Origin of the sequence: Halorubrum sp. PV6, assembly GCF_003990725.2 — an archaeon.
Lineage (GTDB): Archaea > Halobacteriota > Halobacteria > Halobacteriales > Haloferacaceae > Halorubrum.
The window spans coordinates 1-55424 of sequence record NZ_CP030064.1 but is presented as its reverse complement, the minus strand read 5'-3'; the positions used below and the strand labels follow the sequence as shown (position 1 = coordinate 55424).

The 55424-nt window shown below is 67.3% G+C and carries 53 protein-coding genes, 2 tRNA genes and 3 rRNA genes (1 of these 58 running past the window's edge); 32 read left to right on the top strand and 26 right to left on the bottom strand.

All coding sequences use genetic code 11. The features are described 5' to 3' along the window. From DOS48_RS14045 to DOS48_RS14020, 6 genes are all read left to right on the top strand, one after another. Nucleotides 1-270, top strand: the 3' portion of a protein-coding gene (locus DOS48_RS14045; protein WP_127116359.1) for a signal peptidase I. The gene continues 825 nt to the left of window position 1, outside the view; only the last 270 of its 1095 coding nucleotides appear in the window; the start codon falls outside the window, past its left edge; the stop codon is at nucleotides 268-270. After that, nucleotides 267-1100: a hypothetical protein gene (locus DOS48_RS14040; protein ID WP_127116358.1), complete on the top strand. Its 834-nt coding sequence runs from the start codon at nucleotides 267-269 to the stop codon at nucleotides 1098-1100. The genes DOS48_RS14045 and DOS48_RS14040 overlap by 4 nt, the downstream gene beginning before the upstream one ends. A gap of 131 nt (nucleotides 1101-1231) precedes the next feature. Beyond that, nucleotides 1232-2248, top strand: coding sequence for a DUF5305 family protein (locus tag DOS48_RS14035; protein ID WP_127116357.1), 1017 nt, complete (start codon nucleotides 1232-1234; stop codon nucleotides 2246-2248). A gap of 186 nt (nucleotides 2249-2434) precedes the next feature. Further along, nucleotides 2435-3013 (top strand): hypothetical protein, encoded by a 579-nt coding sequence (locus tag DOS48_RS14030; protein ID WP_394353600.1) that lies wholly within the window; start codon nucleotides 2435-2437, stop codon nucleotides 3011-3013. 86 nt (nucleotides 3014-3099) lie between these two features. Next, a complete protein-coding gene (locus tag DOS48_RS14025; protein ID WP_127116356.1) occupies nucleotides 3100-3795 on the top strand; it encodes an HAD family hydrolase in 696 nt (231 codons plus the stop codon). Next, nucleotides 3792-4772 carry a phosphotransferase family protein gene (locus DOS48_RS14020; RefSeq protein WP_127116355.1) on the top strand — a complete coding sequence of 327 codons (981 nt, stop codon included), beginning with the start codon at nucleotides 3792-3794 and terminating at the stop codon, nucleotides 4770-4772. Before DOS48_RS14025 ends, DOS48_RS14020 begins: the two co-directional genes overlap by 4 nt. A 68-nt stretch (nucleotides 4773-4840) precedes the next feature. On the opposite strand, the gene DOS48_RS14015 is transcribed toward DOS48_RS14020, so the two are convergent. After that, a complete protein-coding gene (locus DOS48_RS14015) occupies nucleotides 4841-5377 on the bottom strand; it encodes a hypothetical protein (RefSeq protein WP_127116354.1) in 537 nt (178 codons plus the stop codon). Nucleotides 5378-5593: 216 nt separating this feature from the next. Here DOS48_RS14015 and DOS48_RS14010 point away from each other — a divergent pair, with 216 nt between their 5' ends. Beyond that, nucleotides 5594-5788 (top strand): cold-shock protein, encoded by a 195-nt coding sequence (locus DOS48_RS14010; RefSeq protein WP_004048101.1) that lies wholly within the window; start codon nucleotides 5594-5596, stop codon nucleotides 5786-5788. Nucleotides 5789-6098: 310 nt separating this feature from the next. Here DOS48_RS14010 and DOS48_RS14005 read toward each other — a convergent pair whose 3' ends face one another. After that, on the bottom strand, nucleotides 6099-6413 hold the full coding sequence (locus DOS48_RS14005) for a 2Fe-2S iron-sulfur cluster-binding protein (RefSeq protein WP_127116353.1): 315 nt from the start codon (nucleotides 6411-6413) through the stop codon (nucleotides 6099-6101). A gap of 153 nt (nucleotides 6414-6566) precedes the next feature. On the opposite strand from DOS48_RS14005, the gene DOS48_RS14000 reads away from it, so the two are divergent. The 4 genes from DOS48_RS14000 (at nucleotide 6567) to DOS48_RS13985 (ending at nucleotide 9950) form a co-directional block, all read left to right on the top strand. Beyond that, nucleotides 6567-7676: a hypothetical protein gene (locus DOS48_RS14000; protein ID WP_127116352.1), complete on the top strand. Its 1110-nt coding sequence runs from the start codon at nucleotides 6567-6569 to the stop codon at nucleotides 7674-7676. 124 nt (nucleotides 7677-7800) lie between these two features. Continuing rightward, nucleotides 7801-8184, top strand: a complete 384-nt coding sequence (locus DOS48_RS13995; protein WP_127116351.1) for a DUF5611 family protein — start codon at nucleotides 7801-7803, stop codon at nucleotides 8182-8184. 174 nt (nucleotides 8185-8358) lie between these two features. Continuing rightward, complete coding sequence (locus DOS48_RS13990) at nucleotides 8359-8817, top strand: universal stress protein (RefSeq protein ID WP_127116350.1); 459 nt, start codon at nucleotides 8359-8361, stop codon at nucleotides 8815-8817. 155 nt (nucleotides 8818-8972) lie between these two features. Further along, nucleotides 8973-9950: an ROK family protein gene (locus tag DOS48_RS13985; protein WP_127116349.1), complete on the top strand. Its 978-nt coding sequence runs from the start codon at nucleotides 8973-8975 to the stop codon at nucleotides 9948-9950. Nucleotides 9951-9976: 26 nt separating this feature from the next. On the opposite strand, the gene DOS48_RS13980 is transcribed toward DOS48_RS13985, so the two are convergent. Next, nucleotides 9977-10987, bottom strand: a complete 1011-nt coding sequence (locus tag DOS48_RS13980) for a PrsW family intramembrane metalloprotease (protein ID WP_127116348.1) — start codon at nucleotides 10985-10987, stop codon at nucleotides 9977-9979. A gap of 88 nt (nucleotides 10988-11075) precedes the next feature. Between DOS48_RS13980 and DOS48_RS13975 the strand changes: the two genes are divergently transcribed. Next, nucleotides 11076-11528: a hypothetical protein gene (locus tag DOS48_RS13975; protein ID WP_127116347.1), complete on the top strand. Its 453-nt coding sequence runs from the start codon at nucleotides 11076-11078 to the stop codon at nucleotides 11526-11528. Next, nucleotides 11525-12964: a DUF402 domain-containing protein gene (locus tag DOS48_RS13970; protein ID WP_127116346.1), complete on the top strand. Its 1440-nt coding sequence runs from the start codon at nucleotides 11525-11527 to the stop codon at nucleotides 12962-12964. The genes DOS48_RS13975 and DOS48_RS13970 overlap by 4 nt, the downstream gene beginning before the upstream one ends. 103 nt (nucleotides 12965-13067) lie before the next feature. Here the strand turns inward: DOS48_RS13970 and DOS48_RS13965 are convergent, their stop codons facing one another. The 3 genes from DOS48_RS13965 to DOS48_RS13955 all read right to left on the bottom strand — a co-directional run bounded on the left by DOS48_RS13965 (nucleotide 13068) and on the right by DOS48_RS13955 (nucleotide 14499). Continuing rightward, on the bottom strand, nucleotides 13068-13394 hold the full coding sequence (locus DOS48_RS13965) for a NifU family protein (RefSeq protein WP_127116345.1): 327 nt from the start codon (nucleotides 13392-13394) through the stop codon (nucleotides 13068-13070). A gap of 102 nt (nucleotides 13395-13496) precedes the next feature. After that, nucleotides 13497-13823: a hypothetical protein gene (locus DOS48_RS13960; protein WP_127116344.1), complete on the bottom strand. Its 327-nt coding sequence runs from the start codon at nucleotides 13821-13823 to the stop codon at nucleotides 13497-13499. Nucleotides 13824-13896: 73 nt separating this feature from the next. Further along, nucleotides 13897-14499 (bottom strand): 2Fe-2S iron-sulfur cluster-binding protein, encoded by a 603-nt coding sequence (locus tag DOS48_RS13955; RefSeq protein ID WP_127116343.1) that lies wholly within the window; start codon nucleotides 14497-14499, stop codon nucleotides 13897-13899. 141 nt (nucleotides 14500-14640) lie between these two features. On the opposite strand from DOS48_RS13955, the gene DOS48_RS13950 reads away from it, so the two are divergent. The 3 genes from DOS48_RS13950 to DOS48_RS13940 all read left to right on the top strand — a co-directional run bounded on the left by DOS48_RS13950 (nucleotide 14641) and on the right by DOS48_RS13940 (nucleotide 17340). Further along, nucleotides 14641-15123, top strand: a complete 483-nt coding sequence (locus DOS48_RS13950) for an RNA-binding protein (RefSeq protein ID WP_127116342.1) — start codon at nucleotides 14641-14643, stop codon at nucleotides 15121-15123. Nucleotides 15124-15266: 143 nt separating this feature from the next. Then, nucleotides 15267-16472 (top strand): PQQ-dependent sugar dehydrogenase, encoded by a 1206-nt coding sequence (locus tag DOS48_RS13945; protein ID WP_210755387.1) that lies wholly within the window; start codon nucleotides 15267-15269, stop codon nucleotides 16470-16472. Between the two features lie 43 nt (nucleotides 16473-16515). Next, on the top strand, nucleotides 16516-17340 hold the full coding sequence (locus tag DOS48_RS13940; protein WP_127116341.1) for an endonuclease/exonuclease/phosphatase family protein: 825 nt from the start codon (nucleotides 16516-16518) through the stop codon (nucleotides 17338-17340). A gap of 53 nt (nucleotides 17341-17393) precedes the next feature. Here DOS48_RS13940 and DOS48_RS13935 read toward each other — a convergent pair whose 3' ends face one another. Then, a complete protein-coding gene (locus tag DOS48_RS13935; RefSeq protein WP_127116340.1) occupies nucleotides 17394-18077 on the bottom strand; it encodes a DUF1028 domain-containing protein in 684 nt (227 codons plus the stop codon). A gap of 351 nt (nucleotides 18078-18428) precedes the next feature. Between DOS48_RS13935 and DOS48_RS13930 the strand changes: the two genes are divergently transcribed. From DOS48_RS13930 to DOS48_RS13915, 4 genes are read left to right on the top strand one after another with little or no spacing between them, the layout of a single operon-like run. After that, nucleotides 18429-20504 (top strand): PrkA family serine protein kinase, encoded by a 2076-nt coding sequence (locus tag DOS48_RS13930; RefSeq protein WP_127116339.1) that lies wholly within the window; start codon nucleotides 18429-18431, stop codon nucleotides 20502-20504. A gap of 1 nt (nucleotide 20505) precedes the next feature. Beyond that, nucleotides 20506-22875 (top strand): kinase anchor protein, encoded by a 2370-nt coding sequence (locus DOS48_RS13925; RefSeq protein ID WP_127116338.1) that lies wholly within the window; start codon nucleotides 20506-20508, stop codon nucleotides 22873-22875. Next, entirely contained in the window at nucleotides 22866-24233 is a 1368-nt protein-coding gene (locus DOS48_RS13920) for a DUF444 family protein (protein WP_127116337.1), read from the top strand. The genes DOS48_RS13925 and DOS48_RS13920 overlap by 10 nt, the downstream gene beginning before the upstream one ends. Continuing rightward, the gene (locus DOS48_RS13915) at nucleotides 24230-26293 is read left to right on the top strand and encodes a SpoVR family protein (protein WP_127116336.1); all 2064 of its coding nucleotides are present in this window, start codon (nucleotides 24230-24232) and stop codon (nucleotides 26291-26293) included. The genes DOS48_RS13920 and DOS48_RS13915 overlap by 4 nt, the downstream gene beginning before the upstream one ends. A 56-nt stretch (nucleotides 26294-26349) precedes the next feature. On the opposite strand, the gene DOS48_RS13910 is transcribed toward DOS48_RS13915, so the two are convergent. Next, the gene (locus tag DOS48_RS13910) at nucleotides 26350-26964 is read right to left on the bottom strand and encodes a VOC family protein (RefSeq protein ID WP_127116335.1); all 615 of its coding nucleotides are present in this window, start codon (nucleotides 26962-26964) and stop codon (nucleotides 26350-26352) included. Nucleotides 26965-27115: 151 nt separating this feature from the next. Here DOS48_RS13910 and DOS48_RS13905 point away from each other — a divergent pair, with 151 nt between their 5' ends. After that, entirely contained in the window at nucleotides 27116-27262 is a 147-nt protein-coding gene (locus DOS48_RS13905; protein WP_168654230.1) for a hypothetical protein, read from the top strand. Nucleotides 27263-27305: 43 nt separating this feature from the next. Here the strand turns inward: DOS48_RS13905 and DOS48_RS13900 are convergent, their stop codons facing one another. Continuing rightward, a complete protein-coding gene (locus DOS48_RS13900) occupies nucleotides 27306-27509 on the bottom strand; it encodes a hypothetical protein (protein WP_127116334.1) in 204 nt (67 codons plus the stop codon). A 120-nt stretch (nucleotides 27510-27629) separates the two neighbouring features. Beyond that, nucleotides 27630-28469: a hypothetical protein gene (locus DOS48_RS13895; protein WP_127118805.1), complete on the bottom strand. Its 840-nt coding sequence runs from the start codon at nucleotides 28467-28469 to the stop codon at nucleotides 27630-27632. A gap of 385 nt (nucleotides 28470-28854) precedes the next feature. Here DOS48_RS13895 and DOS48_RS13890 point away from each other — a divergent pair, with 385 nt between their 5' ends. Continuing rightward, nucleotides 28855-29658, top strand: a complete 804-nt coding sequence (locus tag DOS48_RS13890) for a MarR family transcriptional regulator (protein ID WP_127116333.1) — start codon at nucleotides 28855-28857, stop codon at nucleotides 29656-29658. A 147-nt stretch (nucleotides 29659-29805) separates the two neighbouring features. On the opposite strand, the gene DOS48_RS13885 is transcribed toward DOS48_RS13890, so the two are convergent. The 6 genes from DOS48_RS13885 to DOS48_RS13095 form a co-directional block, all read right to left on the bottom strand. Beyond that, a tRNA-Cys gene (locus DOS48_RS13885) sits at nucleotides 29806-29881 on the bottom strand. A 130-nt stretch (nucleotides 29882-30011) separates the two neighbouring features. Next, nucleotides 30012-30133 (bottom strand): 5S ribosomal RNA (rrf, locus tag DOS48_RS13880). Nucleotides 30134-30282: 149 nt separating this feature from the next. Next, nucleotides 30283-33203: ribosomal RNA gene (locus tag DOS48_RS13875) — 23S ribosomal RNA — on the bottom strand. A 274-nt stretch (nucleotides 33204-33477) separates the two neighbouring features. Continuing rightward, nucleotides 33478-33549, bottom strand: a tRNA-Ala gene (locus DOS48_RS13870). Nucleotides 33550-33699: 150 nt separating this feature from the next. After that, a 16S ribosomal RNA gene (locus DOS48_RS13600) occupies nucleotides 33700-35169 on the bottom strand. The 16S, 23S and 5S rRNA genes sit together here with 2 tRNA genes alongside, the layout of an rRNA operon. A 431-nt stretch (nucleotides 35170-35600) precedes the next feature. Continuing rightward, nucleotides 35601-35930, bottom strand: coding sequence for a non-histone chromosomal MC1 family protein (locus tag DOS48_RS13095; RefSeq protein ID WP_127116332.1), 330 nt, complete (start codon nucleotides 35928-35930; stop codon nucleotides 35601-35603). A gap of 286 nt (nucleotides 35931-36216) precedes the next feature. On the opposite strand from DOS48_RS13095, the gene DOS48_RS11980 reads away from it, so the two are divergent. After that, on the top strand, nucleotides 36217-36420 hold the full coding sequence (locus DOS48_RS11980) for a hypothetical protein (RefSeq protein ID WP_008005666.1): 204 nt from the start codon (nucleotides 36217-36219) through the stop codon (nucleotides 36418-36420). Nucleotides 36421-36546: 126 nt separating this feature from the next. Continuing rightward, nucleotides 36547-37602 (top strand): quinone-dependent dihydroorotate dehydrogenase, encoded by a 1056-nt coding sequence (locus DOS48_RS11325; RefSeq protein ID WP_127116331.1) that lies wholly within the window; start codon nucleotides 36547-36549, stop codon nucleotides 37600-37602. A 2-nt stretch (nucleotides 37603-37604) separates the two neighbouring features. Here DOS48_RS11325 and DOS48_RS09150 read toward each other — a convergent pair whose 3' ends face one another. Then, entirely contained in the window at nucleotides 37605-40223 is a 2619-nt protein-coding gene (locus tag DOS48_RS09150; protein ID WP_127116330.1) for a valine--tRNA ligase, read from the bottom strand. Between the two features lie 137 nt (nucleotides 40224-40360). Beyond that, a complete protein-coding gene (locus DOS48_RS07015) occupies nucleotides 40361-40615 on the bottom strand; it encodes a hypothetical protein (protein ID WP_127116329.1) in 255 nt (84 codons plus the stop codon). Between the two features lie 132 nt (nucleotides 40616-40747). Between DOS48_RS07015 and DOS48_RS06570 the strand changes: the two genes are divergently transcribed. Beyond that, nucleotides 40748-40990 (top strand): ferredoxin, encoded by a 243-nt coding sequence (locus DOS48_RS06570; RefSeq protein ID WP_127116328.1) that lies wholly within the window; start codon nucleotides 40748-40750, stop codon nucleotides 40988-40990. A 6-nt stretch (nucleotides 40991-40996) separates the two neighbouring features. Here the strand turns inward: DOS48_RS06570 and hemB are convergent, their stop codons facing one another. The 3 genes from hemB to DOS48_RS05160 form a co-directional block, all read right to left on the bottom strand. Beyond that, nucleotides 40997-41977: a porphobilinogen synthase gene (hemB, locus tag DOS48_RS05260; RefSeq protein ID WP_127116327.1), complete on the bottom strand. Its 981-nt coding sequence runs from the start codon at nucleotides 41975-41977 to the stop codon at nucleotides 40997-40999. A gap of 110 nt (nucleotides 41978-42087) precedes the next feature. Further along, nucleotides 42088-42252 (bottom strand): DUF6757 family protein, encoded by a 165-nt coding sequence (locus DOS48_RS05185; RefSeq protein WP_168654229.1) that lies wholly within the window; start codon nucleotides 42250-42252, stop codon nucleotides 42088-42090. A gap of 68 nt (nucleotides 42253-42320) precedes the next feature. After that, nucleotides 42321-43139, bottom strand: coding sequence for a PHP domain-containing protein (locus tag DOS48_RS05160; protein ID WP_127116326.1), 819 nt, complete (start codon nucleotides 43137-43139; stop codon nucleotides 42321-42323). 141 nt (nucleotides 43140-43280) lie between these two features. Here DOS48_RS05160 and DOS48_RS05130 point away from each other — a divergent pair, with 141 nt between their 5' ends. Next, nucleotides 43281-43565, top strand: a complete 285-nt coding sequence (locus DOS48_RS05130) for a DUF2795 domain-containing protein (RefSeq protein WP_127116325.1) — start codon at nucleotides 43281-43283, stop codon at nucleotides 43563-43565. A 94-nt stretch (nucleotides 43566-43659) separates the two neighbouring features. Here DOS48_RS05130 and DOS48_RS05040 read toward each other — a convergent pair whose 3' ends face one another. Further along, nucleotides 43660-44706: a DUF5784 family protein gene (locus DOS48_RS05040; RefSeq protein ID WP_127116324.1), complete on the bottom strand. Its 1047-nt coding sequence runs from the start codon at nucleotides 44704-44706 to the stop codon at nucleotides 43660-43662. Nucleotides 44707-44823: 117 nt separating this feature from the next. Here DOS48_RS05040 and DOS48_RS05000 point away from each other — a divergent pair, with 117 nt between their 5' ends. Next, nucleotides 44824-44991, top strand: a complete 168-nt coding sequence (locus DOS48_RS05000; protein WP_008005688.1) for a DUF5786 family protein — start codon at nucleotides 44824-44826, stop codon at nucleotides 44989-44991. 81 nt (nucleotides 44992-45072) lie between these two features. Here the strand turns inward: DOS48_RS05000 and DOS48_RS04980 are convergent, their stop codons facing one another. After that, nucleotides 45073-45741 carry a hypothetical protein gene (locus DOS48_RS04980; protein ID WP_127116323.1) on the bottom strand — a complete coding sequence of 223 codons (669 nt, stop codon included), beginning with the start codon at nucleotides 45739-45741 and terminating at the stop codon, nucleotides 45073-45075. After that, nucleotides 45738-46733 (bottom strand): NAD(P)H-binding protein, encoded by a 996-nt coding sequence (locus DOS48_RS04625; protein WP_127116322.1) that lies wholly within the window; start codon nucleotides 46731-46733, stop codon nucleotides 45738-45740. The genes DOS48_RS04980 and DOS48_RS04625 overlap by 4 nt, the downstream gene beginning before the upstream one ends. Nucleotides 46734-46829: 96 nt before the next feature. Between DOS48_RS04625 and DOS48_RS04460 the strand changes: the two genes are divergently transcribed. From DOS48_RS04460 to DOS48_RS03285, 4 genes are all read left to right on the top strand, one after another. Then, on the top strand, nucleotides 46830-47753 hold the full coding sequence (locus DOS48_RS04460; protein WP_127116321.1) for an MBL fold metallo-hydrolase: 924 nt from the start codon (nucleotides 46830-46832) through the stop codon (nucleotides 47751-47753). 70 nt (nucleotides 47754-47823) lie between these two features. Beyond that, nucleotides 47824-48429 carry a hypothetical protein gene (locus DOS48_RS04365; protein ID WP_127116320.1) on the top strand — a complete coding sequence of 202 codons (606 nt, stop codon included), beginning with the start codon at nucleotides 47824-47826 and terminating at the stop codon, nucleotides 48427-48429. Between the two features lie 25 nt (nucleotides 48430-48454). Further along, entirely contained in the window at nucleotides 48455-48979 is a 525-nt protein-coding gene (locus DOS48_RS03620; protein ID WP_244629348.1) for a hypothetical protein, read from the top strand. Between the two features lie 5 nt (nucleotides 48980-48984). Further along, nucleotides 48985-49617, top strand: coding sequence for a YigZ family protein (locus DOS48_RS03285; protein WP_127116319.1), 633 nt, complete (start codon nucleotides 48985-48987; stop codon nucleotides 49615-49617). A gap of 30 nt (nucleotides 49618-49647) precedes the next feature. On the opposite strand, the gene DOS48_RS01070 is transcribed toward DOS48_RS03285, so the two are convergent. Then, nucleotides 49648-51291, bottom strand: coding sequence for a DNA-directed DNA polymerase II small subunit (locus DOS48_RS01070; RefSeq protein ID WP_127116318.1), 1644 nt, complete (start codon nucleotides 51289-51291; stop codon nucleotides 49648-49650). A 101-nt stretch (nucleotides 51292-51392) separates the two neighbouring features. On the opposite strand from DOS48_RS01070, the gene DOS48_RS29295 reads away from it, so the two are divergent. Next, complete coding sequence (locus DOS48_RS29295) at nucleotides 51393-52577, top strand: S26 family signal peptidase (RefSeq protein WP_244629347.1); 1185 nt, start codon at nucleotides 51393-51395, stop codon at nucleotides 52575-52577. 135 nt (nucleotides 52578-52712) lie between these two features. Here DOS48_RS29295 and DOS48_RS00030 read toward each other — a convergent pair whose 3' ends face one another. Beyond that, on the bottom strand, nucleotides 52713-54695 hold the full coding sequence (locus DOS48_RS00030; RefSeq protein ID WP_127116317.1) for a Cdc6/Cdc18 family protein: 1983 nt from the start codon (nucleotides 54693-54695) through the stop codon (nucleotides 52713-52715). Nucleotides 54696-55424: the final 729 nt, after the last annotated feature.

Below are 55424 nucleotides of genomic sequence, written 5' to 3'. Positions count from 1 at the left end.
CGCACCTACGCGCTCCCGCTCGCGATGCGGACCCCGCCGCAGCCGGGGGCGATCACGGCCACGCTCAGGGTGTACCCGTACCCCGCGACGCTGCCCGAAGGGACGCTTCTCGCGCTCCACCGGCTCCATCCCCTCCTCGCGGCCGTCGCCTCGGCCGGCGCCGGCCTCCTCCCGTTCGCGGTCGGCTACCGCGTCTGCTTCGACGGTCGGGTGCCGCTCCGCCCGCTGGCGACCCTGCGCGCGCCGGCCCTCCGGCGGTGGTCGCGGTGACGCGCCGGCCGCCGCGACGCCGACGCCCGCGAGCGGCGAGCGGCGGGCCTCGGGGCACGCGTCGCGCGTTCCTCGCCGCCGGCGCGGGACTGGTCGGTCTCGCCGCCGCGCGCGGGTCCGGGGCCTACACGGCCGCCTCGCTCGATCGCGGCTCCACGCTGCCCGTCGCGAGCGACGCCGCGGGCGTGCTCGGTCTCGACGTCGCTCCCAGCGTCGCGGCCGGGGCCGAGAGCCGGCTCGTGACGGTCACGAATCGCGCCGGTCGGCCCGTGGCGGTGACCGTGACGCTGGCGGAGGCGGTCGGGACGCTCTCGAACGACGCGGGGACGCTCGCGTCCGGCGACTCGCTCGTCGTCGCCGTCGAGGTCTCCTGTGACGACGCGCCGGCCGCGGTGACGTTCACGGTCGAGGCGACCGCCGCAGACGGCTTCTCCGCGGTCGCGACGCGTCGGGCGAGCGTGGACGCGGCGGGCTGTGCGCCGCCGGCGGCGCGGCCGTCGTTCGAGGAAGTCGAGATCGAAGACGAGTCCAGGCGGGGGAACGGGGGGCCGGCGGTGTACGTCGTCGAATACGAGGTTGACGACCCGGAAAACACGTTCGAGCGGGTGACCGCCGAGTTCGACAATCTCGATCGGGAGGAGACGGAGACGAAATCGTCGTCCGCCTTGGAAGGGGAGCTCTCGTTCAGCAAACGCGGGCAGCGGTTCGGCGACCCCTACCGCATCACGGTCCGCCTGTTCGACGCGAGCGGCGAGGTCGAGAGCGAGCGCATCGAGGTGGAAGATGTCGCCGGCGGCGACGAGGAAGTGTTCGAATCCGAATCGTCGTGAGCGAGGACGTTCGAGGTTACCCCCGGGTTACGCGACGAGTCACGACGAGGTGATTCCCGGTTTATACGGGTCCGAGTCGGGGTTCAGTACATGTACGCACACCAGTTCACCAGTTCGCGGAGGGGCCGATAATGGGGCCGTGGGCGGAGCGCGCGCGGTGGTTCCTCACGACGCGGGGCACGCTCGTCGGCCTCGCGCTCCTCGTCGCCGGGGCGGTCCTGCTCGGGTCGGTCGGGGTCGCCTACGCCGGGTCGCCGGCGGCGACGACCGTCACCGAACAGCACGCGGTCGAGACGTTCAACCTCGAACTGACGACGAGCGCCGTCGTGACCGGAGAGACGACCCTTTTCGCCGCCGGTGAGCGACTCGCAGAGCCGCCGGTGTACCTCGCCGCCGCGACGCCGGCCGTCGACCTCGCGGTCACGAGTACCTTCCCCGAAGACCGGCTCGTGACGGTCACCCAGCGCGTCTACCTCGTCACTCGGGCCGTCGAGGACGGCGAGGCGTTCTGGACCGAGCGCCAGCTTCTCGCGGGCGAGACCGTCGAGGTGACCGACGGCACGCACACCACCGAGGCGTCGCTGAACGTGACCGAGTACCGGAACACGCGGCTCGCGGCGGTCGCGAGCGAGGTCGGGACGGCCGGTCGCGTCGAGACGGTCGTCGTGGCCGAGACCGAGGTCGACTCCGGCCGGTACGTCGACCGACTCACCGTCGAGACGCCGCTCGTGACCGACGACGTCACGTACCGGTTCGGCGACCAGCGCGAGGCGTCGACGACCCGTGCGACGCCCGTCGAGCGCACCGTCCCGGCCGCGAGAGACGTTCCCGGATCGCGGCTCGCCGGCGGGACGCTCCTCACGGTCGGCGGGCTCGGCATCGCCGTCCTCGGGCGGCGCGAAAGCGATCCCGAGGCGGTCGCCACCGCGAGCCGCGTCCGGTACGGCGAGTGGGTCTCGACCGGATCGGTCGGGCGCCTCGGGAGCAATCGGGTGTCGGTCCGGACCCTCGGCGACCTCGTCGACGTCGCCATCGACTCCGGACGGCGCGTCGTCCACGACCCCGATCGCGGGATCTACGTCGTGCTCGACGACGGGGTGACGTACACGTTCGTCCCCCGGACGCGGGCGCCCGCGGACGAGGAGTGACGGCAACCCCTCGCGGTCGGCCCGACGCGGCTGGCGCCGGTCATTTAAAAGAGGCACTTCGGGTGGCGAGACGGAGCGCGCCGCAGCGGCGTCGCCGTCGCACGCAATCGTTTATTATGCCTCGGCCGCAGGTGGACGTAACGACCGTGGCGTCGGTCACGCCGACCGCGTCCGTCACCCGAACCCATGTCACTCTCCGAAATCGTCACGACCTGTGTCGGGCTCGTCTCGAACGACCGCGCGGATCGAAGCGGCGGCGACGCCGGCGTCGGCGCGGTCGCCGACGCAACCGACGCCGGAGGATCGCTCGCGGAGACCGTAGCGGAGCGAAAGCGGGGAACCGGCCGAGCGATGGGCGCGGTGTACGTGATCGCCGGGATCACGCATTTCCTCGCGCCGAAGGCGTTCGCGCGGGTCGTCCCGCCGGGGCTCCCGAGCCCGCGGGCGCTCGTCTACCTGTCCGGAATCGCGGAGGTCGCCTTCGGGCTCGGTATGCAGTTCGACCGGACGCGGCGCGGGTCGGCGTGGGGGATCATGGCGCTTCTGGGGGCCGTGTTCCCCGCGAACGTGTACATGGCGACCGACGGCGTGGCGGCCGAGGCCGTCCCCGACCGCCTCTCTGGCGTCGCCAGCGCCGGGGCGTGGGCACGGCTCCCCCTCCAGGGCGTGTTGCTGCTGTGGGCGTGGTGGTACACGCGCCCGGACGACGACCCGGCGAGCGGAGCGGACGCGACCGCCGGGGCGGAGCCGAAAGCGACGGACTAGGGGAACGCGGACGGGACCGCGAAAGCGGGGCGTACCGAGCGGGGGTCGTCGAAACGGACTTCGCCGCGCGGGACCTCAGTCGTACCATGAGCCGGATTACCGCGGTCGCCTTCGACCTCGACAACACGCTGTGCCGTCCCGACCACGACGTGGAGGCGCTGTACCGCCGCGCCTTCGAGCGGGCCGGCGTCGAGCCGTTCGGCGAGCCGGACGTGCTGTGGGCGGCGCTCGACGGCCCGCCGGACCCAGACGACAGGGTCGGCTACCTCGGCGCGGGGTTCGCGCGGCTGGCGGCCCAACACGGCCGCGACGTCGACCCCGTCGCCCTCGCCGAGGCGTTCGAGGCGGTCGCCGACGACTCGCGAGTGACGTACCTGCCGGGCGCGACAGAGGCGTTGTCGGCCGCGGCCGAGGTGGGGCCCGTCGGCCTCCTCACGAACGGCCCGGAACACCGGCAGCGGGCGAAAGTCGACGCGCTCGGGCTCGGCGACCGCGTCGACGCCATCGTGTACGCCGGCGACCTGCCGCGCCGGAAGCCGCACGCCGAGCCGTTCGACCGGTTGGCGGCCGCTCTCTCCGTCGCCCCCGAAGAGACGCTGTACGTCGGGAACTCGCTGGCGTACGACGTCGCCGGCGCGCACAACGCCGGGCTGCAGTCGGCGTGGCTGCGCGCCGACCCCGACGAGGCGGCCGCGCCCTACAGCCCGGACCACGTCGTCGACTCGTTAGACGGGGTGACGGCGTTGCTGACCGCGAGACGCGACGCGGAGCCCAACGCGTGAGCGACGCGGTCTTGGACCGGGCGCTCGCCGAGACGCGACCGGGGGCGACGCCGGCGAGCGTCGAGTCGCTCGGCCGGGGGAACCGCAAGCGAACGGAGGTCGTCCGGTTCGAGACCGCGCCCCCGGTCGTCGTCCAGCGCGCCGTGAACCCGACGCGGATCCGAACCGAGGCGGCGCTTTTACGCGCCCTCGGCGAGCGAACCGGCGTTCCCGTGCCCCGGCCGATCGGCGACGGGGTCGCCGACGGGACGGGGTGGCTGGTCACGCCGTTGGTCGAGGGGCGCGACCTCCACGAGGCGTTCGTCGAGCTGGGGGCGACGGGAAAGCGCGACATTGCGCGGGCGTTCGGCCGGTACCTCGGGGCCGTCCACGAGGCGTTCCGGTTCCCGGCGTGCGGTCGGCTGGCGGTCGCGGCGGACACCGACTCGGTGGCGGACCCCGACGAGCCGCTCGCCGTCCACGAGCCGACCGACGCGGCGGCCTGGGTCCGGCGGTTCGGCGAGCGACACGTCGCGCGACTGCCGCCCGAGTTCGACGAACTCCGGGGGCGGCTCGCCGAGGCGGTCCGGGAACCGGTCGCCCGCGCCCGCGACCCTCGGCTGTTCCCGTGGGACCTCCGGCCGGGCAACGCGCTCGTCGCGGACGGCGCGGTGACGGCGGTCCTCGACTGGGAGGCCCCGCTCGCCGCCCCGCCGGGCGTGTCGGTCGCCAAGGCCGAACACCTGGTCGTCGACTGGTACGTGCCGGCGAGCGAGACCGAACCGCTCCGGCGGGCGTTCCGCACCGGCTACGAGTCGGTCGCCACGCCGCCGCCGGACGCCCGCGCGCACCGCGTGGCGGCCGTGGCGAGCGCCGCCGTCGACGGGAGCGGACGGGTGACGAACCCGCGGTATCCGCCGGTCGGGCGGGACGCGGCGGTCGAGTTCCACGAGCGGGCGCTTCGGCGGGCGCTCGGCGAGGCGGGCGCTGAGGAGTGAGCGGCGGGGGAAGCCGGGAGGGAAGTGGCGCGACCGCGGCGGGACGCGACCGCGAGTCCGGCCGGCTGTCAGTACAACAGGGTCGCGGCGAGGATGCCCGCGGTCTGGCCGACGGCGACGAGCGCGACTCCCGCGACGACCTGCGTCGGGGAGGTCGCGACGAGCGCGACGCCGGCGCCGGCGACCGAACACGCCGCGGCGACGTAGTAGACCGCGCGGCGGGCGGTATTCGGGTCGCGGCGGCCGGTGTCGACGAACGCGGGCGCGGGCAACAACAGCCACCCGTAAAACGCGACGGCGAGGAGCGCGTCGGCCGGGACCGCGGCCGCGAGCGCCGGAACCGCGTCGCCGCGCGCGAGGAACCCCGCGACGCCGGCGAGCGTCACGGGCGTGCCCGCGACGATGACGAACTTCCACGTGCGGAGCGCGCCCGCGGCCATGTCGCGCCACGAGGCGACGACGAAGGCGACGAGCAGGACGCTCATGACGACGTGGGCGACGAAGAGGGCGTGCGTGGAGACGAGGCCGAGCACCGTTGCGGCGACGACGGACCACGCCGCCGGCACGAGCAGCGCCGGGCCGTTCTCGCGGAGGGATCGGAACACGTCGGACAGATGACCGCGGGTGAGTATAAACGTCCCTCTGTCGTCGCATTCCGGACGAGAGAACCGACGGATCGGTCGGCAGAGGGGAGGGAGTCGGCGTGTACGTTCACCGATCGTCTCGATAACTGCTCTTTGTGAAAACAAACGTCCGCCTACACGCGTGGTAACTGTACACTCGCAATCCTTATTACCGGAAGGGGCGTTCGTTAGAATGCAATGGCGACCGGAAAGGTTGATTTCTTCAACGACACTGGCGGCTACGGATTTATTGAGACTGACGACGCTGACGACGACGTGTTCTTCCACATGGAAGACGTCGAAGGGCCGGACCTCGAAGAGGGCCAGGAGCTCGAGTTCGACATCGAGTCCTCGCCCAAGGGTCCGCGCGCGTCCAACGTCGTTCGGCAGTAAGCCGATCCGATACGGTGGGTCGGTCCGGCTGACGCCGAACGCGACTCTGACACGCGACAACAAGACTTCTGCCCGCCCCCGGATTCACGTCCGACGCGGGTGCTTATTTCACCGCTGAGCGTCGCTGCCGCCGGACTGTCGGGCGGGCGGCGGGGAGCGACGGCGCTAGGAAGGAGAGCGACAGGTATCGAACAGCGCCGGGCGACGGGGAGCGACGGCGCTAGGAAGGCGAGCGACAGGTATCGAACGGCGCCGGGCGACGGTACTCCACCGACGTCAGGTAAAAAGACTCGCGAGCGACGGGGCCGGATCAGACGTGCTGCCCGAAGAGTCCGCGGCCCTTGGTCACCTCGACGTCGCCTTCGACGCGGGTCTGACACGCGAGGCGAACGTCGTGGCTCGGGTGGTGGGGCGGGAACCAGAGGCGGGCCTTCTCCTTTTTACCGGGCTCGCTGACCTCGCCGTCGACCTGGACGGCACAGGAGCCGCACGACCCCGCCCCGCGGCAGTTCAGCTGCTCCATCTTCCCGTTGTACACGGAGAGGCCGGCCTCTTTCAAAACGTCGCGCAGCAGAGCACCCTCCTCACACTCGATCTCTTCGCCCTGGTAGGATACGGTTGGCATAGACGAGCGAACGGTACGCGACCGACCCACAAAGAGTCTGTGTAACGTCACCGCCCGCGGGGGCAGAGGGCGCCCGCGGCCGAGACGGACGTGCGCCGGGCGTCTGACGCCGGACGGGGCGTTTTTTACCTTCGGCACCGCAGGTTGGGCATAATGGGACTCAGGTGTCTGCTCGGGCACGACTTCGGCGAGCCCGAACTACGGCGCGAGCGCGAGGAGGACGGGAACGAGGTCGTCACGACCGTCACCGAGGTGAAGACCTGCGCTCGCTGCGGCGAGACGCAGGTCGTCAGCGAGAACACCGAGGTCACGACGATGGAGCAACTGACCAACGAGGCCACCGCCGCGGAGGCGGCCGGGGGACCGGACCCGACGACCGCGGGCGACGAGCCGGCCGACCGCGGCGAGGCGGGCGGCGAGCCGGGCGGCGAGCCGAACTCGGGCGTCGCCGCGGCCGCCGCCGCCGGAGTCGACGGCGAGGGAGCCGACGACGCCGTGATCATCGACGACGACGACAGCGACTCCGACGACACGGCCCACGAGGTCGGCGAGGCCGAAGCCGCCGATCCGGCGGATGCCGTCGGGACAGAGGCGGAGACAGCGGACGCAGACACCGCGGCGGGCGGAGACGACGGGGCGGAACTGATCGACGACGGCCCCGCGAAGGCGGGAGACGCGGGCGACGACGGCGGGCTCGGCGACGACGACGAGTACGCGGCGTACCCGGAGGCCGAGACGGCGCCGGAGGAGACGCCCGCCGACGAGGAGCGCGCCGAGACGGACGACGGCGTGATCCTCGACGACGAGGCCGAACCCGCGGACGACCGCGAGCGCGGCGCGTGGCCCGACGTGGACGAGGCGCCGGAAGCGGAGAACGAGCCGACGCCGTGGCCCGAGCACCCCGGCGAAGACGAGGGCTTCAGCGCCGAGGTCGGCGACGGAAACGCCGACGGCGTGGAGTTCGGCGGCGGGCTCACGCCGGAGGCCGCCGACGCGCCGGCCGAGGGCGAGGACGCGGAGTACGTCGAGGCGCCCGCACAGCCGGCGGGCGAGGCGGGCGCCGGCTCCGGAGACGGCCTCAACAACGGCGTCGGGATCACCCGCGGGGACAGCCCCGACCTCGAGACGTCGACTTCGGAGGTGACGACGGAGTACTACTGCCCCGAGTGCGAGATGACCCGCGCCGCCGACGGCAACTCGATGCGCGCGGGCGACATCTGTCCGGAGTGTAAACGCGGGTACGTCGACGAGCGCCCGATCTGAGCGGACACCGCACACTTTTTTTCGCGCGGCGGTCGAGCGCCGGAGACGGCCCGGCGAACGCGACGAAGCCGACGGAGACGCCGTGACGAAACTGGTTTACGCACCCCTGTCGAACGGTCGCGGCATGAAGGAGTACAAGATGCGACGCGGCGAGCATCTGGACGACCGCATGCCCGACCTGAAAGGATCCATCGAATCGTACTTCGGTGCGGTCACCGGCACGGAAGAGTGGGAGGGCCACGAACTGTACGTCGTCGGGGACCCCGACAACCCCGTCTTCGAGCGCATCGTCGCCGGCGCCGCCGAGTACGGGAGCAAGAAGGACAAGCTCGCGGTCCACTTCGAGGAGCGCCCCGCCGAAGATGTCATCGCGGAGGGGAACGCCGACGCCGCCGCCGACGCGGTCGACGCGAAAAACGAGTTCCTGCTGGAGGCGACGGGTCGCGACGCGAAGTCCCGGCGCGACTCGCTGAAGCGCGAGGTCGAAGACGACGCGCCCGACTACTGAACGCCTGACGAGCGGCTCTCGGCGCGGGCGACGTTTTGCGGCACGGAACCGACCGGCGAGCGACGCGTCCGGATCGGTCGCCGGCGGAACGTCAGGATCGATCGGTTTAGAATTTATTCGAATGTGAGTTAAAAATTCGAGAGATTTAAAAGCCTGGGCGGACAATAGACGGGTATGAGCATCGAGACAGTCCTCGTTGCGGTCGGAACAGGAGACGAACCCCAGACGGAGCGCCTCGCCGCGGAGGCCATCGCGATCGCTGAGGCCTCGGACGCGGAGATCGTGGTGACCCACGTGTTCAGCGACGAGGAGTTCGACGCGGTCAGGTCGCGGCTCGGCGTCGACCGGGCGAGCGAGGGCTCGACCCCCACCGCCGTCGCGGAGCGGCACACCAGCACGCGGGCGCTCTCGAAGGCGCTCAGCGAGGCGGGCGTCTCGCACACGATCCGCGGTGCGGTCGGCGACCGCGCCGACGGCGTCGTCGAGGCGGCCGAGGAGGTCGGCGCGGACCGCGTCGTCGTCGGCGGACGCGGCCGGTCCCCGACCGGGAAGGCCGTCTTCGGGAGCGTCGCACAGGAGGTCCTGCTCTCGTCGCCGTGCCCGGTGACGTTCGTGCGTGACGTCGCCGCCTAAGCGACGGAGATGGCAGGGAGACGGGCGAGCGGCGGTCGTCGCCGCCGGCCGCGGGCGTGTTCGGTCGTCGCCGCCGGCCGCGGGCGCGTTCGGTCGCCGGCGGGGCGTTGCGAGAAGCGTCCCGCTTAAGTGACACCGGGTCGCGCTATTAGCCGATGTATTACGTGGGCGTCGACCTCGGCGCGACGAACGTCCGGGCGGTCGTCGGCGACGAGACAGCGACTATCCTCGGCTCCGACGAGCGGGGGACGCCTCGCGGTCCGAGCGGGATCGCCGTCACCGAGGCGGTTCTCGGCGTGGTCCGCGGCGCGTGCGAAGACGCCGAGATCGACCCGAGCGAGGCGGTCGCCGCCGGCGTCGGCTCGATCGGCCCGCTCGACCTCGCGGCGGGGGTCGTACAGGGCCCGGCGAACCTCCCCGACACCGTCGAGCGGATCCCCCTCGTCGGCCCCGTCTCACAGCTTTTAGACACCGACGAGATCCACCTGCACAACGACACCGTCGCCGGCGTCATCGGCGAGCGGTTCCACGCCGAGCGCAACCCCGACGACCTGGTGTATCTCACCATCTCCTCCGGTATCGGCGCCGGCGTCTCCGTCGACGGCAACGTCCTCTCCGGCTGGGACGGTAACGCGGGGGAGGTCGGCCACATGACCGTCGACCCGCACGGGTTCATGACCTGCGGCTGCGGGCTCGACGGGCACTGGGAGGGGTACTGTTCCGGCAACAACATCCCGAAGTACGCCCGCGAACTCCACGCCGAGGACCCGATCGAGACGAGCCTGCCGATCGAAGACCCCGACTTCTCCGCGGTCGACGTGTTCGAGGCTGCCGGCGAGGACACGTTCGCGGACCACGTGATCGACCAAGTTGCACACTGGAACGCGATGGGCGTCGCTAACGTCATCCACGCGTACGCCCCGCTGGTCGTGAGCGTCGGCGGCGCGGTCGCGCTCAACAATCCCGACCGGATCCTCGACCCGATCCGCGAGAAGTTGGCCGAGATGGTGTTCATTAACGTCCCCGAGGTCAGGCTCACCGAACTCGGCGACGAAGTGGTGGTGAAAGGCGCGCTCGCGAGCGCGCTCACCGGCGGGACGGGCGACCGGTCGCGGGTCGACTCGCCGCCCTGAGAAACGCGGATTAACGACGACCGCAGTCAGTTTTCGAACTCCGTCAGCTCCGGCGCGACCGACGGGTCGACCGCGTCGCGCGTTTCGAGGTACGCGTCGCGGTAGCGGCGGAGCTTCCGCACGAGGACGGCGGCGAACGCGCCCTGGAAGACGACGACGAAGAGGAAAAGCGAGGCGAGCCGCGGGATCCCGGTCAGCGCCGAGAGGACCGTCGTCACCGGGCCGACAAGCGTGTTGTACAGCGCGTGTATCGTGGCGGCGATGACGAGCCCCTTGACAATTATCGGCCCGCGGTTCTCGGGGTTGAACTTCGCTAACCCGAGGTAGTAGCCGGCGAACGCGGAGTAGATGACGTGTCCCGGCCCGGCGAGCGCGCGCAGCGCGGCGATGCCGTCGCCCGCGCCGAGCGCGGCGATCCCGATCGACAGCTCGGCGAGCTCGACGGTCCGCGCGATGTAGACGAGGTTCTCGATGACGACGAAGCCGAGCCCGGCGATGGCGCCGTACACGGCACCGTCGATCACCGCGTCGAACCGGGCGTCGGTGTAAGCGTACAGCCGGACCGCGAGCAGCTTCACCGACTCCTCTATGGGCCCGACGATGACGAAGAAAAAGAGGACGAGCCCAGGAAAGCCGAACGGGTCGAAGTACGGCTGGGCGAAGCTGTTGAGGACCGCCGCGAAGGTCGCGGTCAGTATCGAGAGCAGGAACGTCGCCACCAGAAGCGAGAGCGGTTCGCCGGTCGTCACGTCGGAGAGGTACACGTACGCGGCGAGGCCGAGCGCGGGGACCGCGGAGAGGCCGACGAGTATCGCGACCGCCGGGTCGAAGACGAGGCCGAGGCCGAAGGAGCCGAGTATCGCGAGGAGCCCGAGGAGCGCGACGAAGACGACGAGTGCCTTCGCCGAGCGGGTGATGAGCCAGTGTAACGCGACCGAGAGGCCGTCGAGAGAGGTTCGTTCCTCCCACGTGGCGATGTCGTAGAGGTCGCGGTCGTCGTCGGCGAGCGACTCGACCGGATCCGACCGAGATGGCATGACCGTCGGTTCGGACCGAGGGGACTTAACCAGTGGCCAGCGGGGGAGGATCCGACAGCATTGAAGCCGCGGCGGTCGAAGCGCGAGTATGCACTTCGATTCACGGACCCAACAGGCCCTCCGCGAGGCGGGGCTCGACGCGGACGCGGTGGCGGCGGCGTCCGACCGGGTCGCCGAACTGGTCGACGCGGACGCCGACCGGCTCCGGGCGTTCTTCGAGCCGGCCGGGCCGTACTACTCCGACATGGAGATGGCCCACAGCGCGACCGACAGACAGGAGCACGCGACGGCCGGCGTGGAGGTTTTCACCCACGGGAGCGACCTCCGCGGCTACCTCTCGCTCGACGGCTGGGGCGTGCCGGTCGAGGGCGGGCGGGTGTTGCGGACGGCCGGCGGGAGCGACGCCGGGAGCGGGTCTGACGCTGAAAGCGGAGCCGACGCCGGAAGCGACGACGAGGAGACGCCGGTCCTCGTCGAGCTGTCGCTCGGCCCGACCGTCCACGACCGCGTGCGGTTCGCGCGCGACTCCGACGAGCTATGAAGGCTCGCGTCCGGGGCATCTACGCGACGGCGCTCACCGAGGCGCTGCTCGACGCGGGCCACGACGTCGTCGACGCCTCGGCCCCGATCCGGCGGCGCTTCGACGCCGAGTTCGGCACGGCCGCGCCCGACGTGCGGATCGCGACCACGGAGGACCGACAGGGCGTGGGCGCACACGGCGACCCGGAGGCGGTGGAGACGCTCCGCGACCGCCTCGCCGCGACCGGAGTCGACACGCTGGCGTGGAGTGACCCGACGCCGCCCGGAACCGTGCTCGACGGGACGGCGACCGAGACGCTCGGCGGCGGGGCGGTCGTCCGGCTCCGGCTGGACGACGGGACCGTCGAGGGGTACCTCCCGTACGGGAGCGTCGACGACCGGGTCGAGACGGGGGATTCGGTCCGGGTGCAGGTCCGAGAGTCAGCGGCGCCGTGGACCGACCGCCGGCCCGAGGTGGCCGGGTCGCTGCGGGCGGGCGACGGGTTGGTCGCGCTCGAACCCGGATCGGGGACGCGCGTCGACGTGCGGCGCGACGAGGCCGCACGAGAGCTGTCGGGGATGCTCGATCTGCTCGGGTTGGAGCCGCCGGAAGGGTGGCGGGCGGTCTGGAAGCCGCCCGCGGTCGACGCGGACACCGAGGCGCTCCGAGCCGGCCTCGACCGGGCGGTCGCGGCCGCCGAAGGGCTCGGCGACGTCGTCGACGCGGCCGGGGGCGTGGGCGTCCTCGACGGGGCGACCGACCGCCGCGACGAGCCCGTCGCACGGCCGAACGCCGGCTTCTGGGCGTGGTTCGGCCGCGAGAGCCGGTTCGCGCTCGACGACCGCCGCCGCACGGTGACCGCGACGATGCCGGGTCACCACCGGGTGAAGGCCGGGGCGGCGGACGCGTCGACGGGCGTCGACCTCGCGGAGGCGCTGTGTGAGCCCGACGCCGACGCCGCGTTCCCGTTCGGGGTCGTGACGGACGCGTTCGGACCGGCCGAGGGCGACGCGCTCCGGCTCGAACACGGGAAGCCGGACGGGCGGCTGATCACGCTCGGCGAGGCGACGGTGACCGCGGTCGACGCCGACGGGTCGGTCACGGTCGAACGCGAGATGACCGGCGGCGGCACATACGACGGGTTAGACGTGCCGCGCGAGGCCGGCGACGTGGCCGAGACGAGCTTAAAAGAGGGGCGGTGGTGGTACCCGACGACGTACCGCGGGCGCGACGGGACCGTGCGCGGGACCTACGTCAACGTCTGTACGCCGGTCGAGGTGTTCCCGGACGCCGCGCGCTACGTGGACCTCCACGTCGACGTGATGAAACACCCGGACGGGACCGTCGAGCGCGTCGACGACGACGAACTTCGGGAGGCGGAGGCGGCGGGCGAGGTCCCCGAGGCGCTCGCGGAGAAGGCCCGGAGCGTGGCGTCGGCGCTGGAGAACGCGCTCTGAGCGGCGGAGACGGGTGAACGGGAGCGCGGGTTTAAAAGAGAGCACGCCGGTAACCGAGCGAACGACCCGAGTCTGCGACGAGCGGGGTCGCGACGGCGAGTTGTTAAAAGTGGTTCGCGGATTCGGTCTCGTGTTTCAACTCGCCGCCGCGCCCGCCTTCGACGGTGGAGGCGCCCTGATCGCCGGAGGAGGCGGTCCGTACCGTGACGTTGTCCACCTCGTCGAAGTCCATGATCAGGTCCCGGCGGATGTTGTCGGCGGTGATGTTCGAGATGCCGCAGCCGGAGCAGGTGCCGCCGAGTTCGACGACGACCTCGCCCGTCTCGGCGTCCGCCTCGCGCACGACGCTCGTCCCACCATGCATCTGGATGATCGGCATCTGTCCGACCATCCACTCTTCGACTCGGTCCGCGAGGCTCTCGTCGCTCATTGTCCCGTGTTCGCACCCGATCCTATGGAAGCTTGCGGTTTGCGAGGGTGTAGGGTGCGCGAAACGAACTGTGTCACCGTCGATCCTGCGGGAGTCGGCGGCTCACTCCTCGCCGTCCTCTCCGCGTTCCGACTCGCTCGGGAGCCGGGTCGGGTCCGCCGGGTCGTCGCCGTGCATCGAGTCGTCGCGTTCGAGCAGGTACAAGAGCGGCCCCAGCGCCGCGACCACGAGGACGCCGGGGATCGGCGCGTCGGGGACGAGGAGGACGGTGATCCCGGAAACCGCGGACGTGACGACGACGAAGGCGGCCCACAGGCGCGGCGACCCGAGACCGACACCGACGCGGTCGGCGTCGCGGTAGACGAGCGCGGCCGCGATCGCGGCGAGGAGCGCGCCGGTGCCGACGCCGACGAGCGTGATCAGAGACATAGCGTCTGTTCGGCAGAGAGGTGAAAAAGGGTGTCGCGAACGGCGAGCGAGAGAGAACTGCGGGTCGGCGGCGTTACGGCGCCTCGCCGGTCTCGATGCTGAAGGAGTCGCGGGGGTACGCGACGCAGGTCAGGGTGTAGCCGTCGTCGATCTCGGCGTCTTCGAGCATCTGCTGGTTGTCGTGCTCGACGTAGTCCTCCGAGGGACCGTCGGCGATCTGCCCGGCACAGGAGACACACTGGCCCTGGCGGCAGGCGTACGGGAGGTCCCAGCCGGCGTCCTCGCCCTGGTCTAAGATGGGCTGGTCGTTCGAGAGCTCGATGGTTTCGCCCTGCTTGACGAACTCGACCTCGAAGTACTCGACCTCGTCTTCGGGGATGTCGCCGGGACCGGCGCTCGCGGTCTCGCCGTCCTCTAACTCGGCGCCCTCGCCCTCGCCGCCGGCCGGGATCGCGCCGCCGCCGCCACCGCCGCCGACCGCGCGGTTGCCGGGCTCGGGGAACTCGGTCTCTGGCACGGCAGAGGCGCGCCGCTGCAGTACCTCGTCCGAGATGTCCGGTGCGGGTTCCCACCCCGTCCCCTTCAGCGAACTGACGAGGACGACGAGCAGTACCGCGATCACGCCGATGACAATCGCCGGCGCGTTCGCGATCGTCGTAATGAGCGGATTGAGCATACGAACTGATTAGGAAAGGTGGTTTAAGGCCGTTTTGATCGGTCCAACGGCGTGAGAGCCCGACTGGCGGCGAGGGCGGCGGCGCGCGGCCACGCAGGGCAGAGCGGACCATTTATCGGCTGAGCGATTGAGTAAGCGCCCATGGAAGTGAAATCGCGGCACCACCTCCGGAGCGACGACATCGCGGCGATCCGCGAGGCGGTCGCCGACCACCTCGGCGTCGACATCGACGGGGAGACCTTCGAGTTCGTCGAGTTCGTCGACGCGAACTACGAACTCGTCTTGGTCGACGGCGAGCCCGCCGTCTTCTACGTCGACGACGACGAGCCGTTCCTCACCGTTCGGGGCGCGAACGACTACGAGCCGGAGACGGGCGTCGTCACCGTGGACGCGGGCGCCATCTCGTTCGTCTCGGACGGCGCCGACGTGATGCGGCCCGGCATCGTCGAGGCCGACCCGGAGATTCGCGAGGGCGACCTCGTGGTCGTCGCCGAGGAGACGCACGGGAAGGTGCTCGCCGTCGGGCGCGCGATGGCGGACGGCGACGAGATGGTCGGCGACAGCGGGAAGGTCGTCAAATCGATCCACTACGTCGGCGACGAGTTGTACGAGTTCTCGGCGTGAGCGACCGGCGGGGCGACGGCCGCGCGGCGCGTGGCAGCTGAACGCTACCCCGCCGGAGAGCGGGCGGCTGAACGCTACCGCATCGGAGAGCGGCCGCCGGGGAATGCCACACAGTGATACGTTCGTGGCGCCAACGTTCACCCATGATCACCGACTCCGTGTCTCGCCGCCGTCTGCTCGCGGCGGTGGCCCTCTCCGGGTCGTTAGCGGGCTGTACCGGCACCTTCGGGGGAGACGACGGCGGGGACGCGTCGGCGCCCGAATCCGAGTCGACCACGCCCGTCACCGTCAGCGAGGCGTTCACCGGCCTCTCGGACCCGTGGGGGCTCGCGTTCCTCCCCGACGAGTCCGGGCTGTTGGTCACCGAACAGGCCGGCCGGCTCCTCCTCTTGGAGCCGGAGACCGGCGACCGAACCGAGCTGACGGGCGTCCCCGAGGTCCACGCTCGCGGCCAGGGCGGGCTGTTGGACGTGGCGATCCACCCCGCGTTCGACGCGAACTCGCTCGTCTACCTCACCTACTCCGTCGCGGGCGAGGGCGGGTCGACGACGCGGGTCGGCCGCGGGCGACTGGACCGCGAGCGCGGGCGACTCGACGGCTTCGAGCCCGTGTACACCGCCCGCCCGTTCGTCGAATCGAACGGGCACTACGGCTCGCGGGCGGTGTTCGACGACGAGGGGTACCTCTACGTCAGCGTCGGTGACCGCCAGTTCAAGGACTTCGGTCCGGACCACGTCGGGCAGCGGCTGGACGACGACCTCGGCTCGGTGCTGCGGCTGGACGACGACGGCTCGATACCCGAGTCGAACCCGTTCGTCGACGACCCGGACGCCTCGGACGCGGTGTTCACCTACGGCAACCGGAACCCGCAGGGGCTCACGATCCACCCCGAGACGGGCGCGGTGTGGGAGACGGAGTTCGGCGAGCGCGACGGCGACGAGATAAACGTCCTCGAAGCGGGCGGAAACTACGGCTGGCCCGTCGCGGACAACTCCTGTGCGTACGGCTCCGACGAGCCGGTCGGGGTGTCACACGCCGAGCGCGACGACGTGATCGCCCCGGTGTACGGCTGGCCGTGCGGGAGCGGCGGGTTCCCCCCGAGCGGCGCCGCGTTCTACGACGGCGACGCCGTTCCCGACTGGCAGGGGGACCTGTTCGTCGCCGGGTTGGCGAAGCGCTCCATCGCGCACTTCGCTGTCGACGGTCGGGAGGTGACCCAAAAGGGGACGCTGCTCGCCGACCGGGAGCAGCGCATCCGCGACGTGGCGGTGGGGCCGGTGTCAGGCCATCTCTTCGCGGCGGTCGACGACGACGACGCGCCGATATACCGTATCGCGCCCGCCGAGTGACACCCCCCGAGTTTTAAACGCCCGGCCCGCGACACGGGTTTCAATGACCGGGATTCGGGTGCTGAGTTACAACGTCCGCTACGCGAACCAGGACGACCACCACGACGCGTGGCACGACCGCAGGGACGCCGTCGCGCGGCTCGTCCGGTTCCACCGCCCGGACGTCGCCGCGTTTCAGGAGCCGCTCCCCGACCAGCGTCGCGACCTGCGCGAGCGACTGCCGGACTACGAGTTCGTCGGGCGGGGACGAGAGGGCGGCGGGGCGGGCGAGGGCTGCCCGATTGCGGTCCGGACCGACCGGTGGACCGTGACCGACCACGAGACGTTCTGGCTCTCCGAGACGCCGGAGGAGCCGTCGACCGACTGGGACGCCGCCTACCCGCGGATCGCGACGTGGGCGCACGTGCGAGCGACGGAGGGCGACGCCGAACTCGTCGTCGTCAACACCCACTTCGACCACGTCGGCGCGGCGGCGCGCCGGGCGTCCGCGCGCCTGCTCCGCGAGCGACTGCCGGAGATAGCCGGGGCGGGCACAGACGGGAGCCACCCGGTGGCGCTCGTCGGCGACTTCAACTGCACGCCGGGGTCGGAGCCGCATCGGATTCTGGTCGGCGACGGCCCGGCCGGGGAGCCGGTGGCGGACGACGGCAGTCTGCCGCTCCGCGACGCCGCCGCGGTCGCCGACCTGCGGCACGGCCCCGAGACGAGCCTCACCGACTTCGCCCGCCTGATCGACGGTCGCCGGATCGACCACGCGTTCGTCTCGTCTGGGATTTCCGTCGAGGCGTTCGCGACCCTCGCGGACCGCGACGACCGCGGGCGGTACCCCTCCGACCACCTGCCCATCGTCGCGCGGTTGACCCTGTGAGGGGCTGACCGCCGGCACCGACCGCGACGGGATTTAAAAGGCGACGAGCGCCGTCACGGTTCGTCTGCGTACTTCGCTACCACCGCTTCGTACCCCTCTTTGGCCGCTTCGTACGTCTCACGGAGGTCGTCGATCGGCGTCTCGGAGGCGTCGACGCGGAGGTCGTTGTAGTACGGGTCGTCGTCGGCCGTCTCGGTGTTCGTGACTTGTAGGGCCGCGGACTGTATCTGCAAGTCGGTCCGCTTGTCGCCGCCGGCGTCGTGGCCCGCCGCGAGCGCGGCTATCAGTCGCTCGGCCAGCGGAGCGTCCCCGTGCGCGTCGGACTCGTAGGCGGCCGCCGTGTCCTCGATCACGTCCTCCCCGGTCAGGAGGTTGCCCGCGACGGTGTAGTTCTCCCCGACGACGTGGCCGTACCAGTCGTTACACGCCTCGCCCGAGAACGCGAACGTCCCCTCGGCGTCGACGCCGTGGAGCTGTCGCTGCGACTTCCCCTCGTCGGCATTTAACAGCGCTTCGAGCGCGTCGTCGACCGCGAGCCCGTCGGCGAGGTACGCGATCCCCTTCCGGCCGAGCTCGACGTTGACGAGCGACTGGGTGGCCACCGCGCCGTCGGCCGACGCGAACGGACACAGCGTGCCGACGCCCGGCAGGCGCGTAGTCACCGCGACGCCGTATCGGATCTGGTCGTCGCCGTCGCCGTCGGTGTACCGCTCGCGAACGCAGATGCTGAACGTCACGTGCGCCCTGCGTCACCGACCGCCAAAAGGGTGCGCTCCGGGGGCGGCGTTACCGGTTTTTCGCTGCTCGCGGCGGTGCCGGTTCGCCGGGCACCGGGCGCCCAGGGTATACGTGTTGCGTGTGAACAGGCGACATGTTTATCCCTGTGAATCCCTCTCACATATATAGCCTCGGTTACGGGCGAACGGTGGCCCACAGCGGGTCGCCCTCGACGGCAGCGGCGTTCGCCGGCTTCACAAGCCGTTATTCCGGCACGGAGAGCGACGGCGCTACTCCGCCTGCGGTCCCCGCGGCCGCCGCGCTGCGACGCCGACCCGTCGAGTCTCCGCCCGTCCGAGAGACGTGATACAATGTCAAACCGACCCACGCTCGAACGGCTCAGCGAAGCGTACCGGACGAACGTCCCGGACGACCTGCGAGAGCCTCGCTCGTTCGACTGGTACCTGGACGCGCTGTACGAGGAGCCGCGAATCGCACGAAACGCCCACCAGCGGGTCGCGGATATGTTCGACCACTACGGCACCCGGTACGACGAGGAACACGGCGTCGTCGAGTACGCGCTCGCCGCAGACGACCCGCTCCACGACGGTGAGAACGTCTTTTACGGCCGGGAGGTCCACGAGTCGATCCACGAGTTCGTCAACAAGGTGAAATCGGGCGCCCGCAGACTCGGCCCCGAAAAGCGGATCAAGCTGCTTCTCGGCCCCGTCGGGTCCGGGAAGTCGCACTTCGACTGGCTGGTCCGCCGGTACTTCGAGGCGTACACCCGCGAGGAGGCGGGCCGGATGTACACCTTCCGCTGGGTGGACCTGTGTTCGGTGATCGACGACCAGGACCCCGGCGACGACACGGTGCGCTCGCCGATGAACCAGGACCCGCTCGTCCTCCTGCCACGCTCGCAACGCGAAGACGTGATAGCGGACCTCAACGAGCGGCTCGACGCCCCGTACACCCTCCGAAACGACCAGCATCCGGACCCGGCCTCGGAGTTCTATTTAAACGAGCTGCTCGCGCACTACGACGACGACCTCCAGCGAGTCTTAGAAGACCACGTCGAGGTCGTCCGGCTCGTCGCCGACGAGAACCGCCGAGAGTGCATCGAGACGTTCGAGCCGAAAGACAAGAAAAACCAGGACGAGACCGAACTCACCGGCGACGTCAACTACGCGAAACTCGCCGTCTACGGCGAGTCCGACCCGCGCGCGTTCGACTACGCCGGCGCGTTCTGTAACGCCAATCGCGGGCTGTTCTCCGGCGAGGAGCTGCTCAAACTCCAGCGGGAGTTCCTCTACGACTTCCTGCACGCCTCACAGGAGTCGACGATCAAGCCGAAGAACAACCCGCGGATCGACATCGATCAGGTGATCGTCGGGCGGACGAACATGCCGGAGTACCGCGAGAAGACCGGCGACGAGAAGATGGAGGCGTTCAACGACCGCACCAAGCGGATCGACTACCCCTACGTGTTGGAGTACGAGAGCGAGGCGAACATCTACGAGAAGATGCTCGCGAACGCCGACGTGCCGAACGTCCACGTCGAGCCGCACGCCTTGGAGATGGCCGGCCTCTTCGGCGTGCTCACCCGGCTCGAAGAGCCCACGGACGGGACGGTGAGCCTCCTCGACAAGGCGAAGGTGTACAACGGCGAACTCGAAGACGAGGAGATAGACCGCCGGAAGCTCCGCGAGGACGCCGCCGAGTCGGCCGACATCGGCGAGGGGATGGACGGCATCTCCGCGCGGTTCGTCGGCGACGAGATCGCCGAGGCGATAATGGACGCCACCCACCGAGACCGCAGCTACCTCTCGCCGTTGTCCGTCTTCGACCACTTCGAGGCGAACCTCGGCGGTCACGGGTCCATCGCCGAAGACGACCTCGCCCGGTACGAACGGCTCTTGGAGACGGTCCGCGAGGAGTACCGCGAGCGCGCCATCGAGGACGTGAGACACGCGTTAGCGTACGATGTAGACGAGCTCCGCAGACAGGGCGAAAAGTACATGGACCACGTGATGGCGTACATCGACGACGACACGGTCGCCGACGAGCTCACCGGCCGCGAGACCGAGCCGGACGAGACGTTCCTGCGGGCGGTCGAAGAGCAGCTCGACGTGCCCTCCGACCGGAAGGACGACTTCCGACAGGAGGTCTCGAACTGGGTGTCGCGGCGCGCCCGCGAGGGGCGCGGCTTCGACCCGCGGGAGAACGACCGGCTCCGCCGCGCCCTAGAGCGAAAACTGTGGGAGGACAAAAAGCACAACATCAACTTCTCGGCGCTGGTCTCCGCGACCGACCTCGACGACGAAGAGCGGAGCGCGTGGGTCGACGCCTTGGTCGAGCGCGGCTACTCCGAAGACGGCGCCGCGGAGGTGTTAGAGTACGCGGGCGCAGCGGTCGCTCGCTCGGAGATCGAGGACGGGGAGCGTTGAGATGACCGAACGCGAGCGCGGCGCGGCGTTCGTTCGCGACGCCGACGAGGCCCTGCGAGGGGCGTACGACCCGCCGATGAGCCTCGACGCGTACGTCGACCGGGTGTTGGAGAACCCGACCGCGGCCGCCTCCGGAGCGCGGTACCTCCTCGCGGCGGTGGAGTCGCAGGGGACCCGCGAGGTCCGCGAGCGCGGCGAGCGGCTGGAGCGATACCGGTTCTTCGACGACCCGTACAACGACGGCGAACACGCCGTGTTAGGCAACACCGCGGCGCTCAACGCCTTCGTCGACGACCTCCGTGCGGCCGCCGCGGGCCGCGGCAACGACGAGACGATAGTGTGGATCGACGGGCCGACGGCGACCGGGAAGTCGGAGTTCAAGCGGTGTCTGGTGAACGGGCTCCGCGAGTTCTCGAAGACCGAGGAGGGGCGCCGTTACACCGTCGAGTGGAACGTCACCGGCGCCGGGGCTGGCGTCGGGGGAGCGACGGGCTCCGCGTCGCTCTCGTACGGCACCGGAGGCGACACCGGAGCGTGGTACCGGAGCCCCGTCCAGACGCACCCGCTCTCCGTGTTCCCCGAATCGGTCCGGGAGTCGATCGCCGACGCCGTCGACGCGGACGCGTATCCGATCGCGGCCGACGTCGAGTTGGACCCGTTCAGCCGCGAGGCGTACGACCACCTCGAATCGGTGTACCGCGACGAGGGGCGGCGAGACCTGTTCTCGGCTATCACCGACCGGGATCACCTCCGCGTGACGAGCTACGTCGTCGACGTGGGAACGGGGGTCGGCGTCCTGCACGCGGAAGACGACGGGACGCCGAAAGAGCGGCTCGTCGGCTCGTGGATGGGCGGGATGCTCCGCGAACTCGGCTCGCGGGGACGGAAGAACCCGCAGGCGTTCAGTTACGACGGGGTGCTCTCGCAGGGTAACGGGGTCGCGACCATCGTGGAGGACGCCAGCCAGCACGCCGACCTCCTCCGTCGGCTCCTGAACGTTCCCGACGAGCGGCGGGTGAAACTCGACAAGGGGATCGGGATGGACTTGGACACGCAGCTCATCGTCATCTCGAACCCCGACCTCGACGCCGAACTCGACCGCCACGCCGAGCGAGAGGGGGCCGACCCGCTCAAGGCGTTGAAGCGGCGGCTCACCCGCCACGAGTTCCGGTACCTCACGAACCGGCGGCTGGAGGCGGAACTGCTCCGTCGCGAGGTCGGCGGCGAACACGGCGTCCCGACCGTCGACGGCGTCGAAGAGACGAGCGCCGAAGGGCCCGAACGCGGCGCCGAGACCGACCGCGACCCCGGCGCCGCCGCGCTCACCATCGGCGTCCGCGACGGGAAGGGCGGCGTCACCGACCGTGAGATCGCCCCGCACGCCATCGGGGCGGCGGCCCTGTACGCGGTCGTCACGCGGCTCGACACCGACGACCTCTCGGCGGATATCGGCCTCGTCGAGAAGGCGGACCTGTACGAGTCCGGCGCGATCCGGCGCGGACCCGACGACGAGGAACTCACCGTCGACGACATCGCCTTCGGCGACGGCGACGGGCGGAACGGGCTCCCCGTCACGTACGTCCGCGACGTGATCGCAGAGCTGCTCGGGGCCGACGCCGAGCGCAGCCACCCGGACCTCCCCGTCGAACGGGTGATCACTCCGACTGACGTGCTCGACGCGATGGCCGACGGGCTCGCCGACGCGCCGGTGTTCTCGCGGGCGGAGGTCGCGGAGTTCGAGAACCGGAAGGCGCCGGTCGCCGAGCGCGTTCGCGAGCGCCAGCGGGCGGACGTGATCGACGCGGTGCTGGCCGACGAGACCGTCCCCGAGGCGACGGTGGCCGAGTACGTCGAACACGTGTACGCGTGGGACGCCGACGAGCCGGTCGAGACCGAGCGCGGGCCCGAGGAGCCCGATGCGCTCGTGATGAAGGTGTTCGAGACGGAGACGCTCGGCCGGTTCGACGAGGACGACTACCGCGGCACCGACCCCACGGAGGCGGTCGCGACGTTCCGGCGCGAGCGCGTGATCCGCGCGCTCACCCGGTACGCGTGGCGGAACCGGGGCGACGCGTTCAGCGTCGACGACGTCGAACTCGGCGAGATACCGGAACTGAAGGCGGTGGTGGAGTCGAACGACCTCGCCGACGTGAAACGGCGGTTCCCGGACCTCGACCCCTCCGAGTGGGCCGACCCGCCGGCGGACACCGAGACGGCGCGGGCGAAGGCGGCCACGATCGACCGGCTCGTCGACTGGGGGTACAGCCCCGCCTCCGCCGAGCTGACGAGCCGCGCGGTGATGCGGGACGTCCGCGACGAGTGGCGGAGCCTCGCCGCCGCGGACGACGGGGGTGAGCGGACATGGGACTGACCGACGACCGCGAGCGCTTCCGCGAGGTGGGCGAGAAGCGCCGCGAGGATCTCGCGGAGTTCATCGGCCACGGCGACCTGGGCGGCTCCGACCCCGGGCGAGTCCGGATCCCGGTGAAGATCGTCGACCTCCCCGAGTTCGAGTACGACCGCCGCGAGGCCGGCGGCGTGGGGCAGGCGCAGGGCGGCCAGCCGCAGCCCGGCCAGCCGGTCGAGCCACAGCCCGGCGACGAGGAGGGCGATCCGGGCACGGAGGGCGACGACCACGAGTACTACGAGATGGACCCGGAAGAGTTCGCGCGCGAACTCGACGAGGAGCTGGGACTCGACCTCGAACCGAAGGGGAAACAGGTCGTCGAAGAGGTGGAGGGCGACTTCACGGACACCGCCCGCGCCGGGCCGCGAGGGACGCTCGACGTCGACGAGTTCTTCAAACGCGGGCTGAAGCGACACCTCGCGACCGACTTCGACGGCGACTACGTCCGCGAGGGCCTGTTCGTCGACGGCGCCGGTGTCGACGAGGTGTTCGCGTGGGCGCGCGGGAACGGCGTGCCGGTCTCGCGGGCGTGGATCGCCGACGCGGCGGCGACCGCGGCGGAGGAACACGGCGACCCCGTCGAAGCGCTCTCGCGGTGGCCCGACTTCGACGCACTCGACGCGGCGGTCGAACCCGAACCCGCGACCGCCCGGATCCGGCGCGACGGGCTCGACACCGTCCCGTTCCGGCGGGAGGACGAGCGGTTCCGCCATCCGGAGGTGACGGAGAAGCGCGAGCGCAACGTCGTCGTGGTGAACGTCCGCGACGCGTCGGGGTCGATGCGCGAGACGAAACGCGAACTGGTCGAGCGGGTGTTCACGCCGATGGACTGGTACCTGACGGGGAAGTACGACGCCGCGGAGTTCCGCTACGTCGTCCACGACGCGGAGGCCTGGGAGGTCGACCGCGAGGAGTTCTTCGGGATCCAGTCGGGCGGCGGCACCCGCATCTCCAGCGCCTACGAACTCGTCGAAGAGATTCTATCGGAGTACCCCTACAGCGAGTGGAACCGCTACGTGTTCGCCGCCGGCGACTCCGAGAACGCCGGAAGCGACACCGTCGAGTCGGTGATCCCCTTGATGGAGTCGATAGAGGCCAACCTCCACGCCTACGTGGAGACACAGCCAGGCGGCACCGCGGCGAGCGCGCGCCACGCAGACGAGGTCGAGGAGGCGTTCAGCGACGCCAACGACGTCGCCGTCGCGCGCGTCTCGGACGCCGACGACGTGATCGATGCCATCTACGAGATACTCAGCACCGAGGCCGACCGCGAGACGACGCCCGGCGAGACCGCTCGCACCGACGGGGGTGACCGGCGATGAGAGACGAGCGGATCGAGGCGAAACGCGAGGCCGATACCCTCGACGAGCCCGCGGAGGAGGCTCGCGCGCTCGCAGAGCGGCTGGGGTTAGCGCCGTATCCGGTTCGGTACTGGATCGTCGACCACGACGAGATGAACGAGCTGATAGCCTACGGCGGCTTCCAGCGCCGGTACCCGCACTGGCGGTGGGGGATGAACTACGAGCGGCAGGCGAAGAAGGATCGACACGGGCTCGGAAAGGCGTTCGAGATCGTCAACAACGACGACCCGAGCCACGCGTTCCTCCAGGAGTCGAACTCGCCCGCAGACCAGAAGGCGGTCATCACGCACGTCGAGGCGCACGCGGACTTCTTCGCGAACAACGGGTGGTTCGGGCTGTACGCCGACCGCGGCGAGGACGGGCCGAACGCCGCGGCACGGCTGGAGCGCAACGCGGACCGGATCGCCGCGATCGCCGACCGCCCGGACGTCGACCGCGACGAGGTCGAGCGGCTGATCGACGCCGTCTCGTCGCTCGAAGACACGATCGACCAACACAGCACGGTCGACGCCGCGCGCGCCGTCGACGAGCCGGGCATCGCCGACGACGTGAGCGACGGGGGCGCGGACGCGCTGGCGGCGGCCGAAGCGCAGATCGCCGAACTCGATCTGTCCGAATCCGTGCGTCGCGACGTGTTCGACGACGAGTGGCTCGAAGCCAGGGGGGAGGGCGTCGAACCCGAGACGCCCCGCCCGGACGTGCTCGCGTTCCTGCGCGACCACGGGAAGCGGTACGACCCCGAGAGCGGCAAGGCGGTCGACCGCGAGCCGTGGGAGACGACGGTCATCGACGCGATCCGCGAGGAGGCGTACTACTTCGCGGGACAGAAGCAGACGAAGGTGATGAACGAGGGGTGGGCGACGTACTGGGAGTCGGTGATGATGGGCGGCGAGGGGTTCGCCGGCCCCGACGAGTTCCTCACGTACGCCGACCACATGTCTCGGGTCCTCGGGTCGCCGGGGCTCAACCCCTACAAACTCGGGTTCGAACTGTGGAAACACGTGGAGCTGCGGGCGGCGAGACAGGACGTGATCGACGCGCTGCTCCGCGTCGAGGGCGTGACGCCGGAGAACTTCCACTCGACCGTCGACCTCGACGAGGTCGCGTCGGGGTTAGCGCCGCACCCGGCGATCGCCGGAGCCGGGCCGGAGACGCTCGACGAGTTGGCCGACCTCGCCGCCGACGGCGACCCGCGCGTCGACGCCGAGGCGGTCGACCGAGCGCTCTCGGCCCGAGGCGACGACGGGACGACACCCTCCGGCGCCGGGCCGGACATCGAGCGCTACCCGTGGAAACTGCTCACTCGCGAGGGGCTCGCGGAGCGCCACTACGTCCTCTCCCGGCCGGAACACCGGAGCGCACTCCGGAACGTCTCGCGGGAGACGCTGACCGAGCAGGCGCGGTACATGTTCGACGTCGACCGGTACGCGACGGTCGCGGAGGCGCTCGACGCCGTGGACCGAACCGCCGGCTGGGACCGGATGTTGGAGGTCCGAGAGAGTCACAACGACGTGACGTTCATCGACGCGTTCCTCACCGACGAGTTCGTCCGAGAGCAGAACTACTTCACCTACGAGTACAGTCGGGCGAGCAGCCAGCACCGCGTCGCCAGCGTGGACGCCGCCGACGTGCGCAAAAAGCTCCTCCTGCAGTTCACGAACTTCGGGAAGCCGACCGTCGTCGTCCTCGACGGGAACTTCCGGAATCGGGGTGAACTCCTCTTAGGGCACCGGTACAACGGGGTGGCGCTCGACGAGGCCTCCGCGAAGGCGACCTTACAGCGGGTCTTCGAACTCTGGGGGCGGCCGGTGAACCTCGCGACGATCCGCGTCGAGTACGCGGACGACGCGCTTCGCCGCGCCAAGCGGCGAGGCACCGAACCGGAAGGCGAGAGGGTCGGAGTGCGCTTCCAGTACGACGGCGGCGAGGTGACGGAACACGACCTCGACCCGGAGATCGAAGCCCGGATCGCGGCCGACGACGTCGACTACGACACGAAGCCCGACGACTGGCTGGCGTGAGCGACGGCCGCGCGGTCGGATCCGGTTCCATGACGGGTCGGTCGACGCGGCCGCGTCTACACCCCGACGCCCGCGTCGGCGTCGGGCAGGTCGTACTTGTGTACCGGGATGTCGAGCTCCTCTAGCGCCGCTTCCATGTGCCGGTCCTGCGCGAAGTCGGCGCCGTCCTCCTCGCGGATCCGCTGGGTGGTCGCGAGCACCTCGCCTTTTCGGTCGTCCGGAATCTCGTATTTGTCCGACGAGAGTTCGATGACGAGGCCGTTGTTGTCCTGCGTGTAAATCGAGTGGAACACCCCGCGGTCGAACACGTTGTAGCCTTTTCCGGCCTCGCTCAACGCGGTCATGATCTCCTCGTACTCCTCGGGGTCGACGCTGAAACAGAGGTGGTGGACGGCGCCGGTCCCGGCGCGCTGTCCGCGCGCCGACGGTCGGTCGTCGCTCACGAAGAACGTCAGGATGCGCCCGTCGCCGGTGTCGAAGAACAGGTGCGTCTGTGAGGGGTCGTCGAGGTTCGGCTGACGCAAGACGAGCGGCATGCCGAGCAGGTCGCGGTAGAACGCGATGGTGTCGGCCTCGTTGCTCCCCCAGACGGTGATGTGGTCGGTTCCGGTGGTGTGAAACGGTGCGTCGGGACGCTCCGAGGAGACCGGAGCAGGGATGTCGTCGCTCATACCACCCATACGAGACGAGTACCCTTAAAAACGGAAGTGGCCGGCGAGCAACCGACTGACGCGAGTGTTATCGCGGCGGTTGACGATGCCGACGGAGCAGCCGATTTGCGTGAATCGAACCGCTTAATCCGAGCAGGGCGAACCAGAAGTCATGGAGATGCTCTTACACTCCGGACTCGAACACCCAAACACGCTGTGGATCGCCGTCGCCGGCGTCGTCGCCTTCGCGCTCGGCGTCGTGGTGGCCACGTACGGCTACCGCCTCGCGGCCCCGTTCCGCGACGCTACCGAGGAGTGACTGCTGACGCGGGCGTTGGGCGGCGAGTAGGCGAATCGGCCGGCTACGATCGCTGCCAGACCGGCGGTGCGACCCCGAGCGCTCGGACGACCAGCGGGTAGCCGAACGCGACGGCGAGCACGAGAGCGATCGACAACAACAGCGGGGGCGGCCCGAGGATGCGGTCGACGGCCGCCAACATGGCGAACATCAAGACGAACATCACGCCCCAGTGCGGGGCGAGTTGACGGATCGTTCCGTCTGCCATACCACCTCTAGCGGCCGCGAGAATTATAGTGTGTTGGTCGAAGAGAGGCGGCGATGGGCGAAGCCGAACACTCGTCAGTGCCGGCGGGACAGAAAGAAGCGAACCGAACGCGGTGCGCGTTCAGTACCGCGACGGGAGGAAGGCGGCCGAGAGCAGCAACACGATAGAGAACAGCGTGAGGACGACCACGCGTGTCAGTCCGGAGTTGTACTGCTGGAACTGGTCTATCGCTGCGACCTGCGCCTCGTACCCGTCGATGTCGGACGACATCGTCAGCGTGGAAGCGTCAGGGAAGTTGGCGACGAAGTCCGTCTCGCCGAGGGTCACCATGCTCTCGCGCTGGACCTCGATCGAGTTCGTCTGTGTCGCCTCCCAGACGAGGGTCGCCTGACCCGTGGTGACCTGGTCGACGGTCACGGAGTGTCCGTCGTAGTCGAACGTGTCACCCGTCGCGTACGACTGTTCTTCGGGGGCAGGGAAGTACTCGTCGGCGGGGACGAGGGTCGTCTCGCCGCCCTCGCTGACGACGACGTACTCGCCGTCGTCCCGCGTGACGGTCTCGTTGTCGGCGTTGTCGTCGGCTTCGAGGATCGCCTGTCGGTTGGGAACCTCGACGAGCGTGAACTCGGACGGGTCGTCACCGGCGATCTCAACGCGCCACTCGCGTTCGTCGACGGTGACAGTGGACCCGTTCGCCCACGCCTGTGACTCCTCTACCGTGACCTCTCGTTCGAGCGTCGCGACGATAGATGTCGTGGCGCTACCTCCGTGGCCACCGCCGCCCTCTTCGACTTCGGTGATTTCCGCGACGACGTACTCCGCGCCGTCCACTTCGAACGTGTCACCGGAAGACAGTTCGAGATCGGGGTTCTCGAACGCGACTTCCGGACTCTCAGCCGTCACAGTGAGCACACCGGCCACGCCCGCGACGAGAAGGAAGAGCGTGGCGTACACGGCCACAGCGCGTCGTTGCATAATTCCAGCATGGGTCACCCGGCGTATAACGGTTACTAAGCCGCGCTCCCGAAAGGCGGTGCCGACGGGGGGACGGCTCCCCATCAGCGCGGCGTGGGGGCGCGGTTCCGGTGAGAGGTGGAGAGCGCTCTTCGCGGGTGTGTTTCGCGCGAGGACATGCTGAGTAGAAGAGCGGGCACCCGCGACAAAGAGCGCAGGGTCGGTCACGCCACAGGGATCCGAGTTACCGCAACTAGATCCGACCAGCGAACAACTGCGCCGAGTGTAGTGAAACGATAGCGTACCGAGGGGTCAGTGAAAGGGCGAAATTCGCCCGTCTGGACCCGCCGTCTGCAACAATACTTTAATTACGCAACACCGATCCCGAGTAATGACTGACTCGGACCGGGCGACACCGCCGACCGTCCTTGATAGCAAGCGGGACGCGACCCGATACCAAGTCTTGGTAGAGATCGCTGCCCGACAGCCCGCAGTGAGCCAGACGGAGATCGCCGACGCGATCGGTGTTACCTCACAAGCCGTCAGCGACTACGTTAGAGACCTCGTCGAACACGGATACGTCGAGAAAGAGGGTCGCGGTCGGTACGCGGTGACGAAGGAGGGCGTCGACTGGCTGATCTCCCGGACCGACAGCCTCGAAGCGTACCTCGACCGCGTCAGTTCCGACGTGCTCGGGAGCGTCGAAGTCGACGCGGCCATCGCGATGGCAACCGTTCCCGAGGGAAGCGACGTGGGACTCGTCATGCGCGACGGCGTACTCCACGCAAATCCGGCAGGCGGGACGGCGACCGCCGTGACCGTCACCGCTGCCGAGGCCGGAGAAGCCGTCGGCGTCGCCGACTTCGAGGGCGTCCTCGACTACGAGACCGGGTACGTCACCGTGTTCCCGGTACCGGCGGTGACGGACGGCTCGTCGGTCACCCCCGAGGTACTCACTGCGGCCCGATCGACCGAGAGCCTCCTCGCCGTGGCGGGGACCGAGGCGTACGCGCTCGCGACGCGTGCCGACGAGGACCCAGACATCCGGTTCGGCACCGCCGACGCCGTCGCCGAAGCCGCGGTGCGAGGCCTGGACGTACTGTTGGTGGTGACTGCCGACCAGCTGCCACAACACACCGCGCGGCTCCGCGACGAGAACATCCCGCACGAGGTGCTCGACGCGGGGGACCTCTGAACGGCGACGATGCGAAGTGCGAGCGACTAACGAGAGAGCGTTTTGGCGGAGTCAAACAGCGTTGCAAACGAGCGAACAAAGATCGTGCAGCGTGGCGTGAGATCCGTAGCGTAGGCTAAGCGTAGTCGTCGTTCGAGGAATGTAGAAAGCCAAGGGCCGGATTTGAACCGGCGTTGGGCGGCTCTGCAGGCCGCTGCGTCTGACCAGACTCTGCCACCTTGGCGCGTATCGAACGTACCGCAGTTGAGCGTTTAAGCCTAGCGGTCGCGTGCGTGTGTGGTGTCGTGTACGAGCGACGAGCGCGTCGCTCGTCACCAGAAAAAATCGAGTGGGAGTATGCTCCCGTATGAATGGGCAGGCGGCGAACCGCGGTTCCCAGAGGATCGCTCACTCCAGTACTTCCCGGTACGCTGGTGGGCTTAACTTCCGTGTTCGGAATGGGTACGGGTGTTTCCCCACCGCTCTGGCCGCCTTTACGCCGACTCTCGGATTCGAACCGAGACTCTCCCGCAATCTCGCGGAGAGAGACGCCTGTGTCGGTGGTTCCGATCGTCCGATCGGTCAACCGTGTATATGTGCGATCCAGTTACCGCCTGAACTCATACGAACTGTGGTGTCAGTGCCGTATGACTGTGGCTTCGGTCTGTTAGTGCTCGTGGACTCAACACCTCGTTGCCTCGGTGCGTACATCCCGAGTCTATCGAACTCGTCTTCTACGAGTGACCTCATCGGTACTTCTTTTCCATGTGGGTTTCGAGCTTAGATGCGTTCAGCTCTTACCCCGTGTCGCGTGGCTACCCGGCATTGCGTTCTCACACAACCGGTACACCAGTGGCGACCAAACGTAGTTCCTCTCGTACTATACGTTCGTTCACGTCAAGTACCTTGACACCCCCAATAGATAGCAGCCGACCTGTCTCACGACGGTCTAAACCCAGCTCACGACCTCCTTTAATAGGCGAACAACCTCACCCTTGCCCGCTTCTGCACGGGCAGGATGGAGGGAACCGACATCGAGGTAGCAAGCCACCCGGTCGATATGTGCTCTTGCGGGTGACGACTCTGTTATCCCTAAGGTAGCTTTTCTGTCATCTACGGGCCCCATTCCGGAGCCTCGTAGGTTCGCTAGACCACGCTTTCGCGTCAGCGTCACTCGTTGGGAATGACACTGTCAGACCATCTTGTGCTCTTGCGCTCTTCGCCGGATTCCCGACCCGGCTGAGATGATCTTCGGGCGCGCTCGATATCTTTTCGAGCGCGTACCGCCCCAGTCAAACTGCCCGGCTACCGGTGTACTCCTCCCGGAGTGAGAGTCGCAGTCACCGACGGGTAGTATTTCAATGCTGTCTCGGTGGCCCGCTAGCGCGGGTACCTGTGTAACGACTCCTACCTATGCTGCACATCGGCGACCACGTCTCAGCGACAGCCTGCAGTAAAGCTCTATAGGGTCTTCGCTTCCCCTTGGGGGTCTCCAGACTCCGCACTGGAACGTACAGTTCACCGGGTCCAACGTTGGGACAGTGGCGCTCTCGTTTATCCATTCATGCAAGCCGCTACTGAAGCGGCAAGGTACTACGCTACCTTAAGAGGGTCATAGTTACCCCCGCCGTTGACGGGTCCTTCGTCCTCTTGTACGAGGTGTTCAGATACCCGCACTGGGCAGGATTCAGTGACCGTACGAGTCCTTGCGGATTTGCGGTCACCTGTGTTGTTATTAGACAGTCGGAGCGCCCGAGTCACTGCGACCTGCTCCGTAGAGAGCAGGCATCCCTTCTTCCGAAGGTACGGGACTAACTTGCCGAATTCCCTAACGTCGGTTCTCCCGACAGGCCTTGGCTTGCGCTGCCAGAGCACCTGTGTCGGATCTCGGTACGGACATCGTGCTTGTCTTTTCACGGGCCCTATGTACGGCTGACTTGCGCTATCTCGCGTTTCGCTCGCTTCGTGCCGTGACGGCTTCCACGAGTTTCCACGATTTGACCGGGCGAAGGCCCGGCTCAGCGTTCCACACGGCGTCGACGTTTACTGCACGATGGCACTGGAATATTAACCAGTTTCCCGTTGATGCAGTCGAATTACGGTGCATCTTAGGACCGGCTGACCCTCGGCTGAGTGGCAGTGCCGAGGAACCCTTGCTCATCAGGCCGTCGAGGTTCTCACCCGACTATCGCTGCTACTGTGACCAGGATTGTCGTTTCTGAACGGTCCACGCGAGCTCTCGCCCGAGCTTCCATCCGAACAGAACGCCAACCTACGCGGTTGCCCCTGTCAAGGGCACGGCCAGGTCTCGGTGGTAGATTTGAGCCCCGATCATTTTGGGCGCCTCAAACCTCGGCCGGTAAGCTGTTACGCTTTTCTTAGAGGGTAGCTGCTTCTAAGCTCACCTCCCGGCTGTTTAGGGCTTGAGACCACCTTCGAATCGCACTTAATCTACACTTTGGGACCTTAACCCGGCTCTGGGTTGTTCCCCTCACGGTACACAGGCTTACCCCGCATACCGGACTCCCTTCGTCTACAGCGCCTGCGGGTTTGGAGTTCGACAGGATGGCCGACTCCTCTCGGAGGCGGGTCATCCAATCGGTAGCTCTACCCCGCGGGCTACCTCGGAAGAGGTCATGCTTCGACATGTTTCGGTTGGAACCAGCTGTTGCCAGGCTCGATGGGCCTTTCACCCCTATGCGCAGATCACGAGAGGATATTGTAGAATACCAACTCTAACGGGCCTCCACGTGGCTTTCGCCACGCTTCACCCTGCCTGCGTATAGATCGCCTGGTTTCGGGTCGCACCCAATTGACTCCCCGCGCTTGAACACGGTGGCCCTCACACATAGTGTTGCGGCCGTATCGGTTTCCCTGCGCCTTCCCCGGTTCACGGGTTAGACTCGCCAATCAAGTGCACTCCCTGGGTCGTTTTTCAAAACGCACGACACGACGCCGGCTCGATTCTTTTCCTACTAGAGAATCGCTTCTCGGTCGTTTCAAGAATCGCCTTGTACGCCCTGTCGCTCGATCGCCAACTGATTTCAGGCCCTATTGCACCGCCCTTCTCGGGGTGCTTTTCAGCGTTCGCTCACGCTACTTGTTCGCTATCGGTCTCGAGGAGTGTTTAGCCTTCTCAGGGGATGCCTGAGTTGTTCACAGAGGATATCCGACCCCTGCTACTCTGGTATTGACGCCTTCTGTACTGTCTCATCTTACGGGGTTGTCACCCTGTTTCACGCTCCGTTCCAGGAGACTTCAGATGAAATGTCGAGAATTGATTGTCAACCCGAACACCACATTGGTCCGAAGACCTTCGGTTTGGGCTGTGTCGCTTTTACTCGCGGTTACTGACGACATCGCGGTTGCGTTCTTTTCCTTCCCTTACTGAGATGTTTCAATTCAGGGAGTTCCCTATTGCGCGTGGCAATTGTAAACGGATTCCGATTCGGATATCTCGTGTTCTTTCCCTCCATGCGGGTCCCACGAGCTTTTCGCAGCTTGGCACGTCCTTCATCGGCTCTCGAGCCGAGCCATTCACCAGCTGGCACAGTAGCCAGTAGTGTGTCAGTCAACTCTCCAAAAGAGAGTACTGACGGTGTCAAGTGACTAGATGTCACCCGACTGTATATGGTTCACTGACGTTCCACGAACTCGTATGAGTTCAGTGGACGTCTGGATCGCACGTATACACGGTCGTCATCGGATCACGTCCAGGCATGGAGCGTGTCCGTCGAACCCTTCCCATCCGCGGTTTCCCGAGATGGTGCATCGGTCGTCGTCTACTCAATCCGAGTCGCGTCTCCCACTTAAGGGGACGGTTTCGGACTGAGGCTGACATGGACTCACTGGGATTCGAACCCAGGGCATCCTCCTTGCAAAGGAGGCACTCTACCGCTGAGCTATGAGCCCACCTTCCCGTGTGGGAAGGAAGGTGTGAACCGTGATAGTTCGTCGGTGTCCAGGGCGGTGGGTGGACGGACGGATAGACCGTGCATGAGTAGTGACCGTTCTGGTGAACGGTCGTAAGGTGAGCTCCCTGGGATGGGAGTCTCGGGTCGGTGGAGGTGATCCAGCCGCAGATTCCCCTACGGCTACCTTGTTACGACTTAAGCCCCCTTGCGAAGCCCAGATTCGACTCGTGTAACGAGCCTCATCCGGACCTCACTCGGGTGCTTTGACGGGCGGTGTGTGCAAGGAGCAGGGACGTATTCACCGCGCGCTTGTGACACGCGATTACTACCGAATCCAGCTTCATGTGGGCGAGTTGCAGCCCACAATCCGAACTACGATCGAGTTTCTGAGATTACCGTCTCCTTTCGGAGTAGGAACCCTTTGTCTCGACCATTGTAGCCCGCGTGTTGCCCAGCACATTCGGGGCATACTGACCTACCGTTGCCCGTTCCTTCCTCCGTGTTGGCCACGGCGGTCTCCCTACTGTCCCCAGCCACTTCGCAGTGCTGCTGGCAAGTAAGGATGCGGGTCTCGCTCGTTGCCTGACTTAACAGGACGCCTCACGGTACGAGCTGACGGCGGCCATGCACCTCCTCTCTGAAACTCGGATAAGGTCATCAACCTGATCGTCATTATTACAGTCGATGCTGGTGAGATGTCCGGCGTTGAGTCCAATTAAACCGCAGGCTCCTCCGGTTGTAGTGCTCCCCCGCCAATTCCTTTAAGTTTCATCCTTGCGGACGTACTTCCCAGGCGGTCTGTTTAGCGGCTTCCCTACGGCACAGCACCCGCTCGTAGCGGGAGCCACACCTAACAGACATTGTTTACGGCCAGGACTACCCGGGTATCTAATCCGGTTCGAGACCCTGGCTTTCGTCCCTCACTGTCGGATCCGTCCTCGCGACGTGCTTTCGCCATCGGCGGTCCGTCCAGGATTACGGGATTTCACTCCTACCCCGGACGTACCCGTCGCGCCTTCCGGTCCCAAGCCACGCAGTTTCTACCGGACGCCCACCCGTTGAGCGGGTGGATTTTCCGATAGACTTGCGCGGCCAGCTACGGACGCTTTAGGCCCAATAAGATCGGCCATCACTCGGGCTGCCGGTATTACCGCGGCGGCTGGCACCGGTCTTGCCCAGCCCTTATTCGTACACCTCCCTACGGTGTACAAAAGCGCAGGCTCTATGCCTGCGCACTTGGGATTCCCTTATCGCACTGGCGTGCAGTGTAAAGGTTTCGCGCCTGCTGCGCCCCGTAGGGCCCGGAATCTTGTCTCAGATTCCGTCTCCGGGTTCTCACTCTCATGACCCGTACCGATTATTGGCACGGTGGGCCGTTACCCCACCGTCTACCTAATCGGCCGCAGCCACATCCTTCGGCGCCGGAGCGTTTGGCACAATCCTCATTCCAGGTGGATTGTGGTATGCACTATTAGCCTCAGTTTCCCGAGGGTATTGTGCTCCGAAGGGTAGTTTGGCCACGTGTTACTGAGCTATTCGCCACGAGTATGAACTCGTACGACTAGCATGGCTAAATCGAATCCCAATAGCAATGGCCTCCGGCAGGATCAACCGGAATGTATAACCTCTGTACCTGATTCCCGGTACAGAGGGGTGTTGGCGGGTTTTGACTTGCGATAAGTCAAAACACCATTGCATGGTCTATGTGGTGTCCGGTTCACCCAGCGACCTGGATGACACCGAACTACCACGGCTCACATCAGATTTCCGCTTACGCCGGAGCGCAGGGGGCGAAATCCTCATCTTCGCGGACTTGATTGTTTCTTTCGACGGGTCATAAACCCATCGAAGCGTTCCAAGTCCAGCGAAACCGGGCCGAGTTGAACGGCCCGAGTTCGCAGGTGCGTTCTTCGCATTAGTCACGATGGCCGGGTTGTATTTAACCCCGTCGAACTATCGGCGCTACGTCATGCGGTTTCATGCCGAGGAAGTGTGAACGGCCGAATAGCTCCGCGGCAGGGGCAGCGAAAAAACAGTCGGAACTCGAGGCTACTCGTCGTCGATGTACTCGATCCCTTGCTTCGAGACGTTCGCCTTCGTAATGTCGTCAAGGTCGTTAAGCCAGAAGTCGTCGTCGGCCTCGTCAACCTTGGGAGCGCTATCTTTCCAAGCCCACCCCTCGTACTCGTGGACCTTCTGGGTGCCCTTCTCGCGGAGCCGGAGCGTGACACGCTCCGCCTCGTCCTCGGAGGGGGCCGGTTCGAGGGTGCGGGCGGCCTTGAGCGCAGCCTGCCGAGGCATGTTCCCGGAGAACTCGCTCGATTCCGATCCGTCTTCGTCTCGAAGGGCAAAGTTTCGCTTACCGTCTTCACGTACCATGGTTTATCCTCCATGCGAAACCAACACACAGCCTGTAATAAATATATCGACCAAATGAAAGATATCCTGCAAAAGTTTTATATATTAACTCCGTACGGGCTAGCGATTTGGGAGGCACGTCGAGCCGACCACGCAGTTTTCAGCGAGACTCGGCGGCGCCGCCGCGTCGAATCGCAGGTGAATCTGTCGTCGCCGGCACCCGAGACGAGCCCAGAGAGCGCAGACCCGAATCGGGGAAACAACACTTATGTGTCTACTATGGCGAAGTCCGACCAGTACAACCGCGATGGTCCGTAAAAAGAAGCTCAGCCCCAGTGGCGCCAAGGACGACGAGGGGGAGTACCACAACGTCCACGTGAACCTCCACGAAGACGAACTCGCTGTCGCTGGGATGGAAATCGGCGACGAAGTCTTCGTCCGAGTCCGGGATGGAAAGATAATCATCCAGAAGGCCGACGCGAGCCCCGAGGATCTCGAACACGATTTCTAAGCCGCCGTATTTCGACGATAGACCCGTATCGAAGGCAGAGCGCGGAGCCGAGGCCAGCGGCGTCGCTACCGCTCCCTGCGATAGCGGTCGGCGGATTGATGCCCGTCCGCGACGAGAGCGGAAACGATGGGCGCGTACGATCTGTTGAAGCCGGCGTTGTTCAGACTGCCGCCGGAGACGGCACACGGACTAACGCATCGGCTGATGCGGACGGCACAGGCGACGCCGGTGACCGACCTGCTCCGCGACCGTTTCGTCGTGGACGACCCTCGGCTCCGCGTCGAGGCGTTTCAAAACGAGTTCCCGAATCCCGTCGGCGTCGCGGCCGGCTTCGACAAGAACGCGGAGATTCCCCGCGCGCTCGCCGCGCTAGGGTTCGGCCACGTCGAGGTCGGCGGCGTCACCGCCGAGCGACAGCCGGGGAACCCGCGGCCGCGACTGTTCCGACTACGCGAGGACGAGGCACTGATAAACCGGATGGGGTTCAACAACGAGGGCGCCGACCGGGTGGGCAAGCGACTCGACCGGGAGCCGCTTCCCGAGGTTCCGGTCGGAATCAACATCGGGAAGTCGAAGTCGACGCCCCTGGCAGACGCCGCGGACGACTATCAGTACACCTACGAGCGCGTCGCCGAGGCGGGCGACTACTTCGTCGTCAACGTATCCAGCCCGAACACACCCGGACTCCGCGAGCTACAGGACCGTGCGGCCTTAGAGGAGATACTCGACGCGCTCGCGACCGCCGGCGCCGACCCGCTCTTGGTGAAGCTCTCTCCTGACCTCCCGGAGCCGGCAGTCGAGGACGCGCTTGGCGTCGTCGACGATCTCGGCCTCGACGGCGTCATCGCGACCAACACGACGACGACGCGACCGAACGCGCTGCAGAGCCCCCAACAGGCGGAACGCGGCGGCCTCTCGGGCAAGCCGATAGCGTCGATGGCCACGGAGCGAGTTCGATTCGTCGCGGAGCGTACGGACGTACCGGTAATCGGCGTCGGCGGCGTTTCCGACGCAAAAAGCGCCTACGAGAAGATACGGGCCGGGGCCTCCGTCGTCCAGCTGTACACGGCCCTCGTCTACGAGGGTCCCGCCCTCGCGCGCGAGATCAACGAAGGGGTCCTCGACCTCCTCGAACGGGACGGCTTCGACTCGGTGCAAGACGCGGTCGGCGCGGACCTGTAGCCTTACGCCTCGCTGCGGACGATGACGACCACGTCGGACGCCTCTAACAGTTCGCCGTCGCCCTGGTACTGTCGCTCCTCGTCGACTTCGAACTCCTCGTCGGTGAGGGTGAGATCCGCGACGTGGAGCTCGTCGCCGTCGATCTCGTAGGCGTCCTGAGCGAGCGCCGCCTCGATGTCGCCGACCTGGTCGCCGTACTTCGGGCCGACCGTTGCGTAATTGAGGTCGATCCCGGTGACGACCGTCTCGACCGGAGCGTCTTCGTCGGGGTGAACGGTGAGATCGGCGACGTGCATCACGCCGGTGATGTCGGCTTCGAAGCCGCGAACGTCGGCGTACACCTCGACGGCGTCGAGTTCGGCGTTCAGCGGCAGTTGATTCTCGCTCTTGTACTTCCGGAGGACCCCGACGACGGACGTGGCGGCGGCACCGGCCTCGTGGTCCGCCTCCAACCCCAGAGGCTCGGGCCAATCGGTCAGGTGGATCGAATCGCTCACGTCGCCGGCGTACATGTCGTTCCAGAGCTCTTCGGTCACGTGCGCGAGCAGGGGCGCGAACAGCTTCAGGAAGCGGCGGTGGGCCGTTCGAAGGGTGTACGCCGCGGCGTCGTCGTCGCGCTGCTTGACGATTTCGAGGTAGTCGTCACAGAACGTGTTCCAGAAGAAGCTCCGGAGTTCGTCGCGGGCCTTCGAGAACGCCCGGTCCTCGAACAACGCCGTGAGCCGCTCGACTCGGTCGTCGAGTTCGGCGAGGAGCCAGCGGTCGAGTTCGCGCAGTTCGTCGTCGGCCGGGGGGTCGGGATACGGCTCCGGGGCCAGCGACTCGACGAGCTTCGAGGCGTTCCACAGTTTCCGAATCAGCTTCTCGCCCGCGCGGAGGTCCTTCTCTTTGAACGGGAAGTCGTCGCCGACGGCGGTGCCGGCCGCCCAGTAGCGGGTGGCGTCGACCGGATACTCGTCGAGCACCGTCTCCGGTTCGACGACGTTGCCGACGGACTTGGACATCTTCTCCCGGTTCTCGTCGAGGACGTGGCCGTTGATCATCGTCTCCTCGAACGGGACCTCGCCGGTGTGCTCGTAACACTTCACCAGCGTGTGGAACAGCCAGAAGCTGATGATGTCGTGACCCTGCGGCCGGAGGTCGAACTGGTACAGCTCCGGGTGCTCCATGGTGAACGCCTCGGCCTCCTCGTCCCAGTCCCAGCCGGCGTTTATCAGCGGCGTCAGACTGGACGTGGCCCACGTGTCGAGCACGTCGTTTTCGGGTTCGAACGCGTCGTGCCCACACTCGGGACACGCGTCGACCGGCGGGTCGTCCGAGAGGGGATCGACAGGCAGGTCGGCCTTCTCGGCGACGACGACCTCACCGCAGTCGTCGCAGTACCAGACCGGGAAGGGGATGCCCGAAGAGCGCTGTCGCGAGATGAGCCAGTCCCACTGGAGCCCCTCGACCCAGTGTTCGTACCGGCTGAACATCTTCTCCGGCGACCACTCCATCTCGCGGCCGATCTCCAGGTACTCGTCGGTCTTGTCGAGCATCTCGACGTACCACTGCTCGGTGACGAGGAACTCGACGCTGGTCCCGCACCGCTCGTGGACGTTGACCGAGTGCGTGATAGCGCGGCGGTCCAACAGCGCGCCCGCCTCGTCGAGGTCCTCGACGATGGCCTCGCCGGCCGCCGAAGAGTGCAGCCCCGCGTACTCCTCGGCGACGTCGGTCATGTGACCGGACTCGTCGATGGCGACCCGGAGGTCTAGGTCGTGGACCTGGTACCACTCGATGTCGTTCTGGTCTCCGAACGTACAGCACATCACGATGCCGGAGCCGGTCTCCATGTCGACGCGCTCGTCGGCGATGATGGGGACCTCGTGGCCGAACAGCGGGACCTCGGCGGACTCGCCGACGAGGTCCTGGTTCGTCTCGTCGTCCGGGTGGACGAAGACGGCGACGCAGGCCGGCAGCAGTTCGGGGCGGGTCGTCGAGATGACGAACTCGTCGTCTGCTCCGGCGACCGGGAACTCGATGTCGTGGAAGTGGCTGTCCTGCTCGTCGTCTTCGGTCTCGACCTGCGAGATAGCGGTCTCGCACTCGGGACACCAGATCGCGGGCGCTTTCTCGCGGTACTCGCGGCCCTGGTCGTATAAATCGACGAACGACAGCTGCGAGACGCGCTGGACGCGCGGCTCGATGGTCTGGTAGGTGTGGTCCCAGTCGACGGAGACGCCGAGCGACTGCACGTTCTCGGTGAACTGCGACTCGTACTGCGTACAGACCTCCCGGCACTTCGCCTGGAACTCTCGGCGCTCGAAGTCCTGATGGCGGATGTCGAGTTCGTCCTCGGTGAGCCGCTCGGAGGCGATGCCGTTGTCGTCGTAGCCGAACGGGAAGAACGTCTCGCCGCCGTGCATTCGCTCGAACCGGGCGACGAAGTCTTGCAGGGTAAAGCCGTACAAGTGGCCCATGTGGAGGCTCCCCGATACCGTCGGCGGCGGGGTGTCGATAGAGAAGACCGTGTTCGGATCCACCGGGTCGTCGTCGGGATAGGCGTACGTCTCCTCGTCGACCCACCGCTGCTGCCACCGAGGCTCAACGGTTTCCGGGTCGTACTCACCACTGGGCATTTCACGCTCACGTTCCGCCGGTTCCCCCTTAACGGCCTCGGTTGTGTGGGCCGGAGGGACGCGGTCGGCGCGGCGAGGCGGTGAGGCGGTGAGAAGTGAGGGTGTGACGAGAGGTAGTGCGGTTGGGGCGACGCCGGTCAGACCGTCTCGTCGAGGTCGTGTTCGGCGGCCATCTTCGACGCCTCGGCGGCGAACCGCTCGACCTCCTCGGTCGGGCTCTCGCCGAGCGCGCTCTCGTCGACCTCGCGGCCGGCGGTGACGCCGCCGCCCGTGACGAGCCGCTGTTCGGCCAGCTCCTTCGTGTGCATCCGCTCGCCGTCCGTCGTGGCGTACGTGAGCCGCACGAGCCCCTTCGAGTCGAACTGCCGGTCGACGAGCCAGACCGTGGTCATACGCGGGCATGGGTCCCTGCGGCGCTTAAAAAGGACGGTCGCGGCGAGCGAACCGCAACGCGGCGTGGTTCGGCCCTCGAGATCGCGGGCGGCGCCGTCAGCGCTTTGTACCGCCTCGTCGAACCGAGAGATATGCGAGTGAAGTTCGATCGCGACACCTGCGTCGGGATGTACCAATGTGTCGCCGAGTGGGACGCCTTCGAGAAGAACCTGAACGACGGGAAAGCGGACTTACGCGACAGCGAAGCGGAGAGCGAGGGCGTGTTCGTCGTCGACGTGCCCGACGGCGAGGAGTTCGACGCGAAGTTCGCGGCGCGGGTCTGCCCGGTCGACGCCATCGAGGTGTACGACGACGACGGCGAGCAGGTCGTCTGAGCCGACTTATAACCGCTCGGCCAGGTCCTCGGCGAAGTACGTGATGATGAGGTCCGCGCCCGCCCGCTTGAGCGACAGCAGCGACTCGTGTGCGGTCGCTTCGAGGTCGAGCCACCCCTTCTCCGCGGCCGCGTGGAGCATCGCGTACTCGCCGGAGACGTTGTACGCGGCGACCGGGTGGTCGAACTCGGCCCGGAGGTCGGCGACGATGTCGAGGTAGGGGAGTCCGGGCTTTACCATCAACACGTCCGCGCCCTCCTCGGCGTCGATTCGCGCCTCGCGGAGCGCCTCGCGGCGGTTGGCGGGGTCCATCTGGTAGTGGCGGCGGTCGCCGAACGCGGGCGCGCCGTCGGCGGCGTCGCGGAACGGGCCGTAGAAGGCCGACTCGTACTTGGCGGCGTAGCTCATGAGCGCCACGTCCTCGTGGCCCGCCTCGTCGAGCGCCTCGCGGATCGCCCGCACCTGCCCGTCCGTCATCGCGGAGGGCGCGACCATGTCCGCGCCCGCGTCGGCCTGTGAGACCGCGGTCGCCGCGAGCAGTTCCAGCGTCGCGTCGTTCTCGACGGTGAGCGTCGGGTCGGTCTCGGCGTCGTCCTCGATCACCCCGCAGTGGCCGTGGTCCGTGTACTCACAGAGGCAGACGTCGCCGATCACGTACGCGTCTGTCTCGGCGGTGATCGCCCGGATGGCGCGCTGGACGACCCCGTCGTCGGCGTACGCGCGGCTCCCCTCGGGGTCTTTCGAGTCGGGAATTCCGAAGAGGATGACGGCTTCGACGCCCGTCTCGCGGATCGCCTCGACGCGGTCGACGGCCTCGTCCACGGGGACGCGCTCGTGGCCGGGCATCGTCTCGATGGGGACGCGCTCGTCGGTCGTCGCGTCGACGAAGACGGGCGCGACGAGGTCCGCGGCCGAAAGCGAGGTCTCGCTCACGAGCGGCCGGACGCCGTCGGTTCTGAGCCGCCGCGGCCGGTCGGTTGGGTGCATACACACGCGTTGGCTCCGAGCCGTCTTTTATGATCCGTCCGCGGCGGACCGACCGATAGCGAGCGGCGAAAGGCGGGGAGGAAGGGCCGACGGCGCGTTTTGGACGCCGGCTACTCCGACGACTCGATGTCGATCTTATCGCGGAGCGACGCGAGCGTGTCGGACTCCGCGAGTTCCTCTACGCGCGCCTTGAAGTGTTCCTCACAGAGGCCGACGACTACGCCGCTCTGCTCGGCCTCGTACGTGGCCTCCAGGTCGCAGTAGTGACACCGCATACCTGCAGCTCTGTCGGGGCCGGGCTTAACCTTGTTTGTCGATCGGGAACGTCCCCGAATCGAGGCCGTCAGCGGGCCTCGGCGTCGGAAGAGGCGGGTTTCGGGAGCCGCTCGCGGACCGGGGCGAACGCCTCGGCCGTCAGCCCCGCCTCGGCGAGCGTGCGTTCGTGCGCGTCCGTCCCGCCCGTCAGGAGGAGGTCGCTCTCGGCGGCAACACGTTCGACGCGCGCGTCGTCGACCGCGCGCCCGTACGGGTAGAACCGCTCTATCGCGTCGAGTGTGCGAGCCACGTCGAGCGCGTCGTCGACCGCCTCGTAGCGGAACGGGTGCGCGAGACCGACCAGCGCGCAGGAGTCGCGGAGGAGTTCGACCCCCCGTTCGAGAGCCGTCACCTCGCGCGCGACGTAGCAGGGGCCGTCGTTGCCGATCAGCTCGTCGAAGGCGCCGGCGTAGTCGTAGGGGGCCGACGACTCGGCGATGGCGCGAGCGATGTGCGGTCGCCCGAGGCCGGGGCGCGGTTCGACTCCGAGCTCCACGCCGAGTCGGTCCTCCACGCGGTCGAGGATGGCCGCACCGCGGCGCTGGCGGTCAGTTTGGAGGCGCTCGATCTCAGCGTCGAGCGCGTCGGTGTGTTCGACCCCGTACCCGAGGAGGTCGAGGCGTTCGAAGCCGGCGTCGACGCGGAGTTCGATACCGCGCACGACGCTGACCCCGTCGCGCTCGACGACCGGGGCGTCGAGCGCCGGGTGAACGCGGTCGTGGTCCGTGATCGCGACCCAGTCGAGGCCGGCGTCGCGGGCGACGTCGACGAGTTCGTCGGCCGTCATCGTCCCGTCGGACACCGTCGTGTGCGCGTGGAGGTCGGCGACGATCCGGTCCGTGTCCATGCCGGTCGTTCGGCGACCCGCCACTAAGCGTCGGCGGTCGGGACTGCCGGCACGTGGAATATAAGGCAATTTAAGGAGATTCCTCGGACTAAGGTTGTGCATGGACAATCATTAAGAACCATCGGCGATTTGGAGTAGTTGATGCGCTTGAATGGCGTCGACGACCGGATCGAACGGCACCAATATCCGACGACCTCGGAAGAACTGATCGCGGCCCACGGAAACGCGACCGTAGAGCTCGCAGACGGCTCCGAGCGTCTCGGAGACGTGCTGGAGCGATTCGGCGACCAGACGTTCGACAACGCGGACGACGTGTTCACCACGCTCCGCGCTGGCGTCTGCCACCGTGGCGTCGGTCGGCGGTTCTACTCGGACCGCGACCCGACGACCGGCACGGACGACGGCCCGACGCCGGTGTCGTTCTGAGAGGCCGCAGAAACCACACTCCGTTTTTTCACACGCTCGCTCCGAGAGCGACGCGGCCCTCGGTCGAGAGCGGACGTACGATGGAGCGGCCGTCTCAGACCCACTCGATCGCGTCCGACAGGTCGAGCGGCACTGCTCCCTTCTGGTAGCCTTCGACGTGACCGTCCGGGCGCGCGCGAAGGACGACAGCGGGCTTGTGTCGGACCTGCGGTTGCGCGTCGCGCACGACCGCCCAGTCGTCGGCGGGGAACGACGTGCAGTCGACGAAGAGGGTGACTCCCCCGCCGTGTGCCTCTAACTGGCCGCTCGTCTTCGTCTCGGCGGTGTCGCGGACCGCCGCGACGGGGTCGCTCGCGGCGCGCCCGGAGACCGGCTGCGGGCGCGTCACCTCGACGAGCCACGCGGATCCGGTGTTCGGGTCCGTGGCTCGGAAGTCGAGCGAGTGGCCGGTCGTCACCTCGATCTCGGGCGTGATCGCGTAGCCGGCGTCGGTGAGGATGCGGGCCGCGGTGAACTCCGCGATGGCGGCGTTCATCCGGACCAGGTCCATCGACGCCGAGGTCCCGAGCTTCCCGGCCATCGTCTCGCGCTCGTCGTCGAGGGTGCCGGACCTGAGCGTCTCCTCGACGAACCCGGTCCCCTCCGCGCGGGTAGCCTCGGGGAAGCCGGCGGCGTGGTCCCGGAAGAACGCCCGCGTCGTCTCGGCCCCGTCCTTCGAACAGAACACGGGGAGGAAGAACCACGAGACGTGCGGGTAGGCGGCGAGCCACGGCTCGTCGTCGTGGAGGCCGGCGAGGAGCTCCCGTTGCCCCCACCGGGAAACCGGATACGGCACTTCGTCGAAGCCGTACTTGTCCGTCCGCCAGAGTTCGCTCGGCGTCTCCGTGTTTCCGATCCAGTAGCCGACCGGCCCCGGCGTGGCCGCCGGCGGGGGGTCGTCGTCGCTGTCGGTCCAACAGAACAGCGCGAACGAGCCGTCGTCCATGTCGAATCGCCGGGCCTCGTAGCCGGGCGGCGGCGAGAACCACGGGTCGCTCGCGGTCGCCCCGAGGTTGTCGTCGAGGGGACGCTTGAGCTGTGAGCGGACGCGGTCGGCGCTCCACCGGCCGGGAGCGCGTCTGAATCGAAGCGGTTGTGCCACATCGAAGCTATCGCACGGCGCGATTAATCGGTTCCGGTGGGGCCAACGCTGCCCCACCGCGAAATGTCGGCGACACATATATTACTGACAGTTCCAAAGGGAGAGTGTACCATGTCAATGGGTGCCTATGACGAGGCCGAACACGAGCGTCGTGAGAAGAAGACCAGCGAAGTCGACGCCGATTTCGACGCCGAGCGGCCGGAGTACTCCGGATCGCTCACGTACGATTCCGGCGACTCCACGGAGGCACTCCTCGACAAGTTCCAAGAACTGCAAGGCGAGTGAGCCGGCGGTTCGGTCCCCGCTATTTTCCGGTCTGACGGAGCCAGACTCCGAGAGAGCCATCGCCGAGTCACACCGCCGGGGTCACGACAGGATGATCGCCGCGGAGCAGACGAGCGCGACGGCGAGGACGTGACCGACGACCGCGCCGAGCAGGACCGGCTCTGCGAGCAGGAAGGGGACGAGCGCCAACTGGAGCGTCGAGAAGGCGACATTTTCCGCGTCGAGTCGGCGCGCTCGGGCGGTGGCCTCCGGCGGGAGGTCGACGTGCACCGCGCGCCACAGCGCGACGACCGCGCTCCACCAAGAGGTCCCGATCCGATAGGTGAGGTCCCAGAGGATCAAAAGCGTGAGGTAGACGACCGGAAGCGGCGGGTCGGCGCCGAACAGGCGTTCGATCAGGGCGCCGTCCCACGCGATCATGTACGTGACAAGCGCGATGAACGCGAGCACCCCGAGGACGATCTCGATGCTCGACCCGAACAGGAGGCGCTTGTGTGAGGCCGGCGTCGGGAGTCGCCGGTTGATCGCGCCGAGACGGTGCATCTCCACGCTTCCGACGGCCGCCACGACGACGGCGACGGTCCCGGCGAGGACGGCGCTCCAGAGCTCGTAGTACCAGCCGAGCGCCAGCACGCCGACCTCGAAGAGGAGGAACTGGATCGCGACCGCGAGCGTCCGGGAGAGGTTTAAACCGGGGATGCCGCCGACGAGGCTCTCGTACACCCACGTCTCGCCGTAGTTTCGGCTCACGACTGCTTCCCCGCGGGCGTTTCGTCGCCGGACCCGGCGGGCGAGCCGTCCCCCGTTCGCGGCGTCTGGGCGGCGTCAGTCCGTCGTTCCGGGTGTTTCAACTCGTCTATCGCCCGCGCGACGGCGACCTCGAACGGCGTCTGGTCGACCGAAACGTGGTCGTGAATCCGGTCGTCTTCGACGATCACGGTGTTCCGGAGCCCCTCCACGAGCGACCGGGCGAGGTACGGGTTCACGTCGGTGACGAGCCGGAGCCACTTCGCCGACAGTTCCGGGCTCAACACGGGGACGCGAACGATACGCAGCGTGTGCCCGAGTTGGTGCCGGGTCCGCCGGAGGATCTCCGCGTACGTCAACACGTTCGGGCCGCCGATCTCGAAGGTGTCGCCGGCGGTCGCCGGGGCGTCGAGCGTCCCGACGAGGTACTCGACCACGTCGTCGATCGCGATCGGCTGACAGAGGGTGTCGACCCACTTCGGCGTGGTCATCACCGGGAGTCGGCTCGCGAGCCCGTAGATCACCTCGAAGCTCGCGCTCCCGGCGCCGACGATGATCGCCGCCCGCAGCGTCGTGAGCGCCGGGTCGCCGGTCGCGAGGATGCGTTCGACCTCCCGGCGGGACTTGAGGTGTTCGGAGAGCGCCTCGCGGTCCTCGCCGAGGCCGCCGAGGTAGATGATCCGGTCGACCCCCGCCGCCGACGCGGTGTCGACGAAGTTCTGGGCGCAGTTGCGGTCTCGCTCCTCGTACCCCGGACCGCCGTCCATCGAGTGAACGAGGTAGTAGGCGACGTCGACGGGGTCGCCGTCGATCTCGAAGGCCGGCGGCAGCGTGTCGGGTTCGAGCAGATCCCCCTCGACGACGCGGACGCCCGCCGGCGGCGCGTAGCTGTCGGCGTCGCGGACGAGCGCGACCACCTCGTGTCCCTGTTCGAGGAGCGTGGGGATGAGTCGGCTCCCGACGAATCCCGTGGCTCCGGTGACGAGCGCGCGCATACGGTCCCATCGGGCGGCGCGACCATAAGCGTCTGCCACGTGACGGGCGGCTCACGGACCGATTGCTAAAAGGTGCCGCGTGGTAGTCCTCCCCGTATGCACGCTGGCGAGTTCGAGCCGGTCCGGGGTGTCGACGACCTGTACGTCCACGACACCGGGATGTACGACACCGACGAGTACGGCGCTGTGTACGTGTACGACACCGAGCGCCCGGCCGTGATCGACACTGGCACGGGCGCGAACCGCGAGTCGCTATTCGAGACGGTCGAGGCGATAGGCATCGACCGCGAGGCGGTCGCGTGGATGCTCCCCACGCACGCCCACCTCGACCACGCGGGCGGCGCGGGTCACCTCGCCGAGCGTTACGAGAACGCCGCGGTTCGCCTGCCTGAAAAGGGGGTCCGACATCTCGTCGATCCGGACACGCTCGTCGCCGGCACGAAATCCGCTGTCGGAGACCAGTGGCAGTACTACGACGAACCCGTCGCAGTCCCCGAAGACCGCATTTCTGGACTCACAGAGGGAGACCGGATCGATCTGGGTGACCGCGAACTCGTGGTTCACGAGGCGCCCGGTCACGCCCCGCACCACGCCTTTTATCACGAGCCGGACGCCGGCGTCGTGTTCACCGCCGACGCCGCCGGGATCTACGTCCCGGAAGTCGATTCGGTCCGACCGACCGCGCCGCCGCCGCAGTTCGATCTCGACCAGTGTCTCAGGGACCTGTCCGCGATCGAGGCGCTCGATCCGGCGTACCTCTGTTTCGGTCACTTCGGGCCGCGCGAGTACGACCCGTCGCTGATCGGCGAGGCGAAGCGGGCGTACGTCGAGTGGGTCGAAGCCGTCCGAGAGAAGCGCGAGGCGCTGGACGACGACGACGCGGTCGTGGAACACTTCGAGGAGGCGAGCCGACACGTGGAGTTCTGGAACCCGGAGCGCGCCAGAGCCGACGCCAGCCTGAACGCGCGGGGAGTGTTGGCGTACCTCGACCGCGTCGAGAAGGAGGAGCGGGCGGAGTAGCGCCGGCGTCGAACGGAGTCCGGCTCCGACGCAAACCCCTAAACCCCGCGTCGCGTAGTCGGCTCCATAGATGGGTATCTTCGACACGATCCGCGCCGTGCTCGGAACGAGCGCCGAGACGGACGCGACCCGCGAGGCCGACCCCGAGGATCTGTTCGGGATGTCGACCGCGTACATGACGATGGAGGCCGACCTCGGCTACGACCACTGCGGGGAGGCCGCGCTGTGTTTCTCCGGCGTCGACAGCACGCGGTTCGACGACGCGGTCGAGACGGTCGAAGCGATCTTAGAGGCCGGCGAAATCGACACCGGGACCGGATTCCACCGATACGAGGACAATCACGGCTACCAGTGGTTCGTGTTGGAAGACGACGACCCGGAGGACCTGGTGACGAGCATTCACTTCGCGGCCGACCAGTTCATCGAAGAGGGGTTCGGCTCCCGCCTGCTCGCGGCCGTGTTCGGGTTCGAACGCGACGGCGTCGACGCCTACTGGATCTACTCGTTCCGCCGGGGAGGGTACTACCCCTTCGCGCCGGACGGGACGAGCGACCGGAACCAGCAGGTCGAGTTCAAACTCCAATCCGTTCTAGACGGCGAGCTCGGCCTCGAAGCCGACGAGTCCTACTGGTACCCGCTGTGGCCCGATACGCCGGGGAATCACCCGTGGGAATGACCGGACAGGCCGCGCGAGGCGCGCGATGAGCGCCGCGGAAGGCGACGCGGAGGGCGCCGCGGAAGGCGACGCGGAGAACGCCGCGGAAGGCGACGCGGAGGGCGAGGCCGACCGCGCGTACGCCGGCCGCGACGCGACACGGAAACGGCTGCTTCGGGCGGTGGCGGCACAGACCGCGACGCTGAGCGCGACCGTCCACTTGCTGTGGGCGTGGCCGCGACTCGGCGATCCGGCTGACGCGCGCCCGTACGTGTTCCTGCTCGCCGGCGTCTTCACCGTCGCCGTCGCCGTCGCGACGCTGCGCGCGGACGAGTACCGACGCCTGTACGCGCTGGGCGCGGGGACCCTCGGCGCGTTTCTCGTCGGCTACGTCGGCTGGCACAGTGGGAGCCTGATAAATGCGCTCGCGGCGGAGCCGCTCGCGATCGTCGGGAAGGGAGCCGAAATCGTCGGGGTCGTCGCGTTCCTCGCGTTGTACCGGCTCGCGCCGCCCACGAGCGTCGTCCTCGAACGCCGAGACGGAGAGCGCGCCGAGGGGGACTCGGCGTAGCGCCCATGAGCGAGACGTACCTGACGGTCGCCGAGGCGGCGACGGCGACGTTCGAGGTGCGGGGATCGGAGTTCCTCGGCCACGTTGCGCCGGCCGACTCGGTGACGGCGGCCGAGGCGTTCATCGAGCGCGTCCGGAGCGAGTACGACGACGCGACCCACAACGTGCCGGCGTACCGCGTTCCGGCCGGCGAGGCGTCGGAACGGACGCCCGACGGCGAGGGGATGCTCCGGGAGTACTCCTCGGACGACGGCGAGCCCACCGGATCGGCCGGGAAGCCGGCGCTCAACGTCCTCCAGCAGCGCGAGATCCGGAACGTCGTCGCCGTGGTGACCCGTTACTACGGGGGGACGAACCTCGGGGTCGGCGGGCTCGCGCGCGCCTACTCGCGCGGGGTGAAAGACGGGGTCGACGAGGCGGGCGTCGTCGAGGAGCGGCCCCATCGCCGGCTGGTCGTAGAGACCGCCTACGACGACTCGGGGACCGTTCGCGGCGTCATCGAGTCGGCCGGCGTCGAGTTCGACGCCGACTACGACGAGCGGGTCCGGTTCGCGCTCCGGGTTCCGGTGGAGGAGGTGGACGCGCTGACAGAGCGGCTCAACAGCGCGACGAGCGGGCGCGTCGACATCGAGCGGTGAGGCGCGTTCGGCCGGCGGGCGCGACGAGCGCTACGAGAACTTTCTGACGGTCATATCGAGCGTGTCCAGGTCGAGGATCGGCGCGTACCCCGAGTCGGGGTCGATGTTGACCGACTTCTGGAAGTCCGTCTGGGCCTGCCAGCAGCCGGAGTTGACGGCGAGGACGTTGTGGTACTTCCCCCACCCGAGTTTGTGGACGTGGCCGGTGTGAAACACGTCGGGCACGTCCTCGATGACGAGGTAGTCCCGTTCTTCCGGCGCGACGCGCGTGTGGCCGCCGAACTGGGGCGCGACGTGGCGCTTTTTTAAGAGCTGGTACATCGCCTTGTGTGGTTCGTCGTAGCTGGCCTTCTCCTCGGGGAGTTCCGCGATGACCTCGTCGAGCGAGACGCCGTGGTACATCAGCACGTCGACACCCTCGACGGTGACCGTGGCGGGGTTCGAGACGATCTGCGCGTCGTGGACGTCCATGATATCGCGGATCTCGTCGTTGAATCCGGGCTGTGGCTCCGCGAGCCGAACCGCGTCGTGGTTGCCGGGGATCATCACGATCTCGGTGTCGGCTGGGACCTCCTTGAGGTACTCCGCGAACGCCTCGTACTGCTCGTAGATGTCGACTATCTCCAGCTCCTCGTCTTGGTTGGGGTAGACGCCGACGCCTTCGACCATGTCCCCGGCGAGGAGTAGGTATTCGACCGGCTCGGCCTCGGGCGTGTGGAGCCAGTCGGTGAAACTGCTCCACGCGTCGGCCATGAACTCGTCGCTGCCGACGTGGACGTCGGAGATCAACGCGGCCTGGACGTGGCGGTCGGCGCCGCCGGTCCGGTGGGTCCGCGGGATGTCGGGGAAGTGGAGCGAGTCGGCGAACAGGATGCCGGAGTCGTCGGCGAGGGTCCCCTCGATAGCGAGACACTCGTCCATCAGAATCTCGTCGACGAGGTCGGCGAGCCCCTTGTCTTTCATCACCAGCGCGGGGAAGGTTCCGGTCGTGTCCTCGAGTTCGATCAGCCAATGACCGGACTTCGTGGACCGAACGTCGTTGACGAGGCCGATCATCGCGGCGTCGCTCCCGCCGGGCATCTCCGCGATAGCCTCGGCCGGGCGGTGGTTGACGCGACCGCGCAGGACTTTCGAGAGCCGCTCGTACCGGTCTCGGAAGGTCCGGACGAAGTCGCTGTACGCTCCCGTCCCCGTGCTCCGACCGGTCATGTCGTTGCCGACGGTCAGTTCTCGTAAGTCGGGGTCGTGGTGCGGCGCGTCGTCGGTGCGATCGGGTGCGGTGTCGGACGCGCTCCCGGCGGTCTCGCCGTTGGAAGCGGCACGAGTGGTCGAAGAAGACCCCCCTGTTTCGACTGGAGACGCCTCTTTCAGACCTTCAAAGGCCGATTCGTTCCCATTTCGGTTTGGAGGAGACGTGTGGGTCGAATCGGCAGACGTGGCGGTCGAATTCGCGGCGGGATCGGCGCGGTCGTCGGTGGCGGCGCGGTCGTCGGTGACGGCCCGAACGTGGTCGGCGGTGATCCGGAGCGCGTCGGCCGGAGCACGGTCGACGACCGATTCGACGACGGCGGCGGAGTCGGATGCACTCGCGAGGAGGGTGACGGCTTCGCGTTCTGCGTTGTAGCCGTGTCTGGCGAGTTCCTTGGCGATTCGGGCGTTCGACTCCAGCGGCACGACATTCGAAACGGGAGCGCCGGTCAAAACGGTTCCGGAGGCCGTCGTTTTCCGACCGGGGACCCAGAAGCTTATGAGCGAAACCCGTCAACCGCCATGTAATGGACAACGGGGATCGGTCGGGGCGGGACGACGAGCCCGACCGAGAGACAGGGTCGGCGGGAAACGGTGAGGAGAGCGGCGGACCCACGCGAGACGCTGCTCCGGGCGACGACGTCACCGAAGAAGACATTACAGAGGACGAGCCGACCCCCGCCGGCCCCGCTTACGGCAGTAGCGGTGACGAGGTAGCGGAGAGTGAAGAGGGAGCAGACAGCGAGGAGGTAACGGACAGCGAAGAGGTAGTGACGGACAGCGAAGAGGTAGTGACGGACAGCGAAGAGGTAGTGACGGACAGCGAAGAGGTAGTGACGGACAGCGAAGAGGTAGCGGAGAGTGAAGGGGGAGCAGACAGCAAGGAGGTAGCGGACAGCCCGGCGAACCACGGGAGCCCCACCGGCGACGGGTCCGCGACCGATAACGGACTGCTGTACCGGTTTCGGAACGACATGGACGGCCCGCTGATGTGGATTCGCGAGATGCTCTCCAGCGTCGCCATCGTCCTGTTGATCGGCTTGCTGCTCTTCGGGGTGAGCGGTGTGTGGCCGCCGATGGTCGCGGTCGAGTCCGGAAGCATGGAGCCGAACATGGAGGTGGGCGATCTCGTCTTCGTGACGGAACCGGGCCGACTCGCGCCCGACGCCGCCCAGAACGAGGTCGGCGTGGTGACCCACGCGATCGGTGAGAGGGTTGATTACCGCACGTTCGGGTCGTACGGCTCGGTGGTTATCTACCGCCCGCCTGGGCGAACCGCCTCGCCGATCATCCACCGGGCGATGTTTCGAGTGGAGGCGGGCGAAAACTGGTATGACCGCGCAGACGACCAGTATCACAGCGCCGCCGACTGCGGAGAGCTGACTCACTGTCCCGCACCCCACGACGGGTTCATCACACTCGGCGACAACAACGGCCAGTACGATCAGGCGAACGGGCTTGCCGCACCCGTCAAGGCCGACTGGGTGACGGGCGTCGCACGGGTTCGAGTGCCGTACTTGGGGTACGTGCGGCTGATCGCGACCGGGCAAGCGGAGTTACGAGATGTGGTCGCGACGACCGGCCCGATAGCGACGACGCGCGCGAGCGTTCGCCACGTTGACGCGAAAGACGGGTTCGACGACGGCTCGGGTGCTCGTGACACAGAGGCCGTCGTTTCCGGTGGAGATGTGGCTGCGGTCGTCGCCGGGTGAACTGCGACAGCGAGGGAGCGGCGCGAAGCGATCGGGTCTTCTTAACGCAAAACTCGGAGAGGTGGTTAGTCCGGACTCGCAAATCGAATCGGTGTGTGTCGAAGCCGTTGCGTGTCGAAGCCGTTGCGTGTCGGGTCAGTTGTCGAAGCGGGCCTGCACGAACGGCTGGGCGTTTTCGATATCCCCGAGTCGGGAGTCCGAGAGGAGAACAGCCTCAGTCTCTTCGACGGGAACCGACAGCCCCATCTCCTTCGTTCGGCCGTAGCGCCCCTTCGACACGACCACGGCGTTGACGATGCCGAGCATATCGAGTTCGCTGATGAGGTCGGTGACGCGGCGTTGGGTCAACACGTCGGCGTCGATCTCCTCGCAGAGTCGCTTGTAGATGTTGAACACCTCGCCGGTGTTGATGTTGTGGACGCCGTTCTTCTCTAAGAGGATGACGGCAAAGAGGACGATCTTGCTCTGAGTCGGGAGGGTGCGGACGACCTCGACGACGCGGTCGAGTTCGATCTTGTCTTGGGCCTGTCTGACGTGTTTTTCCGCGACGATCTCGGCCTGCGAGCGCTCGGCGAGTTCGCCCGCGGTTCGAAGCAAGTCGAGCGCGCGTCGCGCGTCCCCGTGTTCCTGGGCCGCGAACGCCGCACAGAGAGGGATCACGTCGTCGGTGAGCGCTTCCTGTTTAAAAGCGATATCGGCGCGGTGTTGGAGGATGTCGCGGAGTTGGTTCGCGTCGTACGGCGGGAAGACGATCTCCTCCTCGCCGAGGCTCGACTTGACGCGGGGGTCGAGGAAGTCGGTGAACTTCAGGTCGTTCGAGATGCCCATAATCGAGATCCGGGACCTGTCGAGTTCGGAGTTCATCCGCGAGAGGTTATACAGCGTGTCGTCCCCGCTTTTCTCGACGAGTTTGTCGATCTCGTCGAGCATGATCACGACGACGCGCTCGTGGTAGTCGACCGCCTCGAAGAACGTCGAGTAAACGCGGTCGGTGGGCCACCCCGTCATGGGGACTTCTTCCATCTCCTCGGCGTCGCTTTCGAGCGTCTCGATGCGGTCGTCGAGGTCGTCGACGGAGTCGAACTCGGTGCCGTTGAGGGCCTCGGTGGCGGTTCCGGTACCGTCCGCTTCGACCGCTGTCTCGCCGGCCTCTGTCACGTCGGCGCGGAGCGATTCGAGGCGGTCGAGCCGGTCGTCGATCACCTCCTGGTTCTTTTCGATGAACGTGTTCGCGAGCTGCGCGAGGACCCGGTACTGCGTGTCCGTCACCTCGCAGTTGATGTACTCGACCTCACAGGGGACGTCGTACTTCTGGGAAGTGGATTCGAGTTCCTGTGAGACGAACTTCGCGGAGGCGGTCTTGCCGGTCCCCGTCTTCCCGTAAATGAGGATGTTTGAGGGAGTCTCTCCGCGGAGCGCAGAGACGAGGATCGTCGCCATCCGATTTATTTGATCGTTCCGGTGCGGGAGTTCGTGCGGGGTGTACGAGGGTCTGAGGACCTCTTTGTTCTCGAATATCGGTTCTCCGGAGAGTAAGTCGTCGAACAGCCCCTGGTTGTCGTCGTCATCGTCGTCGAGGACGACGCCGTTGAGGTCGACGTCGGGCGACGAACGATCGCGCCCGCCGTTGCCGAATCCCGCGGTCTTCGACTCGGCGTCGGGCACCCCGCTCTCGGTCGATCCGGGCGGCGTGCCCGAATCGGCGGGAGCGGTTTCGCCGTCGGCCTCGGTGGTACTGGGGGCGTCGGCGCCGTGGTCGCCGGCATCGTGGTCGCCGGCATCGTGGTCGTCAGGGCTGTGATCGTCAGCGTTGTGATCGCCAGGGCTGTGATCGTCAGCGTCGTTTCGCGTCGGTTCCTCGAGATTGCCATCGTGTGCGTCGCCTTCGCTCACTCCTTCGGAGGGCGAAGCCGATGCGTCAGCAGTGAGTGAGGGATCGGTAACCGAAGAATCGCTGGCTGAAGCGGCGGGAGCCGACGAATCGCTGTGTGACGCTTCACTCGAAGGAGAACCGGTGGAGTCGCTGCTATGGCCCGATTCGTCCTCGTCTGGGTCGGGTTCAGGTTCGTTCGAGTTGGTGCCACCGTCGGCCTGCGGCGTATGGTCGTCTTCTTTCATGTGAACCCCTCTGTTTCAGGTGGAAGCGGTTTCCCAATCCGCTTCTCACGCCGTCTGCGGTCGGAAATACTGGTCTGTGGTCGTATTGATGCTAAACCACGTCCAGTTGATACAGTCGAACCAGATGAAGAGATGGTACTAAAGTGTTGCTCTCTGGAGTTGAAATGATGCCTTACGATCTGTTTTCGGGTGAGTTGCCTCCGATAATCTGTAGGTCGGAACGTTCTCCAGCGAGCGCAAGACAGCATCGTCGAGCCTATACGAGGGGCATATGCCGGAGAAGCATATCGGTTGGACGGGAAACGCCGGGCGAGAGAAACGAGGACAACGGACCGAAAGGGTGTTTGGGAGGGTCCAACCGCGGCGTGGCGACCGGGATCTCACGAACTGATATCGTCTGTATCGTTGGCCCCCCCACCCCTTTGTTTCGGGTGGAACGGTAGATTGGGTGGGTGGGGGTGTCTGGGGCGTCTAATGTTACCGGTAGTTTTAATATATACCCCTTAAAACAGTACCCTCGACAAAGCCCAACACTATATTTTAGTCATTTACTAGTTTATTTTATGTTCAGAGAGACGATTTCTTTGTGGGACAGTTCATCTCTTCGTCCCGACCGGACCAACTCGTCGACCCCCACCCCACCACACCACGTCTCCACTCGAAACGAAGGGGTGGGGGGGAGGGGCAGACAGCGACCGGTAAACTGGATGCAATACGGTAAACTGGATG

Bases quoted from the DNA above. Each gene is read 5' to 3' on its own strand.
- DOS48_RS14035 (WP_127116357.1), top strand. From the start codon at position 1,232: ATGGGGCCGTGGGCGGAGCGCGCGCGGTGGTTCCTCACGACGCGGGGC.
- DOS48_RS14030 (WP_394353600.1), top strand. From the start codon at position 2,435: ATGTCACTCTCCGAAATCGTCACGACCTGTGTCGGGCTCGTCTCGAAC.
- DOS48_RS14025 (WP_127116356.1), top strand. From the start codon at position 3,100: ATGAGCCGGATTACCGCGGTCGCCTTCGACCTCGACAACACGCTGTGC.
- DOS48_RS14010 (WP_004048101.1), top strand. From the start codon at position 5,594: ATGGCGACCGGAAAGGTTGATTTCTTCAACGACACTGGCGGCTACGGA.
- DOS48_RS14005 (WP_127116353.1), bottom strand. From the start codon at position 6,413: ATGCCAACCGTATCCTACCAGGGCGAAGAGATCGAGTGTGAGGAGGGT.
- DOS48_RS14000 (WP_127116352.1), top strand. From the start codon at position 6,567: ATGGGACTCAGGTGTCTGCTCGGGCACGACTTCGGCGAGCCCGAACTA.
- DOS48_RS13995 (WP_127116351.1), top strand. From the start codon at position 7,801: ATGAAGGAGTACAAGATGCGACGCGGCGAGCATCTGGACGACCGCATG.
- DOS48_RS13990 (WP_127116350.1), top strand. From the start codon at position 8,359: ATGAGCATCGAGACAGTCCTCGTTGCGGTCGGAACAGGAGACGAACCC.
- DOS48_RS13985 (WP_127116349.1), top strand. From the start codon at position 8,973: ATGTATTACGTGGGCGTCGACCTCGGCGCGACGAACGTCCGGGCGGTC.
- DOS48_RS13980 (WP_127116348.1), bottom strand. From the start codon at position 10,987: ATGCCATCTCGGTCGGATCCGGTCGAGTCGCTCGCCGACGACGACCGC.
- DOS48_RS13975 (WP_127116347.1), top strand. From the start codon at position 11,076: ATGCACTTCGATTCACGGACCCAACAGGCCCTCCGCGAGGCGGGGCTC.
- DOS48_RS13970 (WP_127116346.1), top strand. From the start codon at position 11,525: ATGAAGGCTCGCGTCCGGGGCATCTACGCGACGGCGCTCACCGAGGCG.
- DOS48_RS13965 (WP_127116345.1), bottom strand. From the start codon at position 13,394: ATGAGCGACGAGAGCCTCGCGGACCGAGTCGAAGAGTGGATGGTCGGA.
- DOS48_RS13960 (WP_127116344.1), bottom strand. From the start codon at position 13,823: ATGTCTCTGATCACGCTCGTCGGCGTCGGCACCGGCGCGCTCCTCGCC.
- DOS48_RS13955 (WP_127116343.1), bottom strand. From the start codon at position 14,499: ATGCTCAATCCGCTCATTACGACGATCGCGAACGCGCCGGCGATTGTC.
- DOS48_RS13950 (WP_127116342.1), top strand. From the start codon at position 14,641: ATGGAAGTGAAATCGCGGCACCACCTCCGGAGCGACGACATCGCGGCG.
- DOS48_RS13945 (WP_210755387.1), top strand. From the start codon at position 15,267: ATGATCACCGACTCCGTGTCTCGCCGCCGTCTGCTCGCGGCGGTGGCC.
- DOS48_RS13940 (WP_127116341.1), top strand. From the start codon at position 16,516: ATGACCGGGATTCGGGTGCTGAGTTACAACGTCCGCTACGCGAACCAG.
- DOS48_RS13930 (WP_127116339.1), top strand. From the start codon at position 18,429: ATGTCAAACCGACCCACGCTCGAACGGCTCAGCGAAGCGTACCGGACG.
- DOS48_RS13925 (WP_127116338.1), top strand. From the start codon at position 20,506: ATGACCGAACGCGAGCGCGGCGCGGCGTTCGTTCGCGACGCCGACGAG.
- DOS48_RS13920 (WP_127116337.1), top strand. From the start codon at position 22,866: ATGGGACTGACCGACGACCGCGAGCGCTTCCGCGAGGTGGGCGAGAAG.
- DOS48_RS13915 (WP_127116336.1), top strand. From the start codon at position 24,230: ATGAGAGACGAGCGGATCGAGGCGAAACGCGAGGCCGATACCCTCGAC.
- DOS48_RS13910 (WP_127116335.1), bottom strand. From the start codon at position 26,964: ATGAGCGACGACATCCCTGCTCCGGTCTCCTCGGAGCGTCCCGACGCA.
- DOS48_RS13905 (WP_168654230.1), top strand. From the start codon at position 27,116: ATGGAGATGCTCTTACACTCCGGACTCGAACACCCAAACACGCTGTGG.
- DOS48_RS13900 (WP_127116334.1), bottom strand. From the start codon at position 27,509: ATGGCAGACGGAACGATCCGTCAACTCGCCCCGCACTGGGGCGTGATG.
- DOS48_RS13890 (WP_127116333.1), top strand. From the start codon at position 28,855: ATGACTGACTCGGACCGGGCGACACCGCCGACCGTCCTTGATAGCAAG.
- DOS48_RS13095 (WP_127116332.1), bottom strand. From the start codon at position 35,930: ATGGTACGTGAAGACGGTAAGCGAAACTTTGCCCTTCGAGACGAAGAC.
- DOS48_RS11980 (WP_008005666.1), top strand. From the start codon at position 36,217: ATGGTCCGTAAAAAGAAGCTCAGCCCCAGTGGCGCCAAGGACGACGAG.
- DOS48_RS11325 (WP_127116331.1), top strand. From the start codon at position 36,547: ATGGGCGCGTACGATCTGTTGAAGCCGGCGTTGTTCAGACTGCCGCCG.
- DOS48_RS09150 (WP_127116330.1), bottom strand. From the start codon at position 40,223: ATGCCCAGTGGTGAGTACGACCCGGAAACCGTTGAGCCTCGGTGGCAG.
- DOS48_RS07015 (WP_127116329.1), bottom strand. From the start codon at position 40,615: ATGACCACGGTCTGGCTCGTCGACCGGCAGTTCGACTCGAAGGGGCTC.
- DOS48_RS06570 (WP_127116328.1), top strand. From the start codon at position 40,748: ATGCGAGTGAAGTTCGATCGCGACACCTGCGTCGGGATGTACCAATGT.
- hemB (WP_127116327.1), bottom strand. From the start codon at position 41,977: ATGCACCCAACCGACCGGCCGCGGCGGCTCAGAACCGACGGCGTCCGG.
- DOS48_RS05185 (WP_168654229.1), bottom strand. From the start codon at position 42,252: ATGCGGTGTCACTACTGCGACCTGGAGGCCACGTACGAGGCCGAGCAG.
- DOS48_RS05160 (WP_127116326.1), bottom strand. From the start codon at position 43,139: ATGGACACGGACCGGATCGTCGCCGACCTCCACGCGCACACGACGGTG.
- DOS48_RS05130 (WP_127116325.1), top strand. From the start codon at position 43,281: ATGCGCTTGAATGGCGTCGACGACCGGATCGAACGGCACCAATATCCG.
- DOS48_RS05000 (WP_008005688.1), top strand. From the start codon at position 44,824: ATGGGTGCCTATGACGAGGCCGAACACGAGCGTCGTGAGAAGAAGACC.
- DOS48_RS04625 (WP_127116322.1), bottom strand. From the start codon at position 46,733: ATGCGCGCGCTCGTCACCGGAGCCACGGGATTCGTCGGGAGCCGACTC.
- DOS48_RS04460 (WP_127116321.1), top strand. From the start codon at position 46,830: ATGCACGCTGGCGAGTTCGAGCCGGTCCGGGGTGTCGACGACCTGTAC.
- DOS48_RS04365 (WP_127116320.1), top strand. From the start codon at position 47,824: ATGGGTATCTTCGACACGATCCGCGCCGTGCTCGGAACGAGCGCCGAG.
- DOS48_RS03620 (WP_244629348.1), top strand. From the start codon at position 48,455: ATGAGCGCCGCGGAAGGCGACGCGGAGGGCGCCGCGGAAGGCGACGCG.
- DOS48_RS03285 (WP_127116319.1), top strand. From the start codon at position 48,985: ATGAGCGAGACGTACCTGACGGTCGCCGAGGCGGCGACGGCGACGTTC.
- DOS48_RS29295 (WP_244629347.1), top strand. From the start codon at position 51,393: ATGGACAACGGGGATCGGTCGGGGCGGGACGACGAGCCCGACCGAGAG.
- DOS48_RS00030 (WP_127116317.1), bottom strand. From the start codon at position 54,695: ATGAAAGAAGACGACCATACGCCGCAGGCCGACGGTGGCACCAACTCG.